This is a genomic window from Staphylococcus marylandisciuri (genome assembly GCF_025519785.1).
Lineage (GTDB): Bacteria > Bacillota > Bacilli > Staphylococcales > Staphylococcaceae > Staphylococcus > Staphylococcus marylandisciuri.
Genome location: NZ_JAOPKZ010000014.1, coordinates 1 through 57671, shown reverse-complemented (window position 1 = coordinate 57671; position 57671 = coordinate 1). Strand labels below are relative to the sequence as shown.

50 protein-coding genes and 3 pseudogenes (1 of these 53 running past the window's edge) are annotated in these 57671 nt (G+C 37.2%); 2 read left to right on the top strand and 51 right to left on the bottom strand.

The window, feature by feature from the left end; translation table 11 throughout:
- From N9R04_RS11495 to rbfA, 9 genes and pseudogenes are all read right to left on the bottom strand, one after another.
- Positions 1 to 59, bottom strand: a pseudogene (locus N9R04_RS11495) (DNA translocase FtsK) (its annotated part extends 1393 nt beyond the left edge of the window); the annotation flags it as partial.
- Positions 60 to 503: 444 nt separating this feature from the next.
- A pseudogene (locus N9R04_RS11490) lies at positions 504 to 839 on the bottom strand (cell division protein FtsK); the annotation flags it as partial.
- Positions 840 to 1141: 302 nt separating this feature from the next.
- Entirely contained in the window at positions 1142 to 2815 is a 1674-nt protein-coding gene (rnjB, locus tag N9R04_RS08915; protein WP_262856435.1) for a ribonuclease J2, read from the bottom strand.
- Between the two features lie 177 nt (positions 2816 to 2992).
- Positions 2993 to 3136 (bottom strand): hypothetical protein, encoded by a 144-nt coding sequence (locus N9R04_RS08910; protein ID WP_262856434.1) that lies wholly within the window; start codon positions 3134 to 3136, stop codon positions 2993 to 2995.
- Between the two features lie 86 nt (positions 3137 to 3222).
- Complete coding sequence (pnp, locus tag N9R04_RS08905; RefSeq protein WP_262856433.1) at positions 3223 to 5325, bottom strand: polyribonucleotide nucleotidyltransferase; 2103 nt, start codon at positions 5323 to 5325, stop codon at positions 3223 to 3225.
- A gap of 723 nt (positions 5326 to 6048) precedes the next feature.
- Entirely contained in the window at positions 6049 to 6318 is a 270-nt protein-coding gene (rpsO, locus tag N9R04_RS08900; protein WP_262856432.1) for a 30S ribosomal protein S15, read from the bottom strand.
- 130 nt (positions 6319 to 6448) lie between these two features.
- Positions 6449 to 7420: a bifunctional riboflavin kinase/FAD synthetase gene (locus tag N9R04_RS08895; RefSeq protein WP_262856431.1), complete on the bottom strand. Its 972-nt coding sequence runs from the start codon at positions 7418 to 7420 to the stop codon at positions 6449 to 6451.
- A 12-nt stretch (positions 7421 to 7432) separates the two neighbouring features.
- Positions 7433 to 8350: a tRNA pseudouridine(55) synthase TruB gene (gene truB / locus N9R04_RS08890; protein ID WP_262856430.1), complete on the bottom strand. Its 918-nt coding sequence runs from the start codon at positions 8348 to 8350 to the stop codon at positions 7433 to 7435.
- Positions 8351 to 8435: 85 nt separating this feature from the next.
- Positions 8436 to 8780, bottom strand: coding sequence for a 30S ribosome-binding factor RbfA (gene rbfA, locus N9R04_RS08885; RefSeq protein WP_262856429.1), 345 nt, complete (start codon positions 8778 to 8780; stop codon positions 8436 to 8438).
- Positions 8781 to 9024: 244 nt separating this feature from the next.
- Here rbfA and N9R04_RS08880 point away from each other — a divergent pair, with 244 nt between their 5' ends.
- The gene (locus tag N9R04_RS08880; RefSeq protein ID WP_262856428.1) at positions 9025 to 9309 is read left to right on the top strand and encodes a hypothetical protein; all 285 of its coding nucleotides are present in this window, start codon (positions 9025 to 9027) and stop codon (positions 9307 to 9309) included.
- A gap of 103 nt (positions 9310 to 9412) precedes the next feature.
- Here N9R04_RS08880 and infB read toward each other — a convergent pair whose 3' ends face one another.
- The 30 genes from infB to rpsP form a co-directional block, all read right to left on the bottom strand.
- Positions 9413 to 11686 (bottom strand): translation initiation factor IF-2, encoded by a 2274-nt coding sequence (gene infB / locus N9R04_RS08875; RefSeq protein WP_262856427.1) that lies wholly within the window; start codon positions 11684 to 11686, stop codon positions 9413 to 9415.
- A 16-nt stretch (positions 11687 to 11702) separates the two neighbouring features.
- On the bottom strand, positions 11703 to 12005 hold the full coding sequence (locus tag N9R04_RS08870) for a L7Ae/L30e/S12e/Gadd45 family ribosomal protein (protein ID WP_262856426.1): 303 nt from the start codon (positions 12003 to 12005) through the stop codon (positions 11703 to 11705).
- On the bottom strand, positions 12005 to 12289 hold the full coding sequence (gene rnpM / locus N9R04_RS08865) for an RNase P modulator RnpM (RefSeq protein WP_262856425.1): 285 nt from the start codon (positions 12287 to 12289) through the stop codon (positions 12005 to 12007). The genes N9R04_RS08870 and rnpM overlap by 1 nt, the downstream gene beginning before the upstream one ends.
- 18 nt (positions 12290 to 12307) lie before the next feature.
- Entirely contained in the window at positions 12308 to 13558 is a 1251-nt protein-coding gene (gene nusA, locus N9R04_RS08860) for a transcription termination factor NusA (RefSeq protein WP_262856424.1), read from the bottom strand.
- A 20-nt stretch (positions 13559 to 13578) separates the two neighbouring features.
- Entirely contained in the window at positions 13579 to 14046 is a 468-nt protein-coding gene (gene rimP / locus N9R04_RS08855; protein ID WP_262856423.1) for a ribosome maturation factor RimP, read from the bottom strand.
- A 300-nt stretch (positions 14047 to 14346) separates the two neighbouring features.
- On the bottom strand, positions 14347 to 18663 hold the full coding sequence (locus N9R04_RS08850) for a PolC-type DNA polymerase III (protein WP_262856422.1): 4317 nt from the start codon (positions 18661 to 18663) through the stop codon (positions 14347 to 14349).
- A 373-nt stretch (positions 18664 to 19036) separates the two neighbouring features.
- Positions 19037 to 20740: a proline--tRNA ligase gene (locus N9R04_RS08845; protein ID WP_262856421.1), complete on the bottom strand. Its 1704-nt coding sequence runs from the start codon at positions 20738 to 20740 to the stop codon at positions 19037 to 19039.
- Between the two features lie 17 nt (positions 20741 to 20757).
- Positions 20758 to 22044 carry an RIP metalloprotease RseP gene (gene rseP, locus N9R04_RS08840; protein WP_262856420.1) on the bottom strand — a complete coding sequence of 429 codons (1287 nt, stop codon included), beginning with the start codon at positions 22042 to 22044 and terminating at the stop codon, positions 20758 to 20760.
- Positions 22045 to 22282: 238 nt separating this feature from the next.
- Positions 22283 to 23065, bottom strand: a complete 783-nt coding sequence (locus N9R04_RS08835) for a phosphatidate cytidylyltransferase (protein ID WP_262856419.1) — start codon at positions 23063 to 23065, stop codon at positions 22283 to 22285.
- A 16-nt stretch (positions 23066 to 23081) separates the two neighbouring features.
- Complete coding sequence (gene uppS / locus N9R04_RS08830; RefSeq protein WP_262856418.1) at positions 23082 to 23846, bottom strand: undecaprenyl pyrophosphate synthase; 765 nt, start codon at positions 23844 to 23846, stop codon at positions 23082 to 23084.
- A gap of 273 nt (positions 23847 to 24119) precedes the next feature.
- Positions 24120 to 24674: a ribosome recycling factor gene (frr, locus tag N9R04_RS08825; RefSeq protein ID WP_262856417.1), complete on the bottom strand. Its 555-nt coding sequence runs from the start codon at positions 24672 to 24674 to the stop codon at positions 24120 to 24122.
- A 15-nt stretch (positions 24675 to 24689) separates the two neighbouring features.
- Entirely contained in the window at positions 24690 to 25412 is a 723-nt protein-coding gene (pyrH, locus tag N9R04_RS08820; RefSeq protein ID WP_262856416.1) for a UMP kinase, read from the bottom strand.
- 243 nt (positions 25413 to 25655) lie between these two features.
- Positions 25656 to 26534 (bottom strand): translation elongation factor Ts, encoded by an 879-nt coding sequence (gene tsf, locus N9R04_RS08815; protein WP_262856415.1) that lies wholly within the window; start codon positions 26532 to 26534, stop codon positions 25656 to 25658.
- 90 nt (positions 26535 to 26624) lie between these two features.
- Complete coding sequence (gene rpsB, locus N9R04_RS08810) at positions 26625 to 27422, bottom strand: 30S ribosomal protein S2 (protein WP_262856414.1); 798 nt, start codon at positions 27420 to 27422, stop codon at positions 26625 to 26627.
- Between the two features lie 226 nt (positions 27423 to 27648).
- On the bottom strand, positions 27649 to 28422 hold the full coding sequence (codY, locus tag N9R04_RS08805; RefSeq protein ID WP_262856413.1) for a GTP-sensing pleiotropic transcriptional regulator CodY: 774 nt from the start codon (positions 28420 to 28422) through the stop codon (positions 27649 to 27651).
- 23 nt (positions 28423 to 28445) lie between these two features.
- Positions 28446 to 29855, bottom strand: a complete 1410-nt coding sequence (hslU, locus tag N9R04_RS08800; RefSeq protein ID WP_262856412.1) for an ATP-dependent protease ATPase subunit HslU — start codon at positions 29853 to 29855, stop codon at positions 28446 to 28448.
- A gap of 141 nt (positions 29856 to 29996) precedes the next feature.
- Positions 29997 to 30539 carry an ATP-dependent protease subunit HslV gene (gene hslV, locus N9R04_RS08795; RefSeq protein ID WP_262856411.1) on the bottom strand — a complete coding sequence of 181 codons (543 nt, stop codon included), beginning with the start codon at positions 30537 to 30539 and terminating at the stop codon, positions 29997 to 29999.
- 1 nt (position 30540) lies between these two features.
- The gene (locus N9R04_RS08790; protein WP_262856410.1) at positions 30541 to 31434 is read right to left on the bottom strand and encodes a tyrosine recombinase XerC; all 894 of its coding nucleotides are present in this window, start codon (positions 31432 to 31434) and stop codon (positions 30541 to 30543) included.
- Between the two features lie 112 nt (positions 31435 to 31546).
- Complete coding sequence (trmFO, locus tag N9R04_RS08785) at positions 31547 to 32914, bottom strand: methylenetetrahydrofolate--tRNA-(uracil(54)-C(5))-methyltransferase (FADH(2)-oxidizing) TrmFO (protein WP_262856409.1); 1368 nt, start codon at positions 32912 to 32914, stop codon at positions 31547 to 31549.
- Between the two features lie 261 nt (positions 32915 to 33175).
- A complete protein-coding gene (gene topA / locus N9R04_RS08780; protein ID WP_262856407.1) occupies positions 33176 to 35242 on the bottom strand; it encodes a type I DNA topoisomerase in 2067 nt (688 codons plus the stop codon).
- A gap of 323 nt (positions 35243 to 35565) precedes the next feature.
- The gene (gene dprA, locus N9R04_RS08775; RefSeq protein WP_262856406.1) at positions 35566 to 36378 is read right to left on the bottom strand and encodes a DNA-processing protein DprA; all 813 of its coding nucleotides are present in this window, start codon (positions 36376 to 36378) and stop codon (positions 35566 to 35568) included.
- Positions 36379 to 36750: 372 nt separating this feature from the next.
- Positions 36751 to 37659, bottom strand: coding sequence for a succinate--CoA ligase subunit alpha (sucD, locus tag N9R04_RS08770; protein WP_262856405.1), 909 nt, complete (start codon positions 37657 to 37659; stop codon positions 36751 to 36753).
- 21 nt (positions 37660 to 37680) lie between these two features.
- Positions 37681 to 38847 (bottom strand): ADP-forming succinate--CoA ligase subunit beta, encoded by a 1167-nt coding sequence (gene sucC / locus N9R04_RS08765; RefSeq protein ID WP_262856404.1) that lies wholly within the window; start codon positions 38845 to 38847, stop codon positions 37681 to 37683.
- A gap of 96 nt (positions 38848 to 38943) precedes the next feature.
- Positions 38944 to 39726: a ribonuclease HII gene (rnhB, locus tag N9R04_RS08760; protein WP_262856403.1), complete on the bottom strand. Its 783-nt coding sequence runs from the start codon at positions 39724 to 39726 to the stop codon at positions 38944 to 38946.
- Between the two features lie 4 nt (positions 39727 to 39730).
- Complete coding sequence (ylqF, locus tag N9R04_RS08755) at positions 39731 to 40591, bottom strand: ribosome biogenesis GTPase YlqF (RefSeq protein ID WP_262856402.1); 861 nt, start codon at positions 40589 to 40591, stop codon at positions 39731 to 39733.
- A 369-nt stretch (positions 40592 to 40960) separates the two neighbouring features.
- Positions 40961 to 41818, bottom strand: a complete 858-nt coding sequence (locus tag N9R04_RS08750; protein ID WP_262856401.1) for an ABC transporter substrate-binding protein — start codon at positions 41816 to 41818, stop codon at positions 40961 to 40963.
- 466 nt (positions 41819 to 42284) lie between these two features.
- The gene (gene rplS / locus N9R04_RS08745; protein WP_262856400.1) at positions 42285 to 42635 is read right to left on the bottom strand and encodes a 50S ribosomal protein L19; all 351 of its coding nucleotides are present in this window, start codon (positions 42633 to 42635) and stop codon (positions 42285 to 42287) included.
- Between the two features lie 101 nt (positions 42636 to 42736).
- Positions 42737 to 43477: a tRNA (guanosine(37)-N1)-methyltransferase TrmD gene (gene trmD, locus N9R04_RS08740; protein WP_262856399.1), complete on the bottom strand. Its 741-nt coding sequence runs from the start codon at positions 43475 to 43477 to the stop codon at positions 42737 to 42739.
- Positions 43477 to 43980: a ribosome maturation factor RimM gene (rimM, locus tag N9R04_RS08735; protein ID WP_262856398.1), complete on the bottom strand. Its 504-nt coding sequence runs from the start codon at positions 43978 to 43980 to the stop codon at positions 43477 to 43479. Before rimM ends, trmD begins: the two co-directional genes overlap by 1 nt.
- 323 nt (positions 43981 to 44303) lie before the next feature.
- Positions 44304 to 44570: a 30S ribosomal protein S16 gene (rpsP, locus tag N9R04_RS08730; protein WP_262856397.1), complete on the bottom strand. Its 267-nt coding sequence runs from the start codon at positions 44568 to 44570 to the stop codon at positions 44304 to 44306.
- A gap of 92 nt (positions 44571 to 44662) precedes the next feature.
- On the opposite strand from rpsP, the gene N9R04_RS08725 reads away from it, so the two are divergent.
- On the top strand, positions 44663 to 44878 hold the full coding sequence (locus tag N9R04_RS08725; RefSeq protein WP_262856396.1) for a hypothetical protein: 216 nt from the start codon (positions 44663 to 44665) through the stop codon (positions 44876 to 44878).
- 314 nt (positions 44879 to 45192) lie between these two features.
- Here N9R04_RS08725 and ffh read toward each other — a convergent pair whose 3' ends face one another.
- The 12 genes and pseudogenes from ffh to fapR form a co-directional block, all read right to left on the bottom strand.
- Positions 45193 to 46560 (bottom strand): signal recognition particle protein, encoded by a 1368-nt coding sequence (ffh, locus tag N9R04_RS08720; protein ID WP_262856395.1) that lies wholly within the window; start codon positions 46558 to 46560, stop codon positions 45193 to 45195.
- 23 nt (positions 46561 to 46583) lie between these two features.
- A complete protein-coding gene (locus N9R04_RS08715; RefSeq protein WP_262856394.1) occupies positions 46584 to 46916 on the bottom strand; it encodes a putative DNA-binding protein in 333 nt (110 codons plus the stop codon).
- The gene (ftsY, locus tag N9R04_RS08710; RefSeq protein ID WP_262856393.1) at positions 46909 to 48162 is read right to left on the bottom strand and encodes a signal recognition particle-docking protein FtsY; all 1254 of its coding nucleotides are present in this window, start codon (positions 48160 to 48162) and stop codon (positions 46909 to 46911) included. Before ftsY ends, N9R04_RS08715 begins: the two co-directional genes overlap by 8 nt.
- Entirely contained in the window at positions 48159 to 51728 is a 3570-nt protein-coding gene (gene smc / locus N9R04_RS08705; RefSeq protein ID WP_262856392.1) for a chromosome segregation protein SMC, read from the bottom strand. The genes ftsY and smc overlap by 4 nt, the downstream gene beginning before the upstream one ends.
- 229 nt (positions 51729 to 51957) lie before the next feature.
- The gene (locus N9R04_RS08700) at positions 51958 to 52038 is read right to left on the bottom strand and encodes a helix-turn-helix domain-containing protein (protein ID WP_262856466.1); all 81 of its coding nucleotides are present in this window, start codon (positions 52036 to 52038) and stop codon (positions 51958 to 51960) included.
- Between the two features lie 15 nt (positions 52039 to 52053).
- Positions 52054 to 52394, bottom strand: a pseudogene (locus tag N9R04_RS08695) (transposase); the annotation flags it as partial.
- Positions 52395 to 52514: 120 nt separating this feature from the next.
- Positions 52515 to 53219 (bottom strand): ribonuclease III, encoded by a 705-nt coding sequence (gene rnc, locus N9R04_RS08690; protein WP_373316350.1) that lies wholly within the window; start codon positions 53217 to 53219, stop codon positions 52515 to 52517.
- 188 nt (positions 53220 to 53407) lie between these two features.
- Entirely contained in the window at positions 53408 to 53641 is a 234-nt protein-coding gene (locus N9R04_RS08685; RefSeq protein ID WP_001830184.1) for an acyl carrier protein, read from the bottom strand.
- 148 nt (positions 53642 to 53789) lie between these two features.
- Positions 53790 to 54524, bottom strand: a complete 735-nt coding sequence (gene fabG, locus N9R04_RS08680) for a 3-oxoacyl-[acyl-carrier-protein] reductase (RefSeq protein ID WP_262856390.1) — start codon at positions 54522 to 54524, stop codon at positions 53790 to 53792.
- Entirely contained in the window at positions 54517 to 55443 is a 927-nt protein-coding gene (gene fabD / locus N9R04_RS08675) for an ACP S-malonyltransferase (protein ID WP_262856389.1), read from the bottom strand. Before fabD ends, fabG begins: the two co-directional genes overlap by 8 nt.
- A 2-nt stretch (positions 55444 to 55445) precedes the next feature.
- Complete coding sequence (plsX, locus tag N9R04_RS08670) at positions 55446 to 56423, bottom strand: phosphate acyltransferase PlsX (protein ID WP_262856388.1); 978 nt, start codon at positions 56421 to 56423, stop codon at positions 55446 to 55448.
- Complete coding sequence (gene fapR / locus N9R04_RS08665; protein WP_262856387.1) at positions 56416 to 56988, bottom strand: transcription factor FapR; 573 nt, start codon at positions 56986 to 56988, stop codon at positions 56416 to 56418. Before fapR ends, plsX begins: the two co-directional genes overlap by 8 nt.
- Positions 56989 to 57671: the final 683 nt, after the last annotated feature.

Below are 57671 nucleotides of genomic sequence, written 5' to 3'. Positions count from 1 at the left end.
AACGGAGGTACTTGATAAGCTTCATTTTCAACTTCTCCTGCTTCAGAAATAGAATTTTCTTCATTGTTATCATCTTGTGAAACAGCGCCACTATGAGTTTTTGAACCTCTTTCATCATCACTTCTAGATGATGTTTCATGCATTTGAGCATTATCAATACGCTTGCTCTCGTTCTTGGCATCTTGTCTGTCACTACTATCACTATGACCATATATTGGAATCGACGCTGATTGGGATGGTTTTTGAGGAACTTCAGGGAACTCAGAGACGTCTGTGACGGTCTCTTTATCTTCATTCTTAGCTTGTGCTTTACGTTCTTCGGTTCTCTCTGCCTTCAAACGAGCTTTAGCTTCTTTTTTAACTTTATTTTCTTTACGCCGATCCTTCATACGCTCTGATGCAGATTGGCTCTTAACTTTTATATTATCAAATAAGTCTTTGGCGACGTCTCTATGGCGGCGCTTAGTTAATAGAATACAACCTGATATGATAAGTAGAAGTGTTATGATAACTACCCCTACAATTGAAATGAGAGGTTCAAATACCTTTATTAAATAAAACCCTAATAATCCTCCGCCATAGTTAGGAAAATGCGTATGAGCATAAGATCTATATACATGGATTAAGACTGGTTCCCTTTCCGATTTAACGGTATGGGCAAGTCTGAAGATAATTTGGAATAAAAAGAGCGTAGCGAACTGTAATACGATGACCCCAATAGCAGGTCGAGTCTTAGGTATAGCTTTATAAAAAGCTACAGCTATCGTATAAATAAGTATAAGTACATAGGTTAAGTATCTACTCCAACCAAATAAATAATTAAAAAAGCTATCTATCATCTGACCTATAATACCTAATTGTAAGGTACCTAATACGAGTAAGATTAATATAATTACCGCAATTATGTATCGGAGCGGACTTTCTGATTTATTTTTAGTTGAACGCTTTTTTCTCGTTTGAGAAGATTTCTTGTTTGTCGTTTTTTTCTTAGATTGAGCCAAACTTTTACACCTTCTTTAACTCTCTATTTAGCATTTAAGATGAAAGAGGTAAAGACAGCAAGCGAATGACCTGCTTTCACAACATAGCTGTAATATAACATCCATCCGCTTCGTCTCAACCTCTTTAAAATTTTATCTTATTATATTTCGGAGATTACAGGAATAATCATTGGTCGGCGTTTAGTATTTTCAAATAAAAGTTTGCTTATTTGATCACGCATGTTCTGTTTAATCTCAGACCACTCAATACGTTTTTCTTGTAATCCTTGATCTACTATTTCTTTTACTTTTCTTTCCGCTTCATGTAATAATTCTTCACTTTCTCTCACATACACGAAACCTCGCGACTGTATTTCTGGACCAGCAGCGATGCGACGATTGCGTGGATCAAGTGTCACAACAGCGATAAAGATACCATCTTCAGCCAATAGATGTCTGTCTCGTAACACGATGTTTCCTACGTCGCCTACGCCTAATCCATCAATGAGCACATTACCTGAGTTAACTTTTTCATTTAGAATCATTTCTTTACCGTCATAGTTAACAACATCGCCTTTTTCAACAAGGAAAATCTTTTCAGGGTCGACTCCTGATTCGTTGGCTAATTTAGCATGAGCAATTTGCATTTTAAATTCACCATTTACCGGTATAAAATACTCTGGACGCATGAGGTTAATCATCATTTTTAACTCTTCCATACACCCGTGACTAGAGGCGTGAATCTTACTATTATTTGGGATGATTTCTGCTCCCGCACGCACGAGCTCATTCAAGGTGTTTCCAACAATAACTTCCATACTAGCTGAAGCTGTAATAGCTAAGAATACTGAATCCCCTTCTTCAATATTCATTATATTATGTTTTTGTTGTGCCATTTTATTTAAAGCTTCTACAGGTTCGCCTTGCATCCCTGTTGCTATAATAATAACTTCATTTTTAGGATAGTTCTCTATTTCATTGATCGGCACTAATAGATCTTTAGGTATATCGAAATACCCCATCTTACGCGCAGTATTGAAAGATGATTCTAACGAACGGCCTAAGAACGAAACCTTGCGATTGAGTCGACTAGCTATGTTCAGTACTTGTTGGATGCGTACGAAATTAGAAGCATAGCATGATACGATCAAACGACCTTTCACTTTCGTAAACGCATCATACATGTGGCGTTCGATCACATTCTCTGGTGTGTTATAACCCGGTTTCTCTGCCTCAGCTGAATCACTGATCAAAGCAAAGACACCCTCTTCACCTATCTCAGTCATTTTTTTAATGTCAGGTGCATACTGACCATGTAAGCTTTGATCAAATTTAAATTCTCCAGTATAGACAATTGCTCCATACGAAGTATGAAGACATACACCTAAACTATCAGGTATGCTATGCGTAGTATTGAAGAACGTCACGTTCACACCTTTAAAGCGCATCACGGATTCGTCATTAACGACATAATATCTAATCTTCTTATTGACATTACGCGCTTTAACACTCTCTTTAACCAATGCAAGCGTTAAACGTGAACCGTACACTGGGGCGTCTACTTGCTCTAAAACATAGGATGCTGCACCAATCGCATGCTCGTGTCCATGAGTTAGAAAAATTCCTTTTAGACGATGTTTATTCTCGACTACATATTGAATATCAGGAATAACCACGTCTACGCCAAGCATTTCATCTTCTGGGAACATAAGCCCTGCATCGAGCATGAACATTTCATCGTCTACTTCGACGATATACATATTCTTCGCAATCTCCCCGACGCCACCAAGAGGAATTATACGAATATCTTTATTTTTTTTCTTTATTAAACTCAAAATTTTACCTCCTATTTTGAATCCCCGACCATACAAACTCATAGTATATTATAAGTTAAATTAATAATTATGTACACTATAAAAGTATTCAATGAAGTCCGCATACACGCTTACTATTAAAGTTTTACGCAATTTGATTAGCTGATGTATTACAGTAAAGCGGTCGTGACATAAATGTTAGGATTTGAACGTAACTGAACGTTGAGCAGAATTATTTTTCAAATTATTGTCGAATGGTGAGCGTGTCTGTCGAAAACCCTGCTTTTGAGACACCGTTAATCGATTACCTTGAGCACGACCACTTTTTAGACTCAACCGCATTATATAACTAACTAATTAGGCTTTGATCAGATAAAAAAGCGGTTATGGAAATTAACAACTTCCACAACCGTATATCAGCATAAATATTATTTTTTATTAAACAATGCTCTGCGAGAAGCATTAACTCTACCGTGATGATCTATTTCTGTAACTTTAACTCTAATTGTATCTCCTATTTTTAGGACATCCTCAACACGATTAATTCGTTCATTAGCGATTTGTGAAATGTGCACTAGTGCATCTTTACCTGGGAATAATTCAACAAACGCTCCATATTTTTCGATGCGCTTCACTTTGGCATCGTAGACTTGACCTACTTCTGCCTCGCGAGTTAGTTCCTCAATGATTTCTCTCGCTCTATGAATTGCATTCTGATCTATAGCACCAATAAAGATAGTACCATCTTGTTCAATATCGAGCTTAACCCCAGTTTCATCGATAATTTCATTAATCTTCTTACCACCTGGTCCAATTACATCTCTAATCTTATCAGGAGAGATGTTCATCGTTTCAACTTTAGGAGCGTAAGCACTTAATTCTGAGCGTGGCGTGTCTATAGTATCCATCATATGATTTAAGATTGTTAAGCGACCTTCACGAGCTTGTTCTAAAGCTTCTTGGATAATTTCTTTCGTCAAACCATCTATTTTAATATCCATTTGAATCGCAGTGATGCCTTTTGCTGTCCCAGCAACTTTAAAGTCCATATCACCTAATGCGTCTTCCATACCTTGAATATCAGTAAGAATTGTATAGTCATCATCATTCGTCACTAATCCCATGGCAATACCTGCTACAGGTGCTTTAATAGGTACCCCTGCATCCATCAATGCAAGTGTAGAACCACAAATTGAAGCTTGGGATGAAGAACCATTTGATTCAAGAACTTCACTTACTATACGCACTGTATATGGGAAGTCTTTAGTGTCTGGAATAATGTAACGTAGAGCGCGCTCACCTAAAGCACCGTGGCCAATTTCGCGGCGTCCGGGAGAACGTACAGGGCCTGTTTCACCTACAGAGAAATTAGGGAAGTTGTAATGATGCATAAACCTTTTTTCTTCTTCTTCTCCTAAACCATCAATAAGCTGGAACTCACTTAAGGCACCAAGTGTTAAAACTGACAGTGCTTGTGTTTGACCACGTGTAAACAAGCCAGAACCGTGAGCACGAGGTAATAGACTAACTTCTGATTCTAATGGGCGGATTTCATCAGTCTTACGTCCATCTGGTCGAATCTTTTCTTCAGTTATAAGACGTCGAACTTCCTCTTTCACCAAATCACCGAAGATAGTAGCTACCTCAGCAAGTAAAGATTCATTTTCTGGATCTTCTTCATCTTCAAATTCACTAAGCACTTCATTCTTAAGTGCTTCTAAATTGTCATCTCGTTGCTTCTTATCAAAAGTGAGAACAGCTTCTTTGAGGCCCTTCTCATGAGTAAGTTGAGTGACTTGTTCTATAAGTGACACATCATCTTGTGGTGGCACGAACTCTTGTTTTTCAGGCTGAATATGCTCGATTATTTCTTCTTGAAAGGCAACTAATCGTTTGATTTCTTCATGTCCAAAGAAGATGGCATCAAGCATTTCCTCTTCTGTGATCTCGCTTGCTCCTGCTTCTACCATATTTACGGCGTCTTTATGTCCAGCTACCTCTAAATCTAGACGAGAGGTCTCTTGTTGTTCCGCAGTAGGATTAATCACATACTTCCCATCTATAAAACCTACATTGACACCTGCAATAGGTCCTTGAAACGGAATATCTGACACGCTTAATGCCATAGAAGAACCGATCATAGCCGCCATTTCAGGTGAACAATCAGGATCCGCGCTCAATACTGTATTCATTATTTGTACATCATGGCGATAACCTTTAGGGAATAAAGGACGAATAGGTCTATCAATTAGACGTGCAGTAAGTGTAGCTTCGTCACTAGGTCTACCCTCTCTTTTTTTGAAACCGCCTGGTATTTTACCCGCAGCATACATTTTCTCCTCAAAGTTTACCATTAACGGGAAAAAGTCCGTATCTCGAGGTTCTTTTGAAGCCACAGCTGTAGAGAGTACGACTGTATCTCCATAGCGTACTAGTACTGCACCATTTGCTTGTTTAGCTAATTGACCTGTCTCGATAGTTAGTGAACGATTGCCCCACTCTGTTTTAAATACTTTCTTCTCTTGAGACATTATAATTCTCCCCTCTAACATCTATTATTTCTATCATATCATTTATGATCACTTTTTTATATTGCTTTCTCATATTTCACTAAGTGATTAGTAATTTTTTTTAAAGTTTATAGTTTAATACTCATAGAACACGCACATACCATTCAATAGAGAGGTCGGGACAAAAGCGATTAGGATGTGACAACAAAGAGAAACTGGGACATAATGTAATGTCTCAACCTCTTTCAGCATCTTGGCAGTAGATGACTGATTTGAAAATGCGCTTGTATCAAGCTTTTTTCAATTCTAGTCATCCTTGCCGGGGCGGGACTACGAAATCTTTTTATTCAAATTAGATTTCTGTCCCGCTCCCGAATCGTGAGTATTTCAGTCGAAAACCCTGCTTTTAGGACACCGTTAATCACTTTCCGTGAGCACAAATCTTTATATCTCAACCGCATCCAAACGAACTGAATTTAAATCACACTTCTTACGCATGGTAGCTAGTTGGATCTATTAACTATGCACGTGTAGGTAATCACACTGTTGTAACATGATGAATCATCTTAATTTAAACCATTTAATCTCCTAATATATACAAATCTCTTTTAAAAAGCTTAAATAAAAAAGAGCCCTCGAATGCACTATAGTTCTGATAATAAAGCTATAGTGCTAGGGCTCCATGAAACAAACATGATCATTATACTTCTATAATCCTCAATGTTGTCTCGAATATAATCAATATTAACGACGGATGCCTAATGATTTAATTAGGTTACGGTAACGTTGAATATCTTTTCTACGTAAATAGTTTAATAAATGTCTACGACGACCTACCATTTTTAATAGTCCACGACGTGAATGGTGGTCTTTTTTGTGCTGACGTAAATGATCATTTAACGCAGAAATTTCTGCAGTTAATACAGCAACTTGTACTTCTGGAGAACCAGTATCCTTTTCATGAGTACGGTACTCTTGAATAAGTTGATCTTTATGCTCTTGTGAAATTGCCATTTAAAAATTCCTCCTAAGTATAATAATTATGCTCCTTAAACTGAGCAAGACGTCGGAGTTTCAATCTGCCAAGTATAAGGTGCTTACAGCGAATAATTAGAGCCTTAAAATGTATCTCTAATACTTCGACTTAAATATTATAAGTCATTTCATCGCCAAAATCAACTGATAATAAATGCTTTGCTTGTTCGGTGTCTTTATTCATTTGTTCCACAAGTGGATCAATGCCGTCAAATTTAATTTCTGGGCGAAGGAAGTGATGCCAATAAACTTCTACACGTTCGCCATAAATATTCTCATTAAAATCAAACAGATTAACTTCAATTACTACTTGAGCTTGGGATGGATCGTGAAATGTAGGTTTCACGCCTACGTTAGCCACGCCACGATACAGTTTATTACTTGAACCTAGCAGCATGCTTACAGCATAAACACCTTTTTTAGGAAAGACGTAGTCATCACTTGGTTGCACATTAGCTGTTGGGAAGCCAATTGTGCGCCCTCTCTTTTCTCCTTGAACCACAGTACCTTTAATTCGATAGCGATAGCCGAGTTGTTCATTAGCTTTCTGCAGATTACCCTCTTTTAATGCAGCTCTAATAGCAGTGGTAGAAATCTTCTCGGATTCCATTTCTTGTTTACTGACTATAGTGGTATTGAACTCATCCATCTCTTGTAAAATCATCATGTTACCTTTGCCGAACTTACCAAATGTAAAGTCAAAACCAGCTATGACTTCCTTAACATGATTCTTTAATATATAGTCATTGATAAAAGTTTCAGAGGTCACGCTAGCGAACTTAGATGAAAAGTTAATAACTATACAGTAATCGATATCATATTGTTTGAGAATTTCTATTTTATCACTTATAGGAGTAAGGTAATCGGTGCGTTTGCGCTTGGGATTGAGCACCACTGAAGGATGAGGATCAAAAGTCATAACAGCCTTCTTCAAGTTCTTCTCTTGAGCTACATCATTTAACGCTTGAAATACCTGATCATGACCACGATGCATTCCATCAAAAAAGCCAAAAGCCATCGCTACATCATCTTGAATATATTGATCCTCTCTAATTGGATGCGTTATTTCAATAACTTTCATATTATTACTCCTTTAGTTAAAAACTTTCTTCGGTTTAATTTCATCCCTTTGAGTAGGATGAGGTGTATAGAGGGCGAGTACTTTGTTAGTAGTGCCATCTAGTAAGACAACAGTTTCACTAATTTCTTCTTTAAATAGGTCTCGTTTAAACTTTTGACCATTTTTAATTTGTTTCTTCATTAGTTCATTAGTGATAATAATATGTGGTAACCCTTTCACCCCATATTCTATCGGATAGAGTGCATCTTGTAACGAGTCGTGCTCAATGTGCTCTTTAACATCCTCGAGACGCTTAGCGTCATCAAGTGTAAAGCCACCACTCGCTAGTCGAGTTAATTTCGACATATGTGCAGGTAGACCTAAAATTTTACCAATATCAGTCGCTAAAGTTCTTATATACGTTCCTTTTCCACAAGTAATATCAAGACTAAAATAACATAAATCGTCTTCATAATGTAATTCTGAAACACGTTTAATACCTTTTATGTAAACCTGTCTTACTGGACGCTCTACAGTTTCTCCGTTACGAGCATATTCATATAGCTTTCTTCCATTAACCTTAACCGACGAATACATAGGTGGGACTTGTTCAATCTTTCCTCTGAAATGCTTCAAAGCCTCATCAACCTCTTGTTCTGATAAAGTACCAGCAGATATAACTTGCTTGTCTATTATTTCGCCGGTTTGATCTTCAGTAGTGGTTGACATACCAATCGTAACCGTTGCGCGGTAAGATTTCCCCATTTCCATAATGTAATCGCTAACTTTAGTAGCGGAACCGATACACACAGGTAGCACGCCATCAACTTCAGGGTCGAGCGTTCCAGTATGACCGATTTTCTTAGTCTTTAATATCTTTCGTAATTTAAATACTACATCGTGACTAGTTAACCCTCGTTCTTTATAAATTGGTAGAATTCCATGATACACAGCACTCATCTCCTTAATTTATATGCTACACATGAAAAAACTGGAACGAAAAATCACCATAATTTTGTTCCAGTTCTACTAATAGTCAGTCGTTTTTATGCAAGTCTTGTATTAACCTTTCAATCTTATTTCCGTACTCAATCGATTCATCATAATCAAAATCTAATTCTGGAACTACACGAAGACGCATTCTAGAACCAAGTTCGGATTTAATAAATCCTTTGGCCTTCTCAAGACCTTTAAACGTTTTTTCGACTTCTTCTTTACTTCCCAGTACTGTTAAATATACTTTAGCCTGTGATAAATCATTGGTTAGATGCACATCTGTAATGGTTAAAAAACCGATACGAGGATCTTTCACTTTATTATTAACGATATCCATTATTTCTTGTTTCATTTGTTCTCCAACGCGTTCAGCTCGTAAATTCAACTTATTTCACCTCGTTCGTCTTTGCTTATAATTATTGTACCTCAAGATTATAAACTAAGAAAATTCTTCTAGTCAATATTAAAGATTTAAGGGTTTAAGCATCGTCTCAAACAACTCAGAAATGTCATTATTTTGCGATTTACATGCTGAAGGGAGGTCGAGACAAAAAGCGTTGAGGATTTGGGGAGGGGGCCCCAACACAAAGAAACTGGTAATTCAGTTTCTACAAGCACTGCGAGTTGGGGTGGGGCCACAACACAGAGAAACTGGTAATTCAGTTTCCACAAGCACAGCGAGTTGGGGGGGACGACGAAATCTTTTTATTCAAATTAGATTTCTCTCCCGCTCCCGAATCGTGAGCGTTTCTGTCGACAATCCTGCTTTTGGGACGCCGTTAATCGGTTTCCCAGAGCACAAAAGCTTTATGTCTCAAACCCATGCATTCAAGAGGTTAGAAACTAAGTGGCAATTTAATAAGTTACTAGAAAATGCATACTATCACTTGTGTAATCTAGTTATCCTTCTTTGAGTATAACCGCGTATGAATAAGTTATTTCAATAATGATAAGGTGTGGTAGTATAACTTAATCCAAGCAGTTATGACTCCCACACCTATTCTAATTAAATGAATTTTATCTTTCTACTTCCACCATTTCGAAAGCTTCAATAATATCGCCTTCTTTAATGTCATTATAATTGGCAATAGTTATACCACATTCATAGCCTTGCGCTACTTCTTTAGCATCATCTTTGTAACGTTTCAATGTATCCAGTTCACCTTCAAATTGTACTACATTATCTCTGATAACACGGACACCTGCGTGACGAACTATCTTACCATCTATGACATAACTACCTGCAATAGTACCTACTTTAGATACTTTGAAAGTTTGGCGAACTTCAGCCTGACCAATAACTTTTTCTTCAAATTCAGGATCGAGTAAGCCTTTCATTGCAGATTCTATTTCTTCAATAACGTTGTAAATAACGCGGTGTAATCGCATATCCACATTTTCAGCTTCTGCTGCACGTTTTGCACCAGCATCAGGTCTAACATTAAATCCGATAATGATACCGTTAGATGCGTTTGCTAAAGTTACATCAGATTCATTAATAGCACCAACAGCAGTGTGGATAATTCGAACATTGACACCTTCAACATCAATCTTCATTAACGAAGCAGATAAAGCCTCTACTGATCCTTGAACATCACCTTTGATGATCACATTAAGGTCTTTCATCTCACCCTGTTTCATCTGCTCAAATAAGTTATCTAGAGAGACGTTTTTACTTTCTTGACGGTGTTGAATGACGCTTTCTTCTCTTCGTGCTTCACCGATACGACGTGCTTGCTTCTCATCTTTAAAGACTACAAAACGATCTCCAGCTTGAGGCACATCATGGATACCTGTGATTTCGACTGGCGTCGATGGACCTGCAGCTTTAATGCGTTGTCCTAAATCATTTACCATCGCACGTATACGACCATAAGTATTACCAACTACCAGTGAATCTCCAACATGAAGCGTACCATTTTGGACAAGTAATGATGCTGATGGACCACGTGATTTATCTAGTTCGGCTTCGATCACTGTACCTACAGCTTGCTTTTTACTATTAGCTTTCAACTCTGATACTTCAGCAACTAGACCGATCATTTCCAATAAATCTTCTATTCCATCACCACTTAATGCAGAAAGGGGTACGAATATAGTGTCTCCACCCCAATCTTCAGGGATTAAGCCATATTCAGTTAACTCCTGCATAACGCGATCAGGATTAGCTGTCGGTTTATCAATCTTATTGACTGCCACGATCGTAGGAACATCAGCTTCTTTAGCATGGTTAATCGCTTCTATAGTTTGCGGCATAACACCATCGTCAGCAGCTACAACTAATATAGTAATATCAGTAACTTGAGCTCCACGGGCACGCATAGTAGTAAAAGCAGCATGTCCTGGAGTATCGAGGAAAGTAATATCTTTACCATTATTTTCAATTTGGTAAGCACCGATATGTTGTGTGATACCTCCAGCTTCTCCTGCTGTCACTTTAGTATGGCGGATTGAATCGAGTAAAGTCGTCTTACCATGGTCAACGTGCCCCATAATAGTAACTACTGCTGGACGTTCTGACGCTTCTGGATCTTCAGATTCATCTTCAAAATAGATTGATAAATCTTGCTCATCAATAACTTCTTCTTTTTCAACTTTTACTTCATAATCATCGGCTATCAGTTCAACAGTTTCATCGTCTAAAGCTTGGTTAATATTAGCCATAATGCCTAATAAAAATAGCTTTTTAATGATTTCTGAAGACTCAACATTTAATTTTTCTGCTAGCTCTCCAACCGTTATGCCCTCTTGGTAGGTAATTTGAGAAGGTTTTTCTTTTACCTCAGGTCGAGCATTTGTATTTTTTTGTTGCTTGTTTTGTTTGTTATTTTTCTTATGTTGTTTCTTATTCTTAGATTGGTGTTTATTACCTTTGTTGTGTTGTTGATTAGATTTATTGTTATTTGAGTTATTTCTTTTATTATTTTGTTTCTTATCGTTCGAAGAGTTAGCTTTATTTTTATTGTTGCCGTTTTGCTCTTGTTTATTACTTTTGGAATTAGTAGTTTGCTTTTTATTATTTTCATGCTGTTTATTAGTCTGTTTTTTCTTTTGAAGAGATTTATTTTTTTGGTTTTGCTGAGCGTGATTATGTTGAGCAGATTGCTTTGTATTAGATGATTCATTAGAAGAATTTTTACTATATAACTTATTAAGCGCTTGTATTTGATCATCTTCTAGCGCTTGCATGTGGTTTGAAACCTCGACATTCATCTTTTTTAATTCGTTGATCACGTCTTTACTTTTTAAATTCTGTTCTTTCGCATACTCGTAAATTCTTTTTTTACTCATATAATCACTCCTTACGTTATTCATCGATCATTGACAATAACTTTTTCGCGAATCCTGCATCCGTTATACCAATATTCACTCTCTCTCCTTTACCAAGTGCTTGACCTAATTCGCTTCTAGTTCCATAAAGACGAATATCTACTTGATAGCTATCACATTTGTTCTGCATGAGTTGTGTGGTATTTATAGAAGCATCACTTGCCACGATTACAAGCTTAATGTTCTTTTTCTTTAGTTCAGATAAAATGACGGATTCACCCATTTTAACTTTACCCGCACGCATAGCTAAACCTAAGAATTGAGAAATGTTGTTACGCATTATTTAGGAATATCTTCGCGGTAAATTAGTCGAATGATTTCCTTATAAACAGGATCTAGCGTCTCGGCATCTGTCTTAAAGAACTTCTCTAGGACTTTATCTTGTTGCGCTTTTTCAATCATGCCGACATCTTTGGAGACATAAGCACCTCGCCCCTGTTTCTTACCTGTAGCGTCCGCAAAGATTTCTCCTTCTTTATTTTTTACTACTCGGATCATGTCTTTCTTAGGTTGCATTTCATTCGTAATTATACACTTGCGCATTGGAATTTTTTTCTTTTTCATCTCATTAATCACTCCAACTTACTTCTCAGTGTCTTCTGATGTTTCTGCCTCTTCTGTTTCATTTTCGTTAGCGATGATTTCCTCTCCAGTTGAATCTTCATCGAACTCATCTGAAGCATCTCCATCTTCTTCTATAATTTCTGCTATAGGAGCATCTTCAGTAGATAGAGATTCTGGTTCTTCTACTAATACATCATCTGACTCATCATCAGCTACTGGATATAAACCTTCTTCTCTAGCATCTGATTCTGATTTAATATCAATTTTCCAACCAGTAAGTTTAGCTGCTAATCGAGCGTTTTGTCCACGTTTGCCTATGGCTAACGACAATTGATAGTCTGGAACGACTACGATTGTTGATTGCTCTTCTTCATCCACAATGACTTCAAGAACTTGAGATGGACTCAAAGCATTTCTCACAAACACTTTAGGATCTTCGTCCCATTGAACGATATCTATCTTTTCGCCACCTAGTTCATCAACTACCGCTTCAACACGTGATCCTTTTGAACCAACACAAGATCCAACAGCATCAATATCAGGATTGTCTGCATGCACGCTTATCTTTGAACGATCTCCAGCTTCACGCGCTACAGATTTCACTACCACTGTACCATCGAAAATTTCTGGAACCTCTTGCTCAAACAATCTTTTAAGCAACCCAGGATGACTACGTGATACGTAGATTTGAGGGCCTTTCGAAGTTTGTTCAACCTTGTTAACATAGACTTTTATTCGTTCATTAGGAATGTACTTCTCATTTGGACTTCTCTCAGCTTCAGACAACACGGCCTCAGTTCTACCTAAATTAACATATACATATCTGTGATCCACGCGGTCAATTAAGCCAGTCATAATATCTTCTTCTTTATCGATAAATTCATCATAAAGAATTTCTCTTTCTGCATCTCGGAGACGCTGCATAACAGCCTGTTTAGCCGCCTGAGCACCCACTCGTCCGAAGTCGTTAGGCGTTACATCTGCTTCATAAATATCGCCTACTTCATACGCTGGGTTTTTCTCGAGCGCTGTGCTTAATTCTACTTGGTCACGATGATCAGAAACCTCTTCCACAACATTTTTACGAGCTACCACTCTGAACGTACCTTCATCCATGTTAAGTTCAACTCGCACATTTCGCGCTGCATCGTAATTCTTTTTGTAGGCCGTAATAAGAGCAGCTTCTATCGCATCTATTAAGATTTCTCTAGGAATCTTCTTTTCTTTTTCTAAATATTCTGTTGCTAATAATAATTCGTTATTTGACACAACTGTCCCTCCTTACCAAACTATACCATAACTGCATGCCGTGCTTTGGCAATCTTATTTCTTGGTATCTCAACCGTTTTCTTTTTAGCTTTTTCTTTAACTTCAATTTTAATGACATCGTCGACTACTTCTTGCAGAATACCTAACCATTCTTTTTCACCTTCGATAGGTGCATATAAAGAGACGTAAACAGGGTGACTCACTGCACTTTGAAGGTCTTGACTATTTTTAATGGGTCTTTCCGCACCAGGTGAAGCAACATCTAGGTAGTATGCTTGTGGTATTGGGTCGTGTTCATCCATGACTTCACTGATCTTCTCAGATGCAGTAGTGCAGTCATTTAAATCTACGCCTCCTGGTTTATCGATAGACACCCTGAGAAAATGGTCTTTTCCTTCTTTAGTAAATTCAATATCTACAAGTTCAAAGTTTAACTCTTTAAGCACAGGTCGTATCAATGGCTCGACTTTCTCACTAATCTTACTCATGCGTGCCTCCTTTTTGACAAATAGAAAAGAGCGGGGTGAACCCACTCTTCGTTCCTGAGTTTAATCTTTTAACATAATAATTATATCACAATAGCATAACCGTTACAAATTTGAACTAGAAAGTGGGGTAGGCCTTATTGATTTCATAATCGCTCCCAAGAATTTAGGGGGGGGAATGGTTGTATGACGACTCCATACACGACTAAAAGCACATCACTCGCACATTTAAGACTAAGAGAACTACTGCGCAGTTACATAATTTGTAACATTAACATAGCTCTAGTGTTCATGTTCCTACCCCTACATATCAAATATAGATAATTGAGCTTTGTCAGGAAGACCTGAAAGCGAACCGAGATCATCGAGGTACTCAATCACTTTTTGAGAGACGCCGGCTTTCTTATTAAGCTCTTCTTTGGATAGGAATGGTCCCTCTTCACGTGCTTCGACGATTCTCTTTGCAACGTTCTCGCCTAATCCAGGTACTGCGATAAATGGCGGAATAAGTGAATCTCCTTCAATAATAAATTCAAAAGACTTACTCTTTTCTAAACTAATCGGTTGTATGCGATAACCGCGTTGAGCCATTTCATTTACTATCTCCAGTACTGTAAGCGTGTCCTTTTCCTTTTTACCTAAGTCCATGTAGCGTGAATACATATCTTTAACGGTTTCGCGAATACCATCCTTATCTTTAATCATAGTTAGCAGATCGAAATCTGAGGCACGTACAGTAAAGTAACTAGCGTAATAATAAAGAGGGTAATGCACTTTAAAATACGCAATTCTTACTGCCATTAATACGTAAGCTGCCGCATGTGCTTTAGGAAACATGTATTTTATCTTTCGACATGAATCCATATACCAATCAGGTATATCATTGTCTACCATAGCTTCTACCATATCATCTGTTAGACCTCTACCTTTACGGACAAATTCCATAGTTTTGAATGCCAATGGTGGCTCCATACCGTTATACATGAGATAGACCATAATGTCATCACGACAACATATAACGCTAGATAGATCACATGTTCCAGATCGAATTAGGTCTTGCGCGTTCCCTAGCCAAACGTCTGTCCCGTGAGATAGCCCTGAAATACGCACAAGTTCGGAAAAAGTATCGGGCTTAGTATCCTCCAACATTTGTCTAACGAAACCAGTACCAAATTCAGGCACACCAAATGTTCCTGTCTTACATAAGATGTCATCTTCAGTAACACCTAATGGGGCTGGAGAACTAAAAATACCCATCGTTTCCTTATCATCTACTGGTACTTTTTTAGGATCGATACCTGATAAATCTTGCAACATCCTAATCATTGTAGGATCATCATGACCGAGAATATCAAGTTTTAACACGTTATCATGAATAGAGTGGAAATCGAAATGTGTGGTCATCCATGCTGCACTTTGATCATCTGCAGGGTATTGTACCGGAGTAAAATCATATATATCCATATAGTCTGGTACGACGATTATGCCTCCTGGGTGTTGGCCCGTCGTCCTTTTCACTCCTGTACACCCTTTGACTAAGCGGTCAACTTCTGCCCCACGTTTATGAATTCCTTGATCATTTAAATAACCTTTAACGAAGCCGAACGCCGTTTTCTCAGCCACAGTACCTATTGTACCTGCTCTAAACACCTTATCTTCGCCGAACAAAACTTTCGTATAATTGTGTGCTTCAGGCTGGTACTCACCACTAAAGTTTAAATCGATATCAGGTACTTTATCCCCTTTAAATCCTAGGAAAGTTTCGAACGGAATATCTTGTCCTTCTTTAATTAACTCACAACCACAATGCGCACAATTCTTGTCGGGTAAATCAAATCCGGAGCCAACAGAACCGTCATTAAAGAATTCACTTTCTTTACAATTTGGACAAATGTAATGAGGAGGAAGAGGGTTTACTTCAGTAATTTCGGTCATCGTTGCTACGAAACTAGATCCTACAGAGCCACGCGAACCTACTAAGTAACCGTCATCCAAAGATTTTTTCACTAACCGTTGAGAGATGAGATAAATTACTGAGAAACCATTACCTATAATACTTTCCAATTCTTTTTCTAAACGATCGATAACGATTTGAGGCAAGTCTTCACCATATAGTTTTTTAGCATTTGAATAACTTAATTCTCTAATTTCTTCATTTGCCCCATCCATTCGTGGCGTGAACAATTTGTCCTTAATAGGTACTACTCGCTCTATTCTATCTGCCATCTCATTAGTGTTATCTACTACAATTTCTTTAGCTTTTTCTGCACCTAAAAAGTGGAATTCGTCCAACATTTCATCAGTCGTTCTGAAATGCGCTTCTGGCAATGTCGTTCTATTCAAAGGATTGCCTGGTTGTGAAGCAATCAATATTTTACGCGCTACTGCATCATGTTCAAATAAGTAATGCGCATTACCGGTCGCGAGTACAGGAATTTGATTAGCTTGTGCCGCTTCTATAAGGCGTTTATATATTTCGTGTAGCGTCGCGTCATCACGCACTAGCTCTCGATCTATTAAATCTCGATATAGCGCTGGTGGTTGAACCTCTATAAAGTCATAGAATTTAGCGATACGCTCAACCTGTGACTGATCCTTTTGCATAACAGCAGTAAATACTTCACCTTCATCACAAGCACTACCTACGAGCAAACCTTCCCGATGCTCATTGAGTACCGACCTAGGAATTCTCGGTGTTCTGTAGTAATACTTCACGAGAGACTGACTGACGATCTTAAACAGGTTCTTTAACCCTTCTTGGTTTTGCACGATTAGCGTGACATGACTCGGACGAGCTCTCTTATAAGCTTCGTCATTCGTCAGAGTTTGGTTGATATCTAGATGGTTCTTTACATTCAGATCTTCGAGTTGCTTTAACATTTTAATAAATATATAAGCTGTCGCTTCGGTATCATAAATAGCACGGTGGTGTTGAGTGAGCTCTACTCCATACTTTTTAGCTAGAAAGTTCAAACCATGCTTGCCATATTCGGTATTAACTGTACGAGATAACTCTAACGTATCGATGACACCGTTTGTAGATTCACCTAAACCAGCACGTTCAAAGCCAGTGTCGATGAATCCCATATCAAATGAGGCATTATGGGCTACGTAGATAGCGTCCCCTACCCACTCTTTAAACTCTGTCAATACATCATCGATATCAGGAGCATCAACTAACATATCATCGGTTATGTGAGTTAAATTCTTAATCGTGTCAGATAGTTTTTCATGAGGGTTACTAAAGCGTTCAAACTTATCTATAATTTCACCATCTTGAACCTTCACTGCAGCTAGCTCTATTATCTTGTCATATTGGTTTGAAAGACCAGTTGTTTCGACGTCGAACACCACGTATGTGGCCCGCTTTAAGTCTCTATCTGTAGGTTTGTATGCTATTGGAACACCATCATCAACTAACATACCCTCCATGCCATATATCATTTTAATACCGTGTTGCTCAGCAGCATTATGGGCATCTGGAAATGCCTGAACCACATTGTGATCTGTAACAGCTATCGCTTTGTGACCCCACTTAGCTGCCTGTTCTACATACGAACTAATATGTGGAATTCCATCCATTTGACTCATGGAGCTATGTAAATGGAATTCAACTCGTTTGTCCTCAGCTTTATCTTGTTTCGGTGCTTTCTTGATCTCCTCAATACTATTCATCATCATAACTAAGTCTCTAACAAAGCTATCTTCTTCTATTCTACCTTGTGCCCGGACCCATTTGCCTTCACTTAGCGCTTTAAAATGAGCTAAGTCATCTTTGTTTTTACGGGTAAACATTTTTAGAACTAAAGAGTCTGTATAGTCCGTAACCTTTAGTTCTACTATGTGACGACCACTCTTCAGCTCTTTCAGATTAATATCAAATATAACTCCTTCGATAGCTACCTTGAACTCTTCTTCAACAATAGAATCAATAGGTCTTACGTCTTCAATTTGAATAGATTTACCAATCTGACATTTGTCGACCGTACTTTCATTATTATCTTGTTGTTTCGCTTTTTCTGCTTTTATTTTTTCAAGCTTTTCAGTTGTTTCGCGCGCTTTTTCTTCATCTTCACGTTGAATATGAGCTTCAAGCGATGCTAAATCACTATCGTTATCGCTTTCATCTGTTTCGAACACAACCCGTTTAATATTAAATCCGCACTGTTGAAAAGCCTTAACTAAGCTGCCATTGCATGCTTTGTCAAAATGATTTCGCTCAATGTCATTATTACAAACTACTTTAATTGCGTCGCCTGACATAATAAGTTTCTTTTGTTTTAATTGTCTTTTAACTTGAGGAGATAATTTAGTTTCATCAATACAAGTAGGAAAATACTTTAAAACGTGTTCATCTTGCGCTGAAGTATCTCTAATTATGAAATTCCATCTAACTGTAGCTATAGTGCTAAATTCTTCTTGAAGGGCATTAGTAAACAGCAAATAATCTTCGTTGGATAGAAAGCGAGGCAAAGTGATTTGAAATTCCCACGTGCGTTGGCGATTTGAAACATCGACACGTGTTAGCTCACTATTCTCAAGTATATCTTTTTCTAATTGATTAGCTATTTTTAATTGGTCGGCTAAAATTTTAAATCTTTCTTGTTTAGTCACAGGCATGACAAAACCACCTTATAAAAATTTGAAGGTCACCTTAAAATGAAAAATATTATTTCAAAATTTTACAATAAACATTAAATTAACGTCGGGACGAGCGCATTTAGGGTTTGAACAGAACCGAACGATGAGCAAAATTGTATCTAAATTGTGCCGACTCGTGAACGTTTCTATCGACAATTCTGCATTTGAAATACCGTTAATCAGTTGGGAGCGGGACAGAAATCTAATTTGAATAAAAAGATTTCGTAGTCCCGCCCCGGCAAGGATGACTAGAGTTCTCATTATTACTCAATCATGCAGTTATAACTAAGTAGCTACATCACTAGTAATACGAAGATTAAAGTATATTAAACCTAGCCCCTCTTCTCATTATTTAATTAACCTGTTCATATAATTCATCTACATAATCGTGAAGCTTATCGATATGTACTTCTTGACCTTCACCGTTATCTCTTCGCTTAACTTCTACTATGCCTTCTCCAGCATTTTTACCTACTACGATACGAACAGGTAAACCTATTAAATCTGCATCATTAAATTTAACGCCCGGACGCTCTTTACGGTCATCATACAATACATCATACGCTTGAGTTAATTGACCATATAGCTTTTCTGCTAACTCTCTTTGTTCATCTTTTTTAGGATTAATAGCAATGAGATGGATATCATATGGCGCAACTGATTTAGGCCAAATAATGCCCTGCTCATCATGATGTTGCTCGATGATAGCACTGAGTGTACGAGATACTCCGATACCATAACAACCCATAAGAAGTGATTGCGCTTTCCCTTGGTCATTAAGTACAGTGGCATTCATAGCTTCAGAATATTTATTACCTAACTTGAACACTTGGCCCACCTCAATACCTTCAGCAAAGCGTGCGGGTCCTGACCCATCAATTAAGGGCTCTCCTTCTAAAATATAGCGGAAATCATCATACGCTTCTACGATAAAATCTCTGCCAACTTGAGCATTGATAAAGTGATAACCATCTTCGTTAGCACCTACAACAATATTTAGTAAATCTTGTATACTATTATCTGCATACACCTTAATTGATTTATCTGTGACTGGACCTAATGAGCCCGGATGAGCTCCTAGAAGATTATAAACTTCAGCTTGAGAAGCAAGTTCGATCTGATCAGTACCAAAGTAAGCTTTAAGCTTGATATCATTCACTTCATGATGGCCCCTAATAAGCAATAATATAAATTCTCCATCAACTTTAAACACCATCGTTTTAGTGACTTCGTCTAATGATTTATCCAGGTGATCAGCGAGCGCTTGAGCTGTAGTGATATTTGGTGTAGCTATTTTCTCTAGTGTTGCAGCTGCCTCATCTTTATGATTAGGTGTATATTTAATCTCAGCTTTTTCTATATTAGCTGCATAATCACTATTTTCACTATAAACAATAGTATCTTCACCTATCTCGCTTAATGCCATAAATTCGTGCGTATGACTCCCACCGATAGCACCTGAATCAGCTACAACTGGTCTGGCATTTAATCCTACGCGTTTAAATATACGGCTATATGCTTCGTACATTTGATTATATGTTGTATCTAATGACGCCTCATCAATATGAAAAGAATAAGCATCTTTCATGATGAATTCTCTACCTCGTAACAACCCAAATCGAGGGCGTTTTTCATCACGAAACTTAGATTGAATTTGGAAAAGAGTGAGCGGTAGTTGCTTATAAGATTTCAACTCATCCCTAACTAGAGAAGTTACGACTTCCTCATGAGTAGGTCCAAGTGCAAATTCACGACCATGTCGATCTTTCAATCTCATCAACTCTGGGCCATAAGCTGACCAACGACCTGATTCTTCCCATAGTTCTGCTTGTTGTAAAGCAGGCATAAGTATTTCCACAGCGTCAATACGTTCCATCTCTTCACGTATAATAGTTTCGATATTATTAAGCACGCGCGTAGCTACTGGTAGGTAGCTATAAATACCACTCGTGCTCTGTTTGATTAATCCTGCTTTAAGTAGCAAACGATGACTAAGCGCTTCAGCACTCGCTGGCACTTCTTTCATAGTTGGTATAAAAACTTTAGACTGTTTCATACTTTTGCCTCCCTAAATTATAAGAAATAACGTTGTATATCATTCCATGTCACGCATATCATAACGATCAATACAAATACAGCACCAATTGCTATCATCGTAGTCTCTGCCTTTTTATTGATTGGCTTTCTAAATATCGCTTCGTAAATAACAAATAGAATTCGTCCACCATCTAGAGCAGGTACAGGTAACAAGTTCATTAAACCTAGATTGATACTTAGCATTGCAGTCATGTTAATTACATTAAATATGCCAGTTTTCACTACAGAATCAACATGATGATAAATACCTACTGGACCATTTAACATATCGAATGAAAATTGACCAGTAAATATACTAGCTATCATCCCTACTATAGCAGTAAATATAAACTTCCCTGCTATTAAAGTTTTTTCAACACCCGATAATAAAGGTTTGAATAATGTGTGTTCTGTTTGAGCTTCAATACCCAGTTGATAAAGTGTTTCCTTATTAAACTTGCTTTGTTTATATACTTTCTTCTTCGGAGTGATGTGGAATGATTTTAATTTACCATCTCGTTTAACTTCAATTGTAGTTGAATGGTCTTTAACTTTAGTAGTTGCAGCCCGCAAATCCTTCTGATCAGAGACTTTATAATCGCCTAATTTTACTACTTTATCTCCAGATTGTAGACCCGCTTTCGCCGCAGGTGATCCTTTCTCAATACCAGCTACACCATTAGTTGGAGTTCCTTGGTAATACGCTAGCCCTATAAATAAAATAAGAGTGAGTAAAAAGTTAAATAAAGGACCTGCAATAAGCGCTAAAAACTTTTGATAAGGTTTCTTATAAGTAAATTGACGGTGCTTAGGTGCTATTTGCACTAAGCTACCATTTTCGACAAAATATGCTTTCTTAGCGATATTAAAATGATGACGCTCTTGATCATAAGCTGTTACACCTTCAACAAATAGACCTTCTTTAAAATCACAATTTTTGACTTCGATGGCTTCTATTTTTTGAAATTTATGATGATCATCCAAAATGATATGGGTGATCTCTCCGTCATCATTTAATTTGATCTTAACATGCATTCCAGGTTGAACTGGCGGCTCTTCCAAACCATCTCCAGCCATGCGAACGTAACCACCCACTGGCAATAAACGGATGGTATAAAGCGTTTCACCCTTGCGGAAGCTTAATAATTTAGGACCCATGCCTATTGCGAATTCAGGACACATAATACCTGCTCTCTTAGCGAAGAACATGTGCCCGTATTCGTGTACGGTAACTAAGACGCCAAATACTATGATGAATGCTAGTATCGTAATGAGATAACTCAAATCCATACACCTCAAAATTTTTATTTTACTTACTATAAGTTCATTGAATTTATTTAAACACTATTTCCTAATTATCCAATTTGTAAATTTACTATAGACTATATAAATTATAAGAGTATAACGCTTCTCTGTCTACTACCGATTTGTTGTTTGATGGTTTCAAATGGAATAGGAGTGAGACAAAACTTCTTCTCTGAAGCTTCTAATCTCACCCCCTCGAATTTAGTCGCTTAACAGTTTATATTTGTACCAATAATATATTCAACAGTGGTAGCACAAACATAAAGCTATCAAAGCGGTCTAATATACCGCCATGACCAGGTAATATTCTTCCAGAATCTTTAACACCAAAATGACGTTTAAATCCAGATTCAACTAAATCTCCCAGTTGTCCAAACATACTAAGTATTATGGTAAAGATGAGCAATAACCACGTAGCAATATTAAAATCTACGAATATCATCATAATGAGCGGAACTACTAGGCTACACAGTAAACCACCGAGAAAACCTTCAATCGTTTTATTAGGACTTATCACTGGCCAAAGTTTATGCTTACCTATTAATCGACCAAAAATGTAAGCTCCCGTATCAGTTAACCACACGACTAAAAATGCAAAGAGTATGTAGTGTAAACCTTCTGCGCGTGTTGTATAAAGATACATAAAACCAATTCCCACATATGCGATAGACATGAGGCAAAACGCCGCGTCCATAAAGCTAAATCTATTCTTAGACAACACAGTATAACTGAGCAGAACAAAACTCATAGCTATGAGCGACTTAAATTGAACCTGATCTACCCAGTGACCTGCATTCTGAGGTAGCATGATAATGAGTAATCCTAAGGCACTAATAATTCCTGGTATCGATAAAAACCTAATCATATTCATATTTAATAATTCTTTCAAAGCAATAAAAGCTAATAGATAAGAAAATAGCATTAATATGACCCCACCCTTTAGCAGGATAGGTAAAAATATGATGAGTGCGATGATGGCAGTTAACGTTCTTACTTTCATATTTATCTCCTATCTATCACAAACCGCCAAAACGTCTTTGGCGATTCTGATATATTTTTAGACACTTGATTAGCTCCTCACTATCAAAGTCAGGCCATAACTTTTCATTAAAAATAAATTCACTATATGAGACTTGCCAAATTAAAAAGTTACTAATGCGTTGCTCACCAGATGTTCTGATCAATAACTCTGGGTCAGGATAACTTTTTGTCATCAAGTTAGACGATAATAGTTCTTCATCGATGTCATCAATTGCGATCTCCTTAGCTTGAACTTTCCTATATAGCGCTTTAACTCCGTCGACTATTTCAGCTCGTCCACCGTAGTTCATAGCAAAGATAAGTTTCAATCCTGTGTTATTTTTCGTTTGATCTTTAGCTTGTTCAATAGCTTTAAGCGTCGAGTTAGGTAAGTTAGAAATGAATCCAATAGTTTCAACTTTAACATTCTTCTCTATTAATTCGGGTAGAAAAGTCTTTAGGAAATCTACTGGTAAATTCATAATGTAATTAACTTCACTTTCAGGCCGTGTCCAATTCTCAGTAGAAAATGTATACAAAGTTAAATATTCAATTCCTAAATCGCTCGCTTGTTTAGTTATCGTCTTAACAGTTTGCATCCCTTGGTAATGACCTTTTATCCTAGGCATTTTTCTCTTTTTAGCCCAACGTCCATTACCATCCATTATAATAGCTACATGCTTCGGTATATTATGTATATCTAATTCCTGTAGATCTATATTAGACGACGTTTTTTTCTTATTTCTAGACTTTTTGAACATGGTACTTCCTCCGAGCATTATCATCTCTGTTTAACGTAAAGGTTATGCGTACATTTAACTTCCATTTTATCATACAAACCTAGTGGGTTGAATTAACAAAATAAAAAACTGTACCAAAGTATGATTTTGCTACAGTCTTTAAGCGTGAATGAAAATGACCGCTACTATAATATGTATTCATCATAAAAAATAATTGCTCGTCATCATTATAAAACGAGGAGCAATTGCCCTCTATATTTAAATTTGGACAATTACTCCTTAAGTTCAATTAAATTAAACAGACATGATGTCCTCTTCTTTTTCATCTACAAGTTGATCTATTTCTTTAATAGAGTCGTCAGTCGCTTTTTGTACATTATCTGTTTGCGTCTTCAAGTCGTCCTCTGTAATCTCTCCGTCTTTCTCTTGTTTTTTAAGGGAGTCATTGACATCTCGACGAATATTACGTACTGAAACTTTAGCGTTTTCGCCTATTTTTTTCACTTCTTTAAACAGCTCTTTACGGCGTTCTTCAGTTAAAGCAGGTACTGTTATACGAATAACTTCACCATCGCTCGTTGGGTTAACACCTAAGTTAGCTGCGTTAATAGCTTTCTCGATATCCTCTACTGAACTTTTATCATAAGGTGAGACTACAAGTAAACGCGCTTCAGGTACGCTAATGCTCGCAAGTTGTTGAATAGGAGTTGGCGCTCCATAATAATCAACTGTAACTCCATTTAACAAGTTAGAGTTTGCTCGTCCTGCATTAATATTTGCAAGTTCACGAGACAAGCTATCTATAGATTTCTTCATTCTAGCTTTAGTATCTTTAATAATGTCACTCATTTATTTACACCTCTATTATTTAGTAATTAATGTTCCAATGTCTTCGCCAAGAACTGCGCGTTTTATATTGCCTTCTTCCATAATAGAGAAGACATTAAGTGGAATATCATTATCCATACAGAATGATGATGCAGTAGAATCCATTACTTGTAAGCCTTCTTGCAACATTTGGATATGAGTGAGATGCTCATATTTCTTTGCACTAGGATCAATCTTAGGATCAGCAGAATAAACACCATCTACATTATTTTTACCCATTAAGATCACATCTGCTTCAACTTCTGCTGCTCGTAAAGCAGCAGTTGTATCGGTAGAGAAGTATGGATTACCTATGCCAGCTGCAAAGATAACCACACGTTTCTTCTCTAAATGTCTGATAGCTCTTCTACGAATATAAGGCTCAGCAACTTGTTTCATTTCAATTGAAGTTAATACACGAGTATCACAATCTAGCTGTTCTAAGCTATCTTGTAAAGCTAGAGCATTCATCACAGTAGCTAACATTCCCATGTAATCAGCTGTCCCTCGATCCATTCCTAGGTCACTGCCCGTTTTACCTCTCCAAATATTGCCACCGCCGACAATCACAGCGATTTCGCAATCCATCTTAGCTACTTCAGCTACTTGTTGTGCTACACTTTTAATTATAATTGGATTTATACCGAAACCATCGTCTCCAGCTAATGCTTCACCACTTAACTTTAGAACTACACGTTTATATTTAGAAGTTTGAGCCATTGTACTATCCTCTCATTGTAAAAATATGTAATTGCACTGATTAGTGATATACTTCTGCATTGATATATTTTCGAAATATCAAGGTTAAACAGCAGTAAGCATAAAATAAATAGTCAGTCAGTTGATTCATTTCATTCTATAAAATGATACAAGTAAAGAAGACACGTAGCGTGTTCCTATATAAAAGTGCCTTCTATACGGGAATACAAAGGTGCCTTCTTCCTTATACTTCCTATGAACAGTTTATTTCATTTGTCCTTTAACTTCGTCAGCAAAGTTTTCTTCGCGTTTTTCCATACCTTCGCCTACTTCATAACGCACGAAGTCTGTAAGTTGACCACCTTTAGATTTCAAGAAGCTTTCTACTGTTTGATCAGGATCTTTAACGAAGTTTTGATCTACTGCACAAATTTCTTGCAAGTACTTGCGCATACGACCTTCGACCATTTTTTCAACTATATTTTCTGGTTTACCTTCATTTAAAGCTTGTTGTTTGAGAATATCTTTCTCATGTTTAAGCTCTTCTTCACTAACTTGGTCTGAAGATACATATTTAGGATTAATAGCAGCAACATGCATAGCTACATCTTTAGCAGCTGCTTCATCAGTAGTGCCTTCAACTACAGATAGCACACCGATACGGCCGCCCATGTGAAGATATGCGCCAAATGCATCGTTGTCTGACTTACTTTTAACTGCGAAGCGACGGATACTTAATTTTTCTCCGATAGTAGCAATTGCTTCTTTCATTCTTTCATCAACAGTTTGACCGCTTGGTAATTTAGATTCATGTAATTCTTCAACAGAAGATACTTTCGTTTCTAATACTTGGTTTGCAATTTCTTTAACTAACTCTTGGAAACCTTCATTACGTGCCACAAAGTCTGTTTCAGAGTTAATTTCAACGATGACAGCATCGTTACCTTTAGTTTCAACATGCACTAAGCCTTCAGCAGCAATACGATCAGCTTTTTTAGCTGCTTTAGCAATACCTTTCTCACGTAGGTAGTCGACAGCTTTATCGATGTCACCGTCAGTTTCTGTTAATGCTTTTTTACAATCCATCATACCAGCGCCAGTTTTTTCGCGTAGTTCTTTAACAAGTTTAGCTGAAATTGCCATTTACTATTCCTCCAATATTTAACTCTATCGTATATTATTTTAAAAAAAGGTGATAAGCCTGATTATCTTATCACCCATTTTACATTAAGCTTACTTAGAATCAGCAGAAGTGTTGTCCTCAGTTGAGTCAGCGTTTTGATCATCTTCACTTGAATTAGATTCTTCTAAATCAATGTTCTGTTCCGCTGCAACTTCCTCATTAGAAACACCTTGTTGACCTTCTAATACAGCATCTGCCATTTTTCCTGTTAATAATTTAACAGCACGAATAGCATCATCGTTTGCCGGGATTACGTAATCAATTTCATCTGGATCACAGTTAGTATCCACGATAGCAACGATTGGGATATTTAATTTGCGTGCTTCAGCTATAGCGTTGCGCTCTTTACGAGGGTCCACTACAAATAAAGCATCAGGCATAGATTTCATTTCACGAATACCGCCTAAGAATTTAATTAAGCGATTATATTCTTTTTTAAGTTCAACCACTTCTTTTTTAGGAAGAACTTCGAATAAACCATCCTCTTCCATCTTCTCGATTTCAGAGATGCGTTTAATACGTTTAGAAATTGTTTTATAGTTAGTTAATATTCCGCCTAACCATCTTTGGTTAACATAGTATTGACCAGCACGCTCAGCTTCATTCTTAACTGACTCTTGAGCTTGCTTCTTCGTACCAACAAATAATACTTTGCCACCATCTGCAGATAGTTTCTTAACGAAGTTATAAGCTTCTTCAACTTTCTTAACTGTTTTTTGTAAGTCAATGATATAGATACCATTTCTTTCAGTGAAAATGTATCTCTTCATTTTAGGGTTCCAACGGCGTGTTTGGTGACCGAAGTGAACACCTGCTTCAAGTAATTGTTTCATAGAAATTACTGCCATGATTTAAATCCTCCTATTGGTTATTTACCTCCATAAATCGCTCATATAAACACGTTAATAGATCAACGCACCCTTTATACTTCAACGATCTATGTGTGTATTGGCTTTTTTAGCCGTCATTTAATATACCACAATTATTAAAATTAAGCAATAGCTGTGTCTGACCTTCTTCGACGAAACATCTAATATTTAAATTACCTTTTCATCTTATTTAGAAAAGTTACTATTACTTAATTCTTTCCAGTTCATCTAAGAACTTCGTTTTTTTAACTTTTATAAACGTACCTTTCATACCTAGTGAGCGAGACTCGATAACTCCTGCACTTTCAAGTTTACGTAACGCGTTAACAATCACTGAACGCGTGATGCCAACTCTATCTGCTACTTTAGATGCAATGAGTAAGCCTTCTTGATCTCCGAGTTCTTCAAAGATGTGCTCTATAGCTTCGCTTTCTGAATAAGATAGTGAATTAATAGCCATATTAATCGCTGCTTTATCTCTCGCTTCTTGCTCAACTTCATTATGTTTTTCACGTAATATTTCCATTCCGATAACTGTTGCAGCATACTCACCTAACACGAGGTCATTTTCGGAGAAGTCTTCTTGCACTCTGCCTAATACCAATGTTCCTAAGCGTTCACCTCCACCGAGAATCGGGAAGATCGTAGTACGACTATCTTCGAATAAATCTTTATTCTCAGGAGGGAAGACTGATAGATCATCGTCAATATCAATGTTAGACATCGTCTCTTTAACATCCATTAACTTATCTTTATATTCACTAGGAATGTGTCGATTATCAAGCATTTGAATAATGCGTTCATTTTTTAATAATTCATTTAAGCTAGATCCTAATATTTTACCTTTACGCGATACAATAAATACATTAGTGATTGTTACATTACTTATCGTTTGTGCTACATCTTTAAAGTTTACAGCAAGACCCTTATGTTTCTGCAATAAGGTGTTCAACTCTCTAGTTTTTGATAATAAGCTCATATACTTTCTCCTTTATTTTTATATTATAAGATAAATGCACTTAAATCTTTGTTAGTTGAAATATATTTTAGTTTGTCATCTACATATTGCGGAGTTATATCTACTACCGCTTGAGGCATGTTTGGCGCTTCATATGATAAATCTTCTAACATTTTTTCTAGGATAGTGTGTAAACGACGAGCGCCGATATTGTCGGTATCTTGATTCACTTGATAAGCAATTTCTGCTAGTCGGTGAATCGCTTCATCTGAGAAGTTAACTGTCACTTCTTCAGTACCTAATAAAGCTTCATATTGTTTAATCAATGATAATCTAGGCTCTTTTAGAATACGTTCGAAGTCTTCCACTGAAAGGCTCTCGAGTTCCACACGAATAGGGAAACGCCCTTGTAATTCAGGTATTAAATCACTCGGTTTAGAAACATGGAAAGCGCCTGCTCCAATGAAAAGCATATGTTCAGTACTTACACTACCATACTTAGTTTGAATTACGCTACCTTCAAGAATAGGCAGTATATCTCTCTGTACACCTTGGCGCGACACATCTTGACCAGAATTCTGATTACCTGTAGCTACCTTGTCTATTTCATCGATAAAGATTATACCCATTTGCTCAGCAAGTTCAATCGCTTCTTGATTAGCTGTCTCTTGATCGATAAGTTGATCTGCGAAGTCATCGATCAAAATTTTCCGCGCTGTTCTAACTGGTAATTCACGTTCAACTTTCTTCTTGGGCATCAATTGGTTTATCATATCTTGCATTTGCTGATTCTGATTCGTTCCTAACATCCCCATAGCTCCGGGGTCTTGTTCTACTTTAAGGCGAACTTTCTCCTCCTCTAGTTCACCGTTTAATAATTGTTTTCTAATTTCTGAACGCTTTGTTTTAACCTCTTCGCTAGGTGTTTCTTCCTCTTCATCCTCATTTTGACCGAAGTTCGGTATAGCACCACCGAAGAGCGACTCTAACGGGTTGTTACTATTTTTTTGACTTGCTTTTTTCTTCATGCTTGGTACGAGTAATTTCACTAATTTTTCATTTGCCTTTTCAGTTGCTTCATCTCGTACCGTTTCTTTTTTTTGATCCTTTACAAGACGTACAGAAACATCTACTAAATCTCTAACCATGCTTTCTACATCGCGACCGACATACCCTACTTCAGTAAATTTCGTCGCTTCTACTTTAATAAATGGGGCCCCAACAATTTTAGCCATTCGACGCGCGATTTCTGTTTTACCCACACCTGTAGGTCCTATCATTAAGATATTTTTTGGAGCGATTTCTTGTTTCTCTTCCTCATTGAGCAAACTGCGTCTATATCTATTGCGTAGCGCTATAGCAACTTTTCTCTTCGCGTCATCTTGCCCAACTATATACTCATTTAACTTAGAAACGATATCTTTAGGCGTTAATTTGATATTGCTCGCTTCCATCTCATGTTCCTCCGTCTTTTTAGATTTAAATATAACTTGTCTTTTAGATAAAATTATTATCAAAAAGCCTATCATAATTTACTATAACTTATTTATATTATCATTGCATACATTTTTATAAATTGTAAGTTAACTTTTACCTTAAAGTTCTTCAACAACGATTTGATCATTTGTGAAAACACAAATATCTGAGGCAACTTTTAAACTTTCATATGCCATTTCTTTGGCGCTTAGATTTTTCGCATGACGTTTCAAAGCACGTCCGGCGCTTAACGCGTAGTTACCTCCTGAACCAATAGCGATAATGTCATCATCTGGTGCGATGACCTCACCTGTACCGCTAACGACTAATATATTCTCTTTATCCATAACTATTAGCATAGCTTCGAGTTGACGCAGCTGTTTATCTCCACGCCATTCTTGTGCAAGTTCAACCGCGGCACGTTCAAGATTTCCACTAAACTGCTGTAATTTCGTTTCAAATTTTTCAAAGAGTGTAAAAGCGTCAGCCACACTACCAGCAAAACCAGCTAAAACCTTGCCGTCATATAGAGTGCGGACTTTACGTGCTGTTTGCTTCATAATAACTTGGTTACCTAGCGTAACCTGACCATCCCCTGCCATAGCAGAATGACCTTGGTGTTGAACAGCAAAGATGGTAGTTGCATGAATTGATGAACTCATATTAATTATTCTCCTTCTTAGCACGTGGATGTGCGTTTAAATATACTTTTCTTAATTGGTCATTTGTAACGTGAGTGTAACGTCCAGTCGTCGATAAGTTAACATGACCAAGCAATGATTGTACAGTGCGTAGATCTGCTCCTTCATTAAGCATGTGAGTAGCGAATGTATGCCTTATCTTATGAGGGTGAATTTCTGTCACACCTGTTGTTCTTTTCACTATGTCATTTAACACATATCTCACGCCTCTTTCTGTTAGAGGAGCACCATTCATATTAACTATTAAATAGTCATGTGCTCGTTGACGGGCGGGTTGAAATTCCTCTAGATATTTAATAATGCTTTGCCTGCATAGTTCACCAAAAGGTATAAAGCGTTCTTTACTCCCCTTACCTAATACTTTGACGCCCGGTAAATTCATATCTAGATCTGTTTCTCTAATGTGAACTAATTCAGAAACCCTCATGCCAGTCGCGAACAGTAATTCTAGAATAACTCTGTCACGCAACCCTTTCTTCATATCTTCAGTTACCGTTTTGAACATCGCTTCCATTTCTTCATTATAGAAAAATTTTGGTAAGTAATTATCCTTTTTAGGATGAACAAGTTGAATAAATGGATTAACTATTTCTTCATTTTGAGTCATCCAATATTCGTAAAAGCTTCGCAAAGTCGAAATCTTTCTAGAAACTGTCGTTCTTTTAAGCCCTTGTTGATAAAGATAACTTAAATAATTACGTGCATCTTTATATTCAAAGCTCTCGAGATCCAATAATTCTTGCTGTAAAAAAGAGTTAAATTGATATAAATCATCTTCATAGGATTTCAAGGTGTAATGAGAATATTTCCTTTCAACTTTAAGCATATATAGATAATCTTGCTGGATTTTGTTCAAATAAAATCCCTCCATCATTATGAATTGTAGCATATTGATGGAAGGAACTGCGATCAATAACCTTCAGAATAAAGTATATTATTCGAAATTTTCTAAAGAATGTATCCTATTGCTATTTAGTTAGTGTTTGTTTAAATTTTTCTAAATAATCTAAAGCTCGTTCAGCATACGTTGTATTGCGTTCTTGTTTATTTTTTATTTTCTTATCCAGTGGAGGTAGCACTCCAAAATTAGCGTTCATCGGTTGGAAGTTCTTATTATTTTTAGCATGAGAAATATAATAGGCCATGCTGCCAATCATAGTTTCTCGAGGAAAGACGACTTCACCTTTCCCTTTAATCTTATGCGCTAAATTAATACCAGCCACTAAGCCACTAGCGGCGCTTTCTACATAGCCTTCTACGCCTGTCATTTGCCCTGCAAAATATATATGAGGATGCGTGATTAACTCATACTTCTGATTAAGTACATCAGGTGAATTGATAAATGTATTTCTATGCATGACACCATAGCGAACTATATCAGCATTCTCGAGTCCCGGAATTAAACGCACCACTTCTTTTTGTGCTCCCCATTTCAAATGGGTTTGAAATCCTACAATATTATATAGTGTCCCTGCTGCATCATCTTGTCTAAGTTGAACTACAGCATATGGCGTTTCTCCAGTCTTAGGATCTTCAAGTCCTACCGGTTTCATAGGGCCAAACAATAATGTTTTTCGTCCTCTACCAGCCATGACTTCAAAAGGCATACATCCTTCAAAATATTTTTCTTTTTCAAACTCATTTACTGGGGCTACTTCCGCTTCTAAGAGCGCATCATAAAAACGATTAAATTCCTCTTCGCTCATAGGACAATTAAGATAAGCTGCTTCACCTTTATCATAGCGCGATTTAAGATAAACTTTATCCATATCAATACTATCCTTTTCAATTATAGGAGCTGCCGCATCATAGAAATAAAGTTGATCATGACCCGTAATATCTACTATTTCTTTCGCCAAATAATCTGTAGTTAGAGGGCCGGTAGCTATTATAGTATATCCTTCTGGGATGCTATTAATTTCCTCATTTCTGACTGTCACGTTAGGATGGTGTTTGAGCGTGTCAGTAATATAATTTGAAAAATCGTGACGATCTACTGCTAAGGCACCGCCTGCGGGAACACGGGCATGATCCGCTGCCTGAATTATAATAGAATTAAGGCGTCGCATTTCTTCCTTCAAAACTCCAACAGCGTTCGTTAATGCATTGCCTCTTAAAGAGTTTGAGCATACAAGTTCCGCAAATTTATCAGTGTGATGGGCTGGTGTTTGTTTAACTGGGCGCATTTCAAAGAGATTGACTTTTAATCCTCTCTCTGCCAGCTGATAAGCTGCTTCAGATCCAGCTAGACCTGCTCCAACAACATTAACTGTATCCATTAACAAAAACTCCTCCTTAATATTTGTGAGCAATAATATTATTTCATCTAAATTCATAAAAAGAGCAACTGATTACCAACATTAACTTTATGACATAGCTAACAATAGCAACCAGTCGCTACTAGCATAACAAGAAATATTTAATAAAAAGTATGCCTCGTGACTATAGCAAAGTGTTAAGAGAACTTTATGTTTCTTATATTTAATTACCAGCTACTCTTTATTTTAATCCTTTGATCTTACCGATCAAATAGAATGAACAGATAAAATGCCTAGTTAACTCAATCTTTTAACTACAAACATGATAATAATCGACGGTTATTTTTGAATTTCTTCTTTATAATCACAATTAGAGCAGATGACCTGACTTGAACGGCCTTTTTTATGGTTTACTAAATAATGATCGCACTTAGGACAGTTACGACCTACCGGCTTATCCCATGAAATAAATTCACAGTTAGGATAGTTGGAACAACCATAAAAAATTCGATTCTTTTTCGATTTACGTTCAACGACTTCGCCATCTTTACAGTTAGGACAAGATACACCAATCTTCTTGACGATAGCTTTAGTGTTACGACAATCTGGGAAGTTTGAGCAAGCCATAAATTTACCATAACGTCCCATTTTAATAACCATTGGGGAACCACAGACCTCACAATCTTCTCCAGCGGGTTCATCTTTAATTTCAATTTTTTCCATCTCTTCTTCAGCGCGCTTGACATCTTGTTCAAAACTACGATAGAAATCGTCTATCACTTTATGCCAATCTATTTCACCATCAGCAATTTTATCGAGTAGCGTTTCCATATTAGCCGTAAAATCAACGTCTATCACTTCAGGGAAATAATCTTTAACCTGTTCATAGACAATTTCACCTAATTCAGTAGGAACGAAGCGCTTACTTTCATTACGCACGTAATTTCGTTTCTGAATAGTATCTATCGTTGGCGCATAAGTCGATGGTCTACCAATCTTTAGCTCTTCAAGTGTTTTAACTAAACGAGCTTCAGTATAGCGAGGTGGCGGCTGAGTAAAGTGTTGTGAAGGCTCAATTTTAGTCGCAGTGACCATTTCGCCTTTTTTAATTTCAGGCAATTTATTCTCTTTATTCTCTTCTTTATCATCTTTCGCTTCTATATATACTGACATGAAACCCTTAAACTTGATCTTCTGACCATTAGCTCGGAATTTAATGTCATTCTGTGATAGATCAAGGGCCACAGTATCTAGAATAGCTGGAGCCATTTGACTCGCTACAAACCGTTCCCATATTAATTTATATAAGCGATATTGATCTCGTGTTAAATAGTTCTTCATCTCTTTAGGAGTACGTTTAGAACTTGTCGGTCTGACTGCTTCATGCGCATCTTGATCGCCTTGACCTTTTGATCTTCTTTGAGCCGTATATTCTTTTCCATATTGATCTTCGATAAACGAGTGTGCTTCATTCTTCGCTTGAGTTGATATACGCGTTGAATCCGTACGCATATAAGTGATTAAACCAACAGTGCCCTGTTTCTTCAAGTCAATACCTTCATATAATTGTTGGGCGACCATCATAGTTTTTCGAGCTTTGAAATTTAATTTACGAGCTGCCTCTTGTTGTAGTGTAGACGTAGTAAATGGATTGGCAGGATTTCTCTTTTTCTCTTTCTTAGTAACATTGGTCACTTCAAACTGATCGCCATCTAATTCTCCAATAATTGTATCTACATCTTCTTTTTTATTTAACTTATAGGGCTTATTTTTATAGTGTAGAAATTTAGCTGTAAATTTAGATCTTTTATAGCGAAATTCTCCTTCTAATTTCCAATACTCTTCAGGTTTAAAATTACGAATTTCGTTCTCTCTATCGATCACCAATCTTAACGCAACAGTTTGAACTCTTCCAGCTGATAAGCCTTTCTTTACTTTTTTCCACAATACTGGTGAGATATTATATCCTACTAATCGATCTAATACCCTGCGTGCTTGTTGTGCATCAACAAGATTCATCTCGATACCTCTAGGATTTTTAAAACTATTTTTTACAGCCTCTTTAGTTATTTCATTAAAAACTACTCTATTTTTATTATCATTTTCAACTTCTAATATGTGTGCTAAATGCCACGCAATAGCTTCTCCTTCGCGGTCAGGGTCACTTGCAAGATAAACATTTTTAGCTTTTTTAGCATGACGTTTTAAGTCTTTAACGACAGGACCTTTACCACGAATCGTAATATATTTGGGTTCATAATTGTTATCGTAATCAACACCCATCTGACTGCGTGGCAAATCACGCACGTGCCCCATAGATGCGATTACCTTATACTTTTTACCTAAATACTTTTCAATTGTTTTAGCTTTTGCGGGCGATTCAACTATGACTAAATTTTCTGCCAAAGTGTTACCCCCTTGAATTTCCTAATTCAAAGGTAAATGATAAACGGTTTATTTTGTATTTGTCAATGTTTTAATATTTCGTTTCGTCTTTCTACTATATAAGAGGCTGGGACATAATGGTCTTTGACTAGAGAGCAAGAGGCTGGGACATAATGTCTCAGCTTATTTCAGCATCTTGGCAGTAGATGACTGATTTGAAAATGTGCTTGTATCAAGCTTTTTTCAATTCTAGTCATCCTTGCCGGGGCGGAACTACGAAATCTTTTTTGTTCAAATTAGATTTCTGTCCCGCTTCCAGCTCGTTTACTCAGAATATTTAAGACTTATCGATAATCATCAGTGATATCGTTAGGCTTTAGAACAATACGAGCGCCATCTTGAGCACTTAACATATTGCCTTCAGTCATCGGATTAAAAAGCGACCCAGGTAGTATATACACTTCCCGATTTTGCTCAATTGCAGAGGTAGTAGTAATGTGGGTGCCACTATTACGGCGAGCTTCTGTAACAAAAACACCTTTTGACAGACCACTAATTATACGATTGCGTTGTGGGAAATAATATTTTTGAGGTTTAGAAGAAGGAAGGTACTCGCTGATAGCTATACCATTTTGCTCGATCTGTAAACGTGTATAATACGTTTCTTTAGGATAGTGATGCGAATGACCAAATCCTAAAACAGCAATCGATGGCATACCGTATCCTAAAGAGAGTTGGTGCGCTAGATGATCTGCACCCTTAGCTAATCCAGAAACGATAGTCAATTTCATATCTTTAAAAGCAGGAAAAAATTGTTTGAGAGCTCGCGTTGTATACTCGGTAGCATTTCTAGCTCCGATGATAGCTAAAGTTTGTGTATGAGAAAGTAATTCAACAGCTCCTCTATAAAACAAAATATAAGGAGGGTCATAAATCTGTTTGAGAAGAAATGGATATGCATTATCAGTAAGAAATAAGGTTTTGACATTACTTTGTTCTAAGTGTGTCATGACATAATCATCATTTACATTCAAATAGTTATCAACTTTTTTAATATACTGTTCATTTTTTAAATTCGGTTTAAGTTCTAGTAGTAGTTCGTGTTGTGTCGTCTTATCAAAAAGGAGAAAAGAAGGAAATTGTTTTAAAATTGTCATAATATATGCCGTAGTAAAACCCGCATAAATTAAACGTAAGCATGAAAGTTTATCTTGGTTGATGGGCCTCTACCTCCTATTAAGTCAATTATACTATGTTTGAGGGCTTGCAAGTATTACAATATCCTCACATTAAAGAGAGAATTTTAATCTACTTGTAAAGAGAAATTTGTTGGAAGAAGCCTAGCGATACGACCCAGCAGATTGCTAATTACCAGATGTTTTCAGATTACTGATTTACCTCGCTTTATAGTTGTTAACAGTTATGAAACCCATGTCCTCAACCAACGGAAAAAGGGAGCAGGACAGAAATCTAATTTGAATAAAAAGATTTCTGTCCCGCTCCCTATCTAATTATAGGTAACCTCTATGTTATTTGTTAATAGTTAATAATTCTTCATAGATACCTGCTTCTTTAGCAGCATCGATTAATGTTGTACCAATTTCAGAAGGTGTATCAGCTGTTTTGACACCGCATGAGTTAAGTGTTTTGATTTTTTCAGAAGCTGTACCTTTACCACCTGAAATAATCGCACCGGCATGTCCCATACGTTTTCCTGGAGGAGCAGTTTGACCACCAACAAAGCCTACAACTGGTTTAGTCATATTCTCTTTAATCCATTCAGCTGCTTCTTCTTCAGCAGTACCACCGATTTCACCAATCATAACTACGGCTTTAGTTTCATCATCTTCATTAAATGCCTTTAATACGTCGATGAAATTAGTACCGTTAACTGGGTCGCCACCGATACCAACTGCAGTAGTTTGACCGATTCCTTCTTCTGTTAATTGGTGCACTGCTTCGTATGTTAATGTTCCAGAACGTGAAACAACACCTACGTGGCCTTTTTTGTGGATGTAACCAGGCATAATACCGATTTTACATTCATCAGCAGTAATGACACCTGGACAGTTTGGTCCTACAACACGTGTTTTCTTACCTTGAGAATAACGTTTAACTTTCACCATATCTACTACTGGAATATGTTCAGTAATACAAATAGCTAAATCTAATTCTGCATCAATAGCTTCTAGAATTGAGTCTGCAGCAAACGGTGCTGGAACATAGATGACTGAAACATTAGCACCAGTTTCTTCTTTAGCCTCTTCAACTGTATTATATACAGGTACACCTTCAACTACTTGACCGCCTTTTCCTGGCGTTACACCAGCGACAATTTGTGTACCATAGTCTAGCATTTGCTTAGTATGGAAAAGGGCAGTTGACCCTGTGATACCTTGTACCATTACCTTTGTGTTCTTATCAATAAATACACTCATCTTAGTACTCCCATCCTTTCCTTACGCTTCTTTTACACTTTTAACGATTTTTTGTGCGCCTTCTGCCATTGTAGTAGCAGGTTCAATTGCTAAGCCTGAGTTGTCTAAGATTTCTTTACCACGATCTACATTCGTACCTTCTAAACGAACAACTAACGGTAAAGTTAGTTCTACTTCTTTAACAGCAGCAACGATACCTTCAGCAATAACATCACATTTCATGATTCCACCAAAGATATTAACAAAGATACCTTTAACATTTTCATCACCTAAGATGATTTTAAATGCTTCAGTAACTTTCTCTTTAGTCGCACCGCCACCAACGTCTAAGAAGTTAGCAGGACTTCCGCCGAAGTGATTGATAGTATCCATTGTAGCCATAGCTAAGCCAGCTCCATTAACCATACAACCAATATCTCCATCTAAAGCGATGTAAGATAAGTCGTATTTTGAAGCTTCAATTTCTTTAGGATCTTCTTCCTCTAAGTCACGTAATTCTACAATATCTTTATGTCTAAATAGCGCGTTATCATCGAAGTTAAGTTTAGCATCAAGAGCTAATACTTCACCGTCACCTGTAGTTACAAGTGGGTTGATTTCAACGATAGAACAATCTTTCTCAATGAATACATTGTATAACGCCATTAAGAATTTAGCTGCTTTACCAACAGATTCTTTAGGAATATTGATATTGAAAGCGATTCTTCTCGCTTGATATGGAGCTAAACCTGTAACTGGATCAATTGTTTCTTTAAAGATTTTTTCTGGTGTTTTAGCAGCTACTTCTTCAATTTCAGTACCGCCTTCTTCAGATGCCATTAAAGTAACTTTATCTGTAGCACGGTCGATTACGAATCCAACGTAATACTCTTTTTGAATATCGCAGCCTTCTTCGATATAAAGACGTTTAACTTCTTTACCTTCAGGTCCAGTTTGATGTGTAACTAATTGTTTACCTAACAATTCCTTAGCGTATGTTTCAACCTCATCTAGGGATTTAGCAATCTTAACACCGCCAGCTTTACCTCTTCCCCCAGCATGAATTTGTGCTTTTACCACATATACATCTGAGCTTAATTCTTTTGCTTTTTCTACTGCTTCTTCAACAGTAAATGCTACACGTCCTTCTGGGACAGCTACGCCCATTGAACGAAAAATTTCTTTACCTTGATACTCGTGGATATTCATTCTCCATCCTCCTGTTTCTTAGGTTAAGTTCATTACTAATTATAAAAAATGAAAGCGCTATTGTAAACTGATTGAAGCCAGTAATTTAGAATAACTTTAATTTTGAGAATTTGCTATGATAGACTTAATAGGCTCAAACGTCTTTCTATGTACTGGTGTTATGCCAAGTTTATCTATTCCTTCTAAGTGTTTTTTAGTGCCGTATCCTACGTTATTAGCAAAATCGTATCCAGGATACTTAGTATCTAGCTCTTTCATTAACCTATCCCGATACTCTTTCGCTAATATACTTGCTGCTGCTATTGATATACTTTTGCTATCCCCTTTTACCAGAGCGTCTTGGTTAATATCTATAGGCAATGTCATCGCATCTACAAGCAGATTGCTAGGTCTGTAACGAAGTTGATTAACCGCTCTACACATAGCGATTTGTGTTGCTTTATAGATATTATTTTTATCAATTTCTTCTACATTTGCAATTCCAAAAGCATAATCTAATAGCTTAGCTTTTAGCTCTTTTTCATAAAATGCCCTTTTCTTAGCGCTTAACTTCTTCGAATCATTGAGGCCTATATACTCATGATCCGCGTTTAGAATAACCGCACACGCTACTACGGGACCTGCTAACGGACCTCGCCCTACTTCATCGATACCACATATTTGAGCAGTAGAATTATTTTGTAATATTTCGTCTTCAAACTTGAGCATCTGTCTATATTTATCTTGTTCTTCTTCGAGCTTAATTAATGCCTTACGCCTCTGTAGTAAAGCTTTCTGCACGCCAATGCGCTCATCTTGATGAAACTCGCACTGAGCTAAGGCTTCTAATGAGTCTAGACGAGCTATTTCACTTCGGATTTCTTTAACCGTTTTACTCATAAGGCTATCCTTTCACTTCTTTCACTACATCAAAAGTATACGTACCTATCTTAGCATTTCTGATATCATAAATGATTAATTCGATAACAGCTTCATAGTCTACTTCATTACCTTTTTGTAACAGCCCTCTACGTCGACCGATAGCATCAAACCATTCTAAGAGTTCTGAATCACTAGATAGATCAATATTATAATGTCTACACAATCCCTCATAATCGTGTTCGATTAAGAAGTTAAGACCGTAAATAGCGACTTCATCTAAGTGCACAATACTATCTTTAATAGCTCCTGTAATACTTAATTTTTTCCCAACTAATTCATCTTCAAATTTAGGCCATAGAATTCCTGGCGTATCAAGTAATTGTAAAGTCTTGCCTACTTTAATCCATTGCTGAGCTTTGGTAACTCCAGGTGTATTTCCTGTTTTGGCTATATTTCTTCTAGCTAATTTATTAATAAATGTCGACTTCCCCACATTCGGAATTCCCACAATCATTGCTCGGATAGCTCTAGGTTTCAAGCCCTTCTCTTTTTCCTTTTCAAACTTTTCCTTTGTCGCTTCTCTTGCAGCACTTTCAACACTTTTTAAACCTTTATCATGTTTCGCATCAACAACCACCGGATAGAACCCTTCATCTTTAAAGTACGTTTGCCACTTATCTAATTCTTTTAAATTAGCCATATCCTTTTTGTTTAAAATAACTACACGAGGTTTATTGCCGATAACTTCATCAATCATAGGATTTCTCGAACTATAAGGAATTCTAGCATCTACGAGCTCAAAAACGACATCTACCTTTTTTAACTGTTCAGATACTTCTCTTTTGGCTTTTGCCATATGGCCTGGATACCATTGTATAACCATCATGATCACCTCTACTTTATTAACACTTAGTCATCATAACATGACTTGAGGTCTAAAGAACATAAGTCGAGTTACTTATAAACATAGAAAATTGACGTAGAACCAGTTTTTGGATTTATTAGGGCTATTTTGGGTCTAACTCGAATGTCAGTTAGAGGCATCAATAAAGTTATAAGAGAACTTGGCTTTGTATTATTGACACTTCATATAAGAAAAGTGGGAGCTCAACGAGCTAACTAATATCACAATAATAATAGGGAGCGGGACAGAAATCTAATTTGAATAAAAAGATTTCTATCCCACTCCCATGTCTCGAGATAATATTTCTTGATAAACCAAGCTATTAAAATAGAGGTTTAACATCTAAATTTATTCGTTTATTTCACTAATCTCTTGAGCAATATTTTCTGAAGCAACTAAACCACGGAATTTAGCCCAAGTTTCGCGATTCACAAAATGCGCACGTGCTTTTTCTACAGCGTCAATATGTGACCACGCTTCACTATTTTGAAGTGATTTAACTTCATTGCTATTTTCATCTTCAACCATTACAAAGAGGCGTTCGGGATTCACTTCTGATAATTGTTTATAATCTAATTCTAAGTAATCAGCACCCATATACTCAGATGAGTTTTCTACAACTTCTTTCGTAAGTGCAGGTTTGAAGCCAAGCTCTTCTAAGAAACTACCTACATACGTTTTGACTGAATGAGCAACTACACCATCATTAGTCACCACAATAGGTAAAGTAGTTTTATCTTTATCTAATTCTATGCTGTTAGTATATTTCTTAATTGTGTCGTTATGTTGATTAATTGCTTCATGAGCTTTATCTTCTTTAGAAACAGCTTTACCGATAATTCTGAATGAATCTAAATTTTCATTATAATTTGCATCGAAGCTCTTCACTAAAATAGTAGGTGCAATTTGAGTTAATTCATCATACAATTCTTTATGTCGGTCTTGATCAGCAATAATAATTTGAGGTTCCGCTTTTTTAATTGACTCTAGATCAGGATTCAATCTTTCACCAACTGATTGATAATCCCCTACTTGATCACGAATAGACGCGATGATGTTAGCGCTATCTCCATCATCTGCCACGCCTGTAACATTAACGTCTAACGCTACGAGCGCATCTACAAATGAATATTCAAGGGCAACAGCAGATTCTATTGCTTCAGGAATTTGAGTAGTTCCAGCTGCGTGTTTAATTTCTACAGTCATAAGTATTACCTCCTTAAATTTGCCTTCACTATTAGATTTACCACTTATAGCAAATTTAAACAGAATTAGTACATGAGTCTAAATAGTGCCGCGAGACTGAGATATACCCCCTAAATGATTAGCATTAAGATGTTGAGCCATAAAGTTTCTGTGCTTTCGGAACCTAATTAACAACATCGCAAAGTAGGACTGTCGACAGAAACGCTCACGATTCGGGAGCGGGACAGAAATCTAATTTGAATAAAATGATTTCGTAGTCCCGCCCCGGCAAGGATGGCTAGAATTGAAAAAAGCTTGATACAAGCGCATTTTCAAATCAGCCATCTACTGCCGAGATATTAAAGAGGCTGGGACATTACATTATGTCCCAGCCTCTTTCTCTCAAGTCAAAGACCTTTATATCCCAGCCTCTTTAATATGTGGCTAAAGATTTAAAAGCCTAACGTGACTTATTGATTTCAGCTGATTAACGTACTTCTTGAATACGAGCAGCTTTACCACGTAAATGACGTAAGTAGTATAATTTAGCACGACGTACTTTACCGCGACGTTTCACTTCAATCTTCTCAATCTTAGGTGTGTGTAATGGGAATGTACGCTCTACACCTACACCTGAAGATATCTTACGTACAGTGAATGTTTCTGAGATACCTCCACCGCGACGTTTGATAACTACGCCTTCAAACACTTGGATACGTTCACGTGATCCTTCGATGATACGTACGTGTACACGTAAAGTGTCACCAGCGCGGAATGAAGGGATATCATCGCGCAATTGTGATTTAGTTACTGCTTCGATAAGTTTGTGATTGCTCATAATATATACTCTCCTTCAACCTATGTTCATGCCTAGACAAAATATAGCAGCGGATCATAGTGATTATTCGTGCATTGCACACTTACAATATGCTAGCACACTCATCCTTTATTTTCAATTCTTTTTTTATAACTTTCTAGTATTTTTTCATCTTCCTGATTCAAGCTTAGCTTACTTAATAGATCAGGTCTTTTTACAAAAGTACGTATCAATTTTTGCTCGTGTCTCCATTTATCTATACGAGCATGATTACCTGAGAGTAACACTTCAGGCACGGTCAGACCTTTGAACTCTCTCGGGCGCGTATACTGAGGAAACTCAAGTAACCCATCCTGAAATGAATCATCTTCATGAGATTGATGATTTCCGAGTACGCCTGGTATCAGCCTGACGATAGCATCGGTCATCGTCATTGCAGGTAACTCTCCCCCCGTTAATACATAATCGCCGATCGATATTTCGTCTGTAACGAGATGGGTTCTAATTCTTTCATCATATCCTTCATAATGACCGCATATAAAAACAATATGTTCAGTTTCACTTAAAGCTTGTGCTTTAGCTTGAGTAAAGGGCTCGCCTTGAGGGCACATTAATACGACTCGCGTATTATCATCACGTCCTATATCCTCCATAGCGTTGAAGATCGGTTCAGGTTTTAGTACCATACCTTGCCCCCCGCCAAAAGGATAATCGTCAACTTGATTGTGCTTATTAAGCGCATAGTTACGAAAGTTAATCGTATTAACTTCCAACATTCCTTTGTCTTGAGCTCTTTTTAAAATAGAGGTATTCAGTACACCCTCGAACATTTCAGGAAACAACGTTAAATAATCTATTCTCATTAATCTAACAACCCTTCGAGTGGTGTAATACGAATGGTCTTATTCTCAATATCTACATCTTTAACGACGTCAGCTATATAAGGAATTAAATACTCTTTCTCACCTTGCACTACCCACACATCATTTGCTCCAGTTTCAAAGATCTCGGTCACTCTACCTATAGGGGTAGACTCATCAAAAACGGTGCAACCAATTATATCAGAATAGTAATACTCATGTTCTCCCAATTCAATATCTTCGTGATCACGCTCTTGGAGTAACATCTCACCTTTAAGATGCTCTACTTCATTAATATTATTGATACCTTCAAACGTTAACATATGAAACCCTTTGTGCATTCGATGTGAAGCCACAGTTAACTCGAGATCTACGTTATTATCTCTCTCAATAGTAAGCGTCTCTCCTTTTTGAAAACGCACATCAGTGAAGTCAGAGTTTGATTTAATTCTGACCTCTCCTTTGATTCCATGTGTATTAACAATTTGGCCTACTTTAACTCTCATTTGCGATCCTCCATCTCATCTACTTTCACTATTCATAAAAGTATACTACGAAATTATATTATAAACTTTAGCTACTAAAGAAAGTTTACTATATTTTATATTATAAAAAAAAGAAAGGGGAGCGGGACAGAAATCTAATTTGAATAAAAAGATTTCGTTGTCCCGCCCCGGCAAGGATGACTAGAATTGAAAAAAGCTTGATACAAGCGCATTTTCAAATCAGTCATCTACTGCCAAGATGTAGAAAGAGGCTGAGACATTACATTATGTCCCAGCCTCGTCCCTTAGTGTCAGATTTATTTTAAAGGATTTTAGTTCTAAAATTATTTCTGTTCTTCAAATTTCTTCAAGATACCTTCTCTTGATAAGATATTATGAACAGTGTCAGTTGGTTTAGCACCATTTGTTAACCATTTCAAAGCTAATTCTTCGTCAATGACAACTTCTGGCGCATTTACGTGTTTAGGATTATACGTACCGATTTGTTCGATACTACGACCATCACGTGGTGAACGTGAGTCTGCTGCTACGATACGATAGAACGGGTTTCTTTTTGAACCTAAACGTTTTAAACGTAATTTAACTGCCATGTGTGAGTCACCCCTTTTCTTCATAATTTCTTTTCTACAAGAATTAATACTAACAGTTTCTTAATTCTTTGTAAAGAGCTTTTTCTTTACCAATGATAAGAATTTCAGGATTAACTCGTCGTGCTTTATGTTATAGCTCTAAAGGTAGTGTGAACAAATTGATGTTGCCATTCAAACGTCGCAAATACAGTCTGTGGCGGCGAATAACGGCAGTTAGGACGCATCAACTTATTTCTGTTAATAGTGATCCTGAACAGATGCATTTCTGCTTACCAACAGTTAAAGTAGACGCTCGTCATCAAACTTAAGGACGAAATTAAACGGATTCACAAATCAAATTTATACAGAAAAGTGATCTGATGAATCCGTCTAACAACAAATATTTATCCAATTATCAACTTCTAAGGTATACATTCAAATAATGAGGCTGGGACATAATGGTCTTTGAATAGAGAGAAAGAGACTGGGACATAGATCCCAGCCTCCTGGCAGTAGATGACTGATTTGAAAATGCGCTTGTATCAAGCTTTTTTCAACTCTAGTCATCCTTGCCGGGGCGGGACTACGAAATCTTTTTATTCAAATTAGATTTCTGTCCCGCTCCCTCAAATAATGTTCTAACTTAGAACGGTAAATTCATGCCTTTAAGCATATTCTGCATTTGAGCACGTTTACCTTTTTTACCTTTGCCTCCACTAGTAAATTGTTTCATCATCTTCTTCATTTCATTAAACTGTTTCATCAAGCGATTGACTTCTTGTAGCGTACGACCTGAACCCTTAGCTATTCTTTTCTTACGGGATACATTGAGTATCGCTGGATTCTCTCTCTCTGTAGGAGTCATAGATTGAATGATAGCTTTAATATGGTCGATTTGTTTTTCGCTCATATTAAGATTATCTAGACCCTTCATTTTATTCATTCCAGGAATCATCTTCATAATATCATCTAAGGGACCTAAATTCTTAACTTGATCTAACTGTTCCAGGAAATCCTCTAAAGTAAATTGTGATGTACGCATTTTTTTCTCTAGATCTTTAGCTTTATCTTCATCCACATCTTGTTGCGCTTTCTCAATAAGACTCAATACATCTCCCATACCTAGTATACGGGAAGCCATTCGTTCAGGATGGAAGGGTTCTAAGCCATCTAACTTCTCGCTCATACCAACAAATTTAATAGGCTTTTGTGTTACCGAACGTATTGATAACGCTGCCCCGCCACGCGTATCACCATCAAGCTTAGTGAGCGTGACTGAGGAGACGTCTAACTGACTATCAAACGACTCAGCCACGTTAACCGCGTCTTGACCTGTCATTGCATCGACCACTAGCATAATCTCATCTGGCTTGGAAATCTCCTTGACTTCTTCAAGCTCATTCATTAAAGCCTCATCAACATGTAAGCGTCCAGCAGTATCAATAATAACAAAATCTAAATGCTCGTCTTTCGCATGCTTTATAGCATTGTCAACGATCTCTTGAGGTTGTACTTGGTCACCTTGACTATAAACCGGTATATCCAATTGTTTACCAACGGTTTCAAGCTGATCGATAGCTGCAGGACGGTAGATATCGGCAGCTACTAAAAGTGGTTTCTTATTGTATTTCTTTCTCATGAGTAGCGCCAGCTTACCAGCAGTTGTGGTCTTACCTGCGCCTTGGAGACCTACCATCATGACTACAGTAGGCGGTTTATTTGCCATCTTAATTGTTGCATTTTCTCCACCCATGAGTTGCGTGAGCTCATCTTGTACTATCTTAATAACTTGTTGCCCTGGAGTTAATGATTTCATTACATCTGAACCTAGGGCGCGATCTGATACGGTCTTGACGAAGTTCTTAACTACTTTAAAGTTAACGTCGGCCTCCAGTAAAGCTAACCTAACTTCTCGCATCATGGTTTTAATATCGGCTTCTGTAACTTTACCTTTACCACGAATCTTTTGCATCGTTTGTTGCAAGCGATCCGACAATCCTTCAAATGCCATACCAAATCCCTCCTTTATCTCTTTTATTCTAATTCTTCTAATTGTTGTATTAATTTCATAACTTTAGTCTCATCACTTATATTTAATTTAATCTTGTTATAAATCTCTTGGCGTTGCTCGAAATTATGATATAAACGTAGTTTATCTTCATAATCTTCTACTAAGTCGCCAGTTCTTCTTATGTTATCATACACTGCTTGTCGACTCACATCAAACGTCTCAGCAATCTCACTGAGGGAGTAATCTTGCAAGTAGAATAATTCTAAGTAGTTTCGTTGTTTTTCAGTCAATAATGATTGATAGAAATCAAATAGATAATTCATCCGTACCGTTTTAACTAAATCACCATTATTCATGGGTGCTACCTTCATTCTTTGCGTCATTATTCTCTAAATCGCTATCACTTGGCTCTTCGCTTTGTTCTACATCAACATTTTGCTCAATCATATCAGCAAATAAACCATATACATAGCTTTCAGGATTGAACGGTTGTAAATCGTCTAATTTTTCACCTAAACCAACGTATTTAACAGGAATATGCAACTCATTGCGTATAGCAAGTACGATACCGCCTTTCGCTGTACCATCCAATTTGGTTAACACTATCCCTGTCACGTTAGTTACATCTTTAAATGAACGAGCTTGAGAGAGTGCATTTTGACCTGTAGTAGCATCTAAACATAATAAGCTCTCATGTGGCGCATCAGGAACGGCTCTACCGATTACTCTTTTAACTTTTTCTAATTCATTCATTAAATTTGCTTTGTTCTGTAAACGTCCCGCTGTATCACAAATTAAGATGTCTGCACCTTTATTCTTGGCCGCATTAATCGCATCATACACTACTGCCGCAGGATCTGATCCTTCACTTTGACTTACAACTTCTACTCCGACACGCTCGCCCCAAACTTGTAGCTGACGTATAGCACCGGCTCTAAAAGTATCGCCTGCAGCTAACATTACTTTTTTACCTTCTGCTTGATAGCGATGCGCTAGTTTACCTATCGTTGTAGTCTTTCCTACACCATTAACACCGACCATTAGAATAACGTTTAATCGGCCGTCTTCTAAATTCATAACTTCAGAATTCTCGTCGTCTTGATGATAGATTTCAACGATCTTTTCAACGATAACTTCTCTTAATTCTTCTGTTTCTTGTATATTGCGGCGACGTGCTTCATCACGAAGTTCGTCCACGAGTTCCATTACGGTATTAAAACCAACGTCAGCTGTTATGAGCATTTCTTCCAACGCTTCGAAGAATTCTTCATCTACTTTACGATAACGTGCGATGAGATTATTAAGTTGTTCTTGGAAATTTTGACGTGATTTTTCAAGACCTGCTTTAAACTTCGCACCTAATTTTTGAGCTTCTATTTCTTCGAAGTCCTCAATGGAAATTAATCCATCATCATCAAAGTCTGCCTCACTTAATTTCTTGGGTTTTTCTTTGGATTCAGATTCTTCTCCTTTAGAAGGAGTGAGGGTATCCTCTTCAATGTCTGATTCGCCTGAGGAAGCTTCATCATTAAGTTTGTCTAGTTCTTGTTTTTCCTTATCTTGCCCCGTAAATTTATCCTTTAGTTTTTTAAAAAAACTCATCTTTTATCCTCCTCCATAACCTCGTCTAGTGTATTTAAATTGACGCTTACTAACTTAGACACGCCTGACTCTTGCATAGTAACACCATACAATCTATCAGAATATTCCATAGTCCCCTTACGATGTGTAATAACGATAAATTGCGTATCTGAAGATAATTGTTTCAAATATCGCGCATAACGTATGACATTCGCTTCATCTAGTGCTGCTTCAACCTCGTCTAAAATAACAAACGGTGCCGATCTAACTTTTAAGATGGCAAAAAGTAACGCGATAGCACTCAAGGCACGCTCTCCACCACTTAGTAACGTCAAGTTTTGTAACTTCTTACCTGGTGGTTGAACCACAATATCAACGCCAGCTCGTAAGTAATCATCTTCAGTCAACCGTAATTCGGCATTCCCGCCACCGAACAGAGACTTGAAGACTTCTGTAAAATAGCCTTGAACAGCGTGGAAAGTCGCTTTAAAGCGATCTTTAACTTCTTGATCCATTTCTTGAATAATCTGTTCTAAAGTCGCTTTAGCTTCTCTTAAATCAGTGCGTTGCTCATCTAAAAATGTATAGCGTGAATTCAATTCTTCAAATTGCTCGATTGCATTCAGATTCACAGGACCAAGTTCATCAATAGACATTTTAGTTAATTTAACCTTTTTCCGCAGGACATCTATATCTTCATCTGACTCATACGTTGTCTTAGCATACTCGTATGTTATATGATAGTCTTCACTTAAATGATCGAGTGCATGACTAATTAACACATCTAAGCGTGATTGTTCTGATTTGATGTCTTGATAATGGTTTTGAATGGATAGAATATCGCGGTGTATATCTTGAAGTCCTTCATCTGTTTCTTCAATTGTGTCATTTAGCTTTGTCCGTTTTGACTTAACATCTTCTAACGTTTGATTTAAGTCCAGTTTCTCCTTGTGCTTCTCTCCTATACGTTGGTTAATCTGATCAAAAGCTTGCTGACCTGAGTGCTCTTCGGAATTAAAGAACTCTATTTTCTCGAGCAAGCTTTTAAGCTGATGTTCAGTGTTCGAAATTTGTTTATCTAGTTTTTCACTGAGTTGCTTTTGAGTTTTGATTCTTTCCTTTATCACAGCTAAGTCTGACCGTCTTTGATGGAGCTGTTGCTGAATTTGATTAGAATTCTCCTTACCATCTTTAGATAGCTGAGTGTACCGCTGTATATCTTCTTCGAGGCGCTTTAATCGCTGTTTAATTGTATCTAAGTTAGATCTTTTTTGTTTTAAAGTTTCTTTACTCTTCTCACTTTCGTATCCATCATTTCTCTCGAATTGAAACTCTTCATGTTCTTCTTCAAGCTGAGATTTCGTACCTTTTAAACTTTCGAGCGCTAAATCTATTTCATGTAAATGCTGTTTGACTTCATTATAACGTTGACTAGCGTTGAAATACTGTTCGCTCAACTCATTCGCCCGTTCGTTTAGTCCCTGATATTGCTTTTCAAACTCTAATGTTTGTTGTTGGTATTGGCTTAGCTGCGCTTTCATTTGAGCTAATTCATTTTTTTGGGTAAGTACACTTTTCGTTTTACGGTCACCACCGCCTGCCATTGAACCACCAGGATTTACAATATCGCCTTCTAAAGTGACGATTCGAGTACGATAACGAATACGACGTGCTAATTCATTTGCTTGCTTTAAACTATTAACTATAATCGTAGTGCCAAGTAGATTGTCTACAATATGTTGATACGATCTATCTACCTTTATTCCGTCAGAAGCAATAGTTATAAATCCTTCGTTACTCTGTGCTGTTTCTCGTATATCGAGCGATAGCGAAGGCGATTTGATCACATTAAGCGGTAAGAAAGTCGCTCTACCTAGACCGTTTTGTTTTAAATATTGTATAGCTAAACGACCCTCTTTTTCAGAGGTAACCACTACATGTTGACTAGCAGCGCCTAAAGCGGTATCTATCGCTTTGGTAAGATGTGAAGGTACTTGGATTAATTCTGCAACCGCACCGTGAATACCTGACAATTGCTTACCACTGGCTTGAAGTATATGCTTTACTCCATTAAAAAAGAAATTATACTCTTCGTTTTGAGTATTCAAACTATCGATACGAGACTTCAATTTCTCATTATATCGATAAGCTTTATGCAACTTGTCCTGATAGTTATTTTGATCTCTCTTTATGTTAGAAACGTCGCGTTCATAAGACTGTATTTGATGTTCTATCTTGTTGAGTTCTCGTTGCGTGCGCTCACGATTTTTCTCTTTTTCTGTTATCTTTTCGTCAGTCTCTTGAAGTGCTTTGAAAGCTTCACCGAGTCTTGAATCTAAGCGCAATTGCTTATTTTCATTCTCTTGAATCGTGTGTTCTAAAAATCGTATATCGTTATTAACATCAGATTGCTCAGACATCAGTGCATAATAATTATTTTTCAATTCTTCAAGCTTTTCTTCATGGTCTTCATTTGAAATTCCTTGATCATTTTCTAGCCCTTGAATCGATTGATTTAATTCTTTTTGCTTAAGTTTTAATTTTTTTATTTCATTCTCTGCTTCTTTTTGCTCTTTATGAAGCTGGGCTTTTTGCTCTTCTAAGTTTTCTTGTTCTTCTTCGAAACGAGCATTGGTCTCTGACTGGTTTTTTTGCCTTTCTTTTAACACGTTAAGTTGACCCTGATACTTTTCGAGTTCTTCTGTAGCCTGCACAAGTTGATCATTAAGTGACTCAATCTGTTGATCATAATTTTGACGCTCAAATTTATATTTATTTAAAGCATGAGTTTGTTGGACTTTTTCAGCTTCTTTATTTTCTTGGGTACTCTTTAACGTATTGAGTTGATTATCAAGCTCGTGAACTGAATTATTGTAGCTTTCAATATCATGGACAGTAACAAGAATGTCACTTTTTTCCAGATCGGCAGCCAAATATTGATATTCTTTTGCTATAGCCGCCTCTTCTTTCAAAGGCTCTACTCGATCTTCAAGATCATACAAGATGTCTTCAACACGCGTGAGATTATCTTCAGTCTGTGCTAATTTTTGAACTGATGCTTCTTTTCTTTTTTTATACTTTAACACGCCAGCAGACTCTTCTATAATTTGACGTCTATCCACGGGCTTAGCATTTAATATTTCATCAACTCTACCTTGAGATATGATGCTAAATGCTTCTTTTCCTAAGCCGGAGTCTAGAAATAAGTCTACAATATCTCTCAAACGAGCACGCTCATTATTTATGTAGTATTCACTCTCGCCGCTGCGGTAAAGCCTTCTCGTTACAGTGATCAATTCCGCATCATATTGTAGTTTTCCAGACGTATTATCTAGCTTTAATTGAACTTCAGCATAATTCTGCGCGTTGCGATGTTCAGCACCTGAGAAGATAACATCTTCCATTCTAGAGCCACGAAGCGACTTAGCAGATTGCTCACCTAGAACCCATTTAATCGCATCAGTTATATTACTCTTTCCGCTACCATTTGGACCTACAATAGCGGTAACACCGTTATCAAATTGTACATCGGTACGATCGGCAAATGATTTAAAGCCCACTGCGTCTATCGATTTTAAATATACCATGCTTAACTCCTTATATTTCAACTCTAAGTATAGGTTCGTGAACTACTCACCACTAAGCTCAACCTAACGATGCTTATCGCTTGAAGTGGGAGCTTCTCGGGAATAGAGCGTACTTGTAAGTGTATGTCTTTACTCACAGCGGTTGCTCTTATTGACCAAGCTATCCCCATAGTTCCTATGGTTCTTAATTCTCTTTATGTAGAACGCTGTAGTCGTAGACCATACGGTCCTAACCAAAAGACCTAGCGAAGAACGTTTCTTGCTCTTCAGTTGGATGGATTCTAAATTGATATGCTTTACGTCGTTCCATGAGCTAATTTCCTCATTATTTGTGATTATGCCCTTGATTGTGAGTATATTATTTATAAAGTCAATGGGTGCACCACCCGTTGTCAGCAGACAGAAACTGTTAGACCAAAACATTACTGTCCAAAGCAACTGCTTTACTCTTAGAAGGGAGCGGGACATTACATTATGTCCCAGCTTCTTTCTCTCTAGTCAAAGACCATTATGTCCCGTCCTCTGGCACTTTTTATAGGCATTGGTAAATTTTGTCAATGCTGTGTTCGATGTTGCTTTGAACATAATAAGCACATGACCTTTATCATGATGCCACTCAACTCTAGTGAGGTGATAAGACGCTGCCATTCTCACAACAGTCGTTTTGTTACAGCATAGAACCGACAAGCTTTACGTGTCGGTGCTCGAGTTACCAACAGTAATCCTCATACTGAACTGCATACATCATTTACATATAGAGGAGAGACGATTTCTCTCTGAAGTAAGTTAAATTTCTTTTAAGTGATTAAATGCGCTCTCCGCGGCTTTTTGTTCAGATTCTTTCTTCGTCTTACCTTGCCCCTTTGCTACAGCTTTACCTTCTAGCAATACTTCTGAAGTAAACAGACGGTGGTGTGCTGGTCCTTCTTCTTTAATTAATCTATATGTGACGTCTCCTTTATTCTGTTGATGGATAAACTCCTGAAATTGAGTCTTAAAGTCCACCACGCCTTGCAATTCGTTATCTTCCACATACGGGAATATGACTTGTTGTGCAAATTTCCATACTTTGTCTAGTCCTTGATCAAGATATAACGCTCCTACGAATGCTTCGAAAGCATCTGATACGAGTGAAGGCCGGGTTCTTCCTCCTGTCTTCTCTTCTCCTTTACCTAACAATATAAGTTGATTCAACTGAATTTTATTCGCAAATATTACAAGTGAAGGCTCACAAACTATTGTAGCTCTCATCTTAGTTAAATTACCCTCTGGTAATTCAGGGTATTTATCAAATAAATAGCGTGATACCGTCAGTTCTAATACTGCGTCTCCTAAAAATTCTAAACGCTCATTGTGTTCTAAACGATCCATATTAAAGTCATTGATAAAACTAGAATGTGAGAATGCTTGTTGGTAAAGTTCGACATTTCCAAACGGAAGATCCAATTCCTTCATTTTACTATCAAAGTGGTTTCTAAATTCATCTATCATCTGTTCTTTAGTGTACTTCGACAAATCGCTTGATGCCTCCTTAATATTTAACTATACAACCTCAATCTTACGTGAATTATATACAAAACAAAAGAAAAACACGATGACCGATTGTATTAATATTTAACAATAAACCTTCGCATAAAAAATCTGAGCCGAAGCGCTTCAACGACTCAGATACCGATATATTATTTTTCAAGGCTGTTAATGTACTTAACAGCGTCACCAACAGTGTTGATTTTTTCTGCTTCTTCATCTGGAATTTCAGTACCAAACTCGTCTTCTAATTCCATTACTAATTCAGCAATATCAAGTGAGTCAGCGCCTAAATCATCTTTGAAAGATGCATCTTCAGTTACTTTATCAGCATCAACACCTAAACGGTCAACGATGATATCTTTTACTTTATCGAAGTTTTCCACGTCGAGTCACCTCCTTTTAAAGCTAACATATAGACCTTATTATTTTCCCATTTTATGCTGTGAAATACAAGTGAAATTTCGCAGGTCTTTCACTTTATGCTCGTGTTTCAAACTCTTTCATCTCACAGATATAATGACTTCAAAAACATTACATGTACATGCCGCCATTAACATGAATAGTTTGACCAGTGATATACTTCGCCTTATCTGAAGCTAAGAAAGTGACTGTATCAGCAATATCTTGATCTTCGCCAAAGCGTTTTAATGGAATTTGATCAAGCATTTGTTCCTTTAGTTCATCACTTAAAGCATCTGTCATGTCCGAAACTATGAAGCCAGGTGCAACAGCATTGACTGTAATATTTCGTGAAGCAAGTTCACGAGCAGTTGATTTTGTTAAACCAACAACACCTGCTTTTGTAGCAACATAGTTCGCTTGGCCTGGGTTACCTACTGAACCTACGACACTAGATAGATTTATGATAGAACCGCTTTTTTGTCTTAACATTTGTGGTGTAACCTTTTGGATACAATTGAAGACACCTTTGAGATTGGTATCAATGACGTCATCCCATTCGTGCTCTTTCATGCGCATGAGCAAATTATCTCGAGTAATGCCTGCATTATTAACTAAGACGTCTATCGAACCAAACTGACTAACTACTTCTTTAATCATAGCTTTAACTTCATCAGGATTTGCAACATTCGTTTGAATAGCAAAGCTGTCGACACCTTTAGCTTTAATCTCTTCAACTACTGCTTCTGCTTTATCTTTATTCCCAGCATAATTTACAGCAACGTTGTAGCCTTCTTCTGCAAACTGTAGTGCTATACTACGACCAATTCCTCGTGAAGCTCCAGTTACTAACACGTTTTTACTCATCTTCATTCCATCCTTTCAGGTCTTCAAGATTTTGAATAGACGTTAGTTTCACGCTGCGATCAATTTTCTTAATTAGACCAGACAGTACTTTTCCTGGGCCAATTTCAATAAAATGATCAACACCTTGATCGATTAACCATTGTGTAGACTTAACAAATTCTACCGGTGAATACAGCTGTTTAATCATATTGTCTTTGATTACTGCTGCATCAGTTTCACCAGCTGCATGAACATTTTGAACTACTGGAAATTGAGCATCATGCCAATCAAACTTATCAATATAATTAGCAAAATCTTTCTCAATCACTTGCATCAGTGAGGAATGGAAAGGACCTGAAACCGGCAAAGGCATAACGCGTTTGGCTCCAAGAGCTTTCCCTTCGGAAGAGAGTTTATCGATAAGCGATTTATGACCTGAAACTACTATTTGACCGGGAGAATTGATATTAGCCGGTTCGATGATTTCTTCATCATTAGAAAGATCATCACATATCTCTTTAACTTTGTCATAATCCAGTCCTAATACTGCAGCCATTCCACCTACATTATTAGGAAATGCGTCAGCCATTAACTGTCCACGCTTTCTAACTATTTTGACTGCATCTTCAAAGGAGAGTACACCGCTCGCAACTAAACTCGAATACTCTCCCAAACTATGTCCCATAGTGTAGTCGGCATTAATATCTTCTAACGCCTCAAATAGAGCTATACTATGTGCTACTAAAGCAGGCTGAGTATTCTCTGTTTGATTTAACTTACCTTCAGAATCAGTAAACATTGTTTCTAATAAATCAAAGTCTAATACGCGCTGAGCTTGTTCAAGTACAGCTGTAGAACTTTCCTTCTCTTGATATAAGTCTTGCGCCATTCCTACTTTTTGTGATCCTTGACCTGGAAATATAATCGCAGTTTTACCCATCATTACTCACCAACCGTTTCTCTCATAGTTTCTACAATTCGCTCTTCTACTGCTATCTTAGCTTGTCTGATTGCAGAGTAAAATGCCTTAGCACTTGAACTGCCATGTGCTTTTACCACTATACCGTCTAAGCCTAGTAATACAGAGCCTCCGTACTCTGCATAGTCCATTTTAGTTTGGACTTCTTGAAGGTCTTTTTTAATGAGCAAACCAGCAATCTTGTTTTTAAAGCTGCTCAGTAAGGTTTCTTTAAACATTTTACCAATCGATTTGGCTGTACCTTCTAAATTTTTTAAAATCATATTTCCGGTATAGCCGTCTGTCACAACCACATCCGCTGCATCCTCCATGAGACTTTTGGCTTCAACGTTACCAGCAAAATTAAATTCACTTTGCTCAGACATTAGATGATAAGCGTTCTTAGTTAAAGAATTGCCTTTGGCAGCTTCAGTTCCGATATTCAGCAGCCCAATGGATGGGTTAGCGATTCTTCTGAATTTTTGTGCATAGATATGGCCTAGTTGTGCGTACTGCAATAGATGTTCTGCTTTGGCGTCTGCATTAGCACCTACATCCATAAACACGAATCCTTTACCAGAAGTAGTAGGAAGTGTTACTACAAGCGCTGGACGCGCCACTCCCTTAATACGACCAACGATGAAGAGACCCGCAGACATTAATGCTCCAGTGTTACCAGCTGACACGCAACCAGCCGCTTCTCCATTTTTAACTGCCTCAGCCATACGCGCCATCGAACTATCTTTCTTTCTCTTGATCGCTCGGACCGGTTCATCATCCATAGCAATTTCTTCTGAGCAGTGACGAAATTCTATGCGTGGATGGCGAAGTGTACATTGTTCTTCATTACCAAATAGGATAACTTCTAAATCTTTAAAGTCATTAACCGCCTTACTAACTGCCTCCAAAACAATATCAGGTGCTTCATCTCCACCCATCATATCAATTGCTATTTTAACCATTCTGTTCATCCTCACTTGTGTAATACATTTTGAAAGTACCCAAAAAGACAAGGTCTTCACGGACGTATGATTTAACTTCAATAGTATAGTATTGATCACTCTTATTTATCGTACGAGCTTCAGCTCTTACGGTTTCATTTAATCTCACTTTATGTATGAATTTCACTTCACTAGATTGGGTTAAGACGATAGGTTGATGAATTAAAGCTACACATAGAGAATTCGCTTGAGCAAACAGTACATGCCCTCTAGCAATTTGATTTCGAGTAAATACTGACTCTTCATTGACATGAATAATTGATGTAGCATGTTCGTTAGGAGAGACATCAATAACATCTCCTATAATTTCGCTACCTTCAATCGAACGAATGCGATCGTAATTTTTTTCTGCCACTTGCTGTATTCTTTTTCTTAATTCAGGAATCTCTAAATGTGTACGATCTAATCTGATCGTTTGAATACTCACTTCAAATTGTGTACTTAATTCATAATCAGTAACAAAAGGGTTACTCTCAATCTCTTTACGAATAGCGTGACGACGCGCTGTCTTTTTTAGCTTTGGCATTATGTTCACCCTTTTTAGTACCTAGTCTTAACATTCCTAACATATCATAACACTTTCTGTTTAGTTAGCTCAACAAATAAAGTATATATATTTCGAGTATAAAGTTCTGCTGTGGAATTGAAACAGTATTTGATATCAACTTATAAAATGGTAAATCTGGCTATTTAACCTAGCGAGTCTAACACTTTCATCGCTTAAAAATTCAGCAGTAAGAGAGGTTTAGACATAAAGATTCTGAGCTGTGAGAAATCGAATAACGGCATCCCAACATCAGGATTGTCGCCAGACACGCTCATGATTCGGGAGCGGGACAGAAATCTAATTTGAATAAAAAGATTTTGTCGTCCCGCCCCGGCAAGGATGACTAGAATTGGAAAAAACTTGATGCAAGCGCATTTTCAAATCAGTCATCTACTGCCGAGATGTTGAAGGGAGCGGGACAGAAATCTAATTTGAACAAAAAATTTCGTAGTCCCGCCCCGGCAAGGATGACTAGAATTGAAAAAAGCTTGATACAAGCGCATTTTCAAATCAGTCATCTACTGCCAAGGTGTTGAAGAGGCTGGGACATAAATCCCAGAAAAAATAGCACTCAGATGATTTATTTCATTTCATCTGAGTGCTTCTTCATATTCCATACTTCGTATTATTGGCTCGCTTTCCTAGGGTGCCGTCTCAGCCTC

Coding starts and splice junctions, on each gene's coding strand:
- N9R04_RS08910 (WP_262856434.1), bottom strand. CDS start 3,136: ATGCGGTTGAGTCTAAAAAGTGGTCGTGCTCAAGGTAATCGATTAACG.
- pnp (WP_262856433.1), bottom strand. CDS start 5,325: ATGTCTCAAGAGAAGAAAGTATTTAAAACAGAGTGGGGCAATCGTTCA.
- rpsO (WP_262856432.1), bottom strand. CDS start 6,318: ATGGCAATTTCACAAGAGCATAAAGATCAACTTATTCAAGAGTACCGT.
- N9R04_RS08895 (WP_262856431.1), bottom strand. CDS start 7,420: ATGAAAGTTATTGAAATAACGCATCCAATTAGAGAGGATCAATATATT.
- infB (WP_262856427.1), bottom strand. CDS start 11,686: ATGAGTAAAAAAAGAATTTACGAGTATGCGAAAGAACAGAATTTAAAA.
- N9R04_RS08870 (WP_262856426.1), bottom strand. CDS start 12,005: ATGCGTAACAACATTTCTCAATTCTTAGGTTTAGCTATGCGTGCGGGT.
- rnpM (WP_262856425.1), bottom strand. CDS start 12,289: ATGAAAAAGAAAAAAATTCCAATGCGCAAGTGTATAATTACGAATGAA.
- rimP (WP_262856423.1), bottom strand. CDS start 14,046: ATGAGTAAGATTAGTGAGAAAGTCGAGCCATTGATACGACCTGTGCTT.
- N9R04_RS08850 (WP_262856422.1), bottom strand. CDS start 18,663: ATGCCTGTGACTAAACAAGAAAGATTTAAAATTTTAGCCGACCAATTA.
- N9R04_RS08845 (WP_262856421.1), bottom strand. CDS start 20,740: ATGAAACAGTCTAAAGTTTTTATACCAACTATGAAAGAAGTGCCAGCG.
- N9R04_RS08835 (WP_262856419.1), bottom strand. CDS start 23,065: ATGAAAGTAAGAACGTTAACTGCCATCATCGCACTCATCATATTTTTA.
- uppS (WP_262856418.1), bottom strand. CDS start 23,846: ATGTTCAAAAAGTCTAGAAATAAGAAAAAAACGTCGTCTAATATAGAT.
- frr (WP_262856417.1), bottom strand. CDS start 24,674: ATGAGTGACATTATTAAAGATACTAAAGCTAGAATGAAGAAATCTATA.
- pyrH (WP_262856416.1), bottom strand. CDS start 25,412: ATGGCTCAAACTTCTAAATATAAACGTGTAGTTCTAAAGTTAAGTGGT.
- tsf (WP_262856415.1), bottom strand. CDS start 26,534: ATGGCAATTTCAGCTAAACTTGTTAAAGAACTACGCGAAAAAACTGGC.
- rpsB (WP_262856414.1), bottom strand. CDS start 27,422: ATGGCAGTAATTTCTATGAAACAATTACTTGAAGCAGGTGTTCACTTC.
- codY (WP_262856413.1), bottom strand. CDS start 28,422: ATGAGCTTATTATCAAAAACTAGAGAGTTGAACACCTTATTGCAGAAA.
- hslU (WP_262856412.1), bottom strand. CDS start 29,855: ATGGAAGCGAGCAATATCAAATTAACGCCTAAAGATATCGTTTCTAAG.
- hslV (WP_262856411.1), bottom strand. CDS start 30,539: ATGAGTTCATCAATTCATGCAACTACCATCTTTGCTGTTCAACACCAA.
- trmFO (WP_262856409.1), bottom strand. CDS start 32,914: ATGAATTTAGATGAAATAATATTATTGCTCACAAATATTAAGGAGGAG.
- dprA (WP_262856406.1), bottom strand. CDS start 36,378: ATGACAATTTTAAAACAATTTCCTTCTTTTCTCCTTTTTGATAAGACG.
- sucD (WP_262856405.1), bottom strand. CDS start 37,659: ATGAGTGTATTTATTGATAAGAACACAAAGGTAATGGTACAAGGTATC.
- sucC (WP_262856404.1), bottom strand. CDS start 38,847: ATGAATATCCACGAGTATCAAGGTAAAGAAATTTTTCGTTCAATGGGC.
- rnhB (WP_262856403.1), bottom strand. CDS start 39,726: ATGAGTAAAACGGTTAAAGAAATCCGAAGTGAAATAGCTCGTCTAGAC.
- ylqF (WP_262856402.1), bottom strand. CDS start 40,591: ATGGTTATACAATGGTATCCAGGCCATATGGCAAAAGCCAAAAGAGAA.
- N9R04_RS08750 (WP_262856401.1), bottom strand. CDS start 41,818: ATGACTGTAGAAATTAAACACGCAGCTGGAACTACTCAAATTCCTGAA.
- rplS (WP_262856400.1), bottom strand. CDS start 42,635: ATGAGCAATCACAAACTTATCGAAGCAGTAACTAAATCACAATTGCGC.
- trmD (WP_262856399.1), bottom strand. CDS start 43,477: ATGAGAATAGATTATTTAACGTTGTTTCCTGAAATGTTCGAGGGTGTA.
- rimM (WP_262856398.1), bottom strand. CDS start 43,980: ATGAGAGTTAAAGTAGGCCAAATTGTTAATACACATGGAATCAAAGGA.
- rpsP (WP_262856397.1), bottom strand. CDS start 44,570: ATGGCAGTTAAATTACGTTTAAAACGTTTAGGTTCAAAAAGAAACCCG.
- N9R04_RS08725 (WP_262856396.1), top strand. CDS start 44,663: ATGATAAGAATTTCAGGATTAACTCGTCGTGCTTTATGTTATAGCTCT.
- ffh (WP_262856395.1), bottom strand. CDS start 46,560: ATGGCATTTGAAGGATTGTCGGATCGCTTGCAACAAACGATGCAAAAG.
- N9R04_RS08715 (WP_262856394.1), bottom strand. CDS start 46,916: ATGAATAATGGTGATTTAGTTAAAACGGTACGGATGAATTATCTATTT.
- ftsY (WP_262856393.1), bottom strand. CDS start 48,162: ATGAGTTTTTTTAAAAAACTAAAGGATAAATTTACGGGGCAAGATAAG.
- smc (WP_262856392.1), bottom strand. CDS start 51,728: ATGGTATATTTAAAATCGATAGACGCAGTGGGCTTTAAATCATTTGCC.
- N9R04_RS08700 (WP_262856466.1), bottom strand. CDS start 52,038: ATGGAACGACGTAAAGCATATCAATTTAGAATCCATCCAACTGAAGAG.
- rnc (WP_373316350.1), bottom strand. CDS start 53,219: ATGATAGATGAATTTAGAAACCACTTTGATAGTAAAATGAAGGAATTG.
- fabG (WP_262856390.1), bottom strand. CDS start 54,524: ATGAGTAAAAACGTGTTAGTAACTGGAGCTTCACGAGGAATTGGTCGT.
- fabD (WP_262856389.1), bottom strand. CDS start 55,443: ATGGGTAAAACTGCGATTATATTTCCAGGTCAAGGATCACAAAAAGTA.
- plsX (WP_262856388.1), bottom strand. CDS start 56,423: ATGGTTAAAATAGCAATTGATATGATGGGTGGAGATGAAGCACCTGAT.
- fapR (WP_262856387.1), bottom strand. CDS start 56,988: ATGCCAAAGCTAAAAAAGACAGCGCGTCGTCACGCTATTCGTAAAGAG.